We start from the raw sequence: 52,819 nt of genomic DNA, 5'->3' as shown, positions 1-52,819 counted from the left end.
CAAGGTCAAGCTGAGCACCAATCACGGCGACATCGTGATCCGCCTGGACGCCGAGAAGGCCCCGGCCACGGTGCAGAACTTCCTGCAGTACGTCACCGACGGCTTCTACGACGGGACGGTCTTCCACCGCGTCATCGACGGCTTCATGGTGCAGGGCGGCGGCATGGAGCCCGGCCTCAAGCGCAAGGAGACCCGCGCGCCGATCCAGAACGAGGCCGACAACGGCCTGAAGAACACCAAGTACACCGTGGCGATGGCCCGCACCTCGGACCCGCACTCGGCGACCGCGCAGTTCTTCGTCAACGTCGCCGACAACGCCTTCCTCGACCACAGCGGCAAGAACCCGCAGGGCTGGGGCTACGCCGTGTTCGGCGAGGTGGTCGAGGGCCAGGACGTCGTCGACGCCATCAAGTCGGTGCGCACCGGCTCGCACCAGGGCCACGCGGACGTCCCCAAGGAGGACGTGGTGCTGATCAGCGCCGAGGTGGTGGAGTAGCAGCGGCCCGGGCCCGTGCGCCGGGCCGGAGCACCGCCGTCAGCGGCAGCTCCCCGGCGTGCGGGCCCGCCAGCACCGTGAACGCCCCCGGCTCGGTCCGCCAGGCCCGCTCCGCCACCGACCAGTGCTCGAACGCCCGCGCGGGCAGCCGCAGTTCGACGCCCACCCGCTCGCCCGGACCGGCCTCCACCCGGCCGAACCCGGCCAGCCGGCGCACCGGCCGCTCCACCGCCGAGGACGGCCGGGACAGGTACAGCTGCACCGTCTCCCGGGAGCGCCGCACCCCGTCGTTGCGCAGCCCCACCCGCACCGCCCACGAGCCGTCCGGGCCCGGCGCCGGATCGGCGTCCAGCGCCAGGTAGCGCCACTCGCCCCAGCCCAGCCCGTGCCCGAACCAGTACGCGGGCACGCGCCCCGAGCGCAGCCAGCCCCGGTGCCCCAGGTGCAGGCCCTCGGCGTACTCCAGCCGCCCGCCCGCCGGGACGGTCGAGTACACCGGGCAGTCCGCCGCCGCGTCCGGCCAGGTGGTGGGCAGCCGCCCGCCCGGCTCGACCCGGCCCAGCAGCACGTCCGCCAGCGCGTGCCCGCCCTCCTGCCCCGGGAACCAGCAGGTCAGCACCGCGCCGACCCGCTCCCGCCAGGGCAGCAGCACCGGGCTCCCGGCGTTCACCACCACCACCGTGCGCGGATTGGCCGCCGCGACCGCCGCCACCAACGCGTCCTGCCCGCCCGGCAGTTCCAGCCCCGAGCGGTCGAAGCCCTCGCTCTCGTGCTCGTCCGTGGTGCCGACCACCACCGCCACGTCCGCCGCCCGGGCCGGCTCCACCGCCCACACTCCCGCCCGCACCGCCGCCTCGAACGGGGCCAGGTACACCTCGCGCAGCGTCCGCCCGTCCACCCGGACGCCCACCGTCGGCCGCCCGGTCTCCGAGTCGTTCGCCACGTAGTGCTCCGCCGTCGCTGCGACCCCGCCGGACTGCACGCCCGCGACTGGGCGCTGACCGTACCGCAAGGCGCTCGGCGGCAACACCCCGCGCCCCGCCGCCCCTTGACGGGCCGTGGCCGCCTGCCGTGACACTGGCCGCGAACCCCGGCCCCGCCGCCCGGCCCCACCCGGCGGCGGGGCCGGTCCGCACCCCCCACACCCGGAGGACCACCGATGAGGAACCGACCCGGCCCCGCGCGCCCCCCACTGCGCCTGCTGCTCGCCGCCCTGGCCGCGCTGGCCGTCACGGGCTGCGCCGCCCCGGCCGCCGCACCGCCGTCGGCCGCTCCCTCGGTTCCCGCCCCGCGCTCCGCGCCCGCCACCCCGCCCGACCGCCCCTCGGACGCCGCCTCGATGATCTGCAACCCCTACTTCCGGCAGGAGCTGGCCGGGGCGCTCGGCACCGACATCGCCCAACCCCTCGCCCCCACCTGGGTCGCGCACGTCTACAGCTGCGACTACCGGTACGCCACCGGCACCATGACGCTCTCGGTCAAGGAACTGCCCGACCTCGCCACCGCCACCGCCCAGTACGAGGGCCTGCGCGGCAGCGCCGGCGCCGTCACCGACCTGGGCGGCCTCGGCCAGGCCGCGTACCGGCGCGCCGACGGCACCACCGTGGTCCGCAAGGACGCCTTCGTGCTCACCGTCGACGTCGCCCGGCTCCCCGAGACCTTCGGCAACCCGCCGCGCAGCCGGGCCGACGCCGCCGTGATGACCGCGACCACCGTGATGGTCTGCTGGCAGGAGCACTCCTGACGCCGGACGGCGCGGGCGGCCCGGCGAGCGCCGTCGGACCGGCCCCCGGACCGGCCTGCGGGCCACCCCCGGACCGGCCTTGGAATCCACTGGGAGAGCGCTCTCCGAGCGTGCTATAAAGAGGTCCATGAGCAGCGAAGCCCTCAAGCCGGCCGCCAACCGCTCCACCACCCTGGAGGACGTGGCCCGGGTCGCGGGCGTCTCCCGGGCCACCGTCTCCCGCGTCATCAACGGCGTCCGCAACGTCGACCCGGCCATCCAGGACGCCGTCCGCCAGGCCATCACCCGCACCGGGTACGTGCCCAACAGCGCCGCCCGCTCGCTGGTCACCCGCCGCACCGGCGCGCTCGCCCTGGTCATCTCCGGCAGCGACGCCGCCGAGGGCCCCGACCACCACGTCGGCGCCGAGATCTTCGCCGACCCGTTCTTCGGACGGGTCGTCAGCGGCGTCTTCACCGGCCTGCGCCCGCTCGACCTGCACCCCGTGCTGATGCTCGCCGACAGCCCCGACGCCCGCGACAAGGCGCTCGGCTACCTGCGGCAGGGCAACGCCGACGGCGCGATGGTGGTCTCCACCCACAGCCGCGACCCGCTGCCCGCCCACCTGCTCGCCGCGGGCATCCCCACCGTCCTGTTCGGCCGCCCCCCGACGCCGCTCTCGCTCTCCTGCGTCGACCTCGACAACCGCGAGGGCGGCCGGCTCGCCGCCGCCCACCTGCTGGCCCGCGGCCGCCGCCGGGTCGCCGCGATCTCCGGCCCGCTCGGCGTCCGCGCCGCCCGCGACCGGCTGTCCGGCTTCCGGGAGGCGATGGCCGACCACGAGATCCACCAACTCCCGCACGTCGAGGGCGACTTCACCCGCGAGGACGGGGAGCGCGCGATGGCCTCGCTGCTCCGCCGCTACCCCGACCTGGACGGCGTCTTCGCCGCCAACGACCTGATGGCCCAGGGCGCCCTGGCAGTCCTCGCCGAGCACGGCCGCCGCATCCCCGAGGACGTCGCGGTGATCGGCTTCGACGACTCCTCCGCCGCCCTGGCCGGCCGCCCCCACCTCACCACCGTCCGCCAACCCGTCGAGGAGATGGCCGCCGAGCTGACCCGCATCCTGCTCGACCACCTCGCCCGCCCCGCCCGGGCCGCCACCACCGTCCTGTTCGAACCCGTCCTGATCGAGCGCCAGTCCGCCTGACCGGTCACCGCTCGCCGGCGGTCCGGAACCGGAGGGTGAGCGCCGCCGCCTCCGCGAGGTCGCCGCCGTCCGCCAGCATGACGCCGGCGCGCACGTTCCGGTCCGCCCAGCGGCACAGCGTCCCCGTCGTTCCGAGGTGCCCGCAGCGCAGCGTCCCGCCGAGCGGACCGGCGTCGAACGGCGTGCCGTCCCGCATCCCCGCAGCACCGCCGTAGTCCTCCAGCCACTCCTTGGAGGCCGGGTTCCGCTCCGGGTGCGAGTAATCGGCGTTCGCGGACAGCATCAGCGTCACCCGCTCGGGCTCTGCGGCGGAGGAGTAGAACCAGTGCTCCTCGTGCGGATCCCCGCCCGGCGCCAGCCGCGCCTGCAGCTCCGCGGCCGCCGCGCCCTTCATCAGGTGGTAGTCGCCGACCGCCTCCGGCGGCTGGAAGGTCCGGTAGGCCGGGCCCGTCGCCGTCGGGTGCCGCAGGCCCCCACCGAGCACCGCGTACCAGCCCCCGAACAGGGCGACCGCCGCGACCGTCGCCCCGATCGACAGCAGTCGCCGCCGAGCGCGCAGCGCGTTCACCCGGGGCAGGTCGGCGGGCATTGCCGCCGTCGGGTTGCGCCACCTGCGGGTGACCGCCCAGCCCACCGCCACTCCGGCGACCACCTCCAGGAGCATCCAGAAGGACCGGCCGGCCTGGTACGCCCCGGAAGCGGTGGTCAGTGTCATCGACATGCGCGGCACCCTAGCGACGGCGCTCCGGCCCGGGCCACCGGACGCTTGCGGACGAGCCGTGCGAACACGGACGAAATCCGGTGGCCCGCAACGCAATCGTTGTACCGACGCGGCGTCAGAGGTGGCGGGCGAACCAGGCGCGGAGGCGGTGCAGGGCGTCGAGGCGGTGGGCGCGCTCGAACAGGCCGTGGCCCTCGCGGGGGTAGACGACGAGTTCGTGGTCGACGCCGAAGTGGCGCAGCGCGCGGGCGAAGTGGACCGCCTGGCCGAGCGGGACGTTGGTGTCCTGCTCGCCGTGCAGGAGCAGCACCGGGGTGCGGATCGCGGCGGCGTAGGAGATCGGGCTGTTCCGGTCGTGGCGGTGCGGACCCGGGCCGTCCCAGCCGGTGCTGCCGCCGAGTTCGGCGTCCAGGCGGCCCCAGTCGCCCGTGCCGGCCTGCATCCCCCAGTCGCTGATGCCCGCGCCCATCACGGCGGCCCGGAACCGGTCGCTGCGGGCGACCGCCCAGGCCGCCAGGAAACCGCCGTGGCTCCAGCCGGAGACGCCCAGCCGCCCGGGGTCGGCGACGCCCCGGGACACCAGCAGGTCGATCCCGTCCAGAACGTCCTGCCACTCGTCGCCGCCGACCGCGCCCGCGGCCGTCGCGGCGAAGGCGTGGCCGTGCCCCGACCCGCCCCGGGGGTTGGGCAGGAAGACCGCGTACCCGGCGGTCGCCAGCCACTGGCCGCAGTCCACCGGGTTGAGCGCGAACTCGTCGGCGCAGCGGCCGTACGGCCCGCCGTGCAGGACGGTGACCAGCGGGAACGGCCCGTCCGCCGGGCCCCGCCCGGCCGGCCGGATCAGCAGGCCGTCCAGCCCGAGCCCGTCCCGGGCCCGGTACGCCAGGCGCTCCTGGACGCCCCAGCGGACGGCGCGCAGCTCCGGCGCGGTGTCGGCGAGCCGGGCCAACTCCCCGCCCGGCGGCCCCGCGTGGACGTCCTTGGGCTCGTACGCCGTGCTCGCCAGCAGGGCGACCGTCGCACCCGAACGGCTCGCGGTGAGCCCCGCGAGCAGGCCGGGGGAGCGCGACAGCCGGTGGAAGCGCAGCGACCGCGGGTCCAGCCGGTGCAGCGCGGTGTCCAGCCCCTCGGCGAACAGCGCCAGCGGCGGCCCGTCCGCGACCTGCGCCAGCTCGGCCGGGCAGACCGGCAGCCCGGCGGTGAGGTTGCGGTGCCCGGCGGCCGGGCCGCGCTCCGGCACCACGGTGTCCAGCACGGCGAGCCCGCCGACCAGCTGAGGGGGCGTCACCTCCAGGTGGGCCAGGTGCCAGGTTCCCCCGTCCTCCCACCAGACCGGGGAGTGCGCCTCCACCCCGACCGGCCCCAGCTCCCGGACCGCCGCCGAGACCGGGTCGACCAGGTGCAGCCGCGCCGTCAGCACGCCCGGGTCCAGCTCGGCGGTGGACCGGCTCAGCACCGCCAGCGGACCGCCGTCCGGACGCTGGGCCAGCTCCACCACGTGCCGGTCGCCGAGCCCGTCCACGGTGCGCAGCCCGCCCGTCCCCAGGTCGAGCAGCCGCAGCCGGGCCGGAGGCAGGTGCCGCCCCCAGACCGTCGCGTCGTCGCCCTCGGCCGCCCGGCGCACGTCCTCGGCAGTGGGTTCGTCCTCGGCGAGCAGCGCCACGGTGCGGCCGTCGAGCAGCGGCCAGTGGTCGCGGACGCCGCCCTGCCGGTCCGTCAACTGCTCCGCCGGGCCGCCGTCCGCGCCGCCGTCCGGGCCGCCGTCGGGGCCGCCGTCCAGGCCGATCCGGGCGAGCTGGACGGCGCTGCGGTCCGGGGCCTCGGTGCCGAAGAACAGCGTCGCCGAGTCCGGTCCCCACTTCGGCGCGAGGTCGAGGGAGGCCCCGTCGGCCAGCCGGCGCGGGGCCGAACCGCCGTCGGCCGCCACCACCCACACCGCCCCGTACGGACGCCCGGGCCGGCCGCCGTGCCCCACCACCCCGTACGCCACCAGCCGGCCGTCCGGGGAGAGCGCGGGTGCCACGGCGGCGGCCGCGTCCACCACCAGTTCGGCGGTCGGCTCGGGGGCGGGGTGCGACATGCGGGTGGCCTCTCGTGCGGCGGGACGGTGGGCACACATCCTGTCGGATCGTCAGGTCGGCCGCCGGGAAATCCTCCGATCCGGGACCGCCCCGGTGCCCCCGGACGTGTGGACGTGTGGACGTGTCGTGAAGAAAGAAAAGGTGACGGATTCTGTCACCTTTGGCGCCGATCGTGGAAGGCATGGAGAACACGAACCACACCCCGCCCCGCGACAGCCGCCCCGCCCGCCCGCTCGCGGGCCGGATCACCCTGGTCGCGGGCGCGACCCGGGGCGCGGGCCGGGCCCTGGCGGTCGAACTGGGCCGGGCCGGGGCGACGGTCTACGTGACCGGGCGGACCACCCGCGAGCGGCTGAGCGAGGTCGGCCGGGCGAGCGAGACGATCGAGCAGACCGGCGAACTGGTGACGGCGGCCGGTGGGACGGGCATCGCGGTGCCCACCGACCACCTGGACGAGGAGCAGGTCCGGGCGCTGTTCCGGCGGATCGAGCAGGAGCACGGGCACCTCGACGTCCTGGTCAACGACCTGTGGGGCGCCGAGCACCTGACGGCCGGGTCGATCTTCGGGAAGAAGAGCTGGGAGACGCCGCTCGCCGACGGCCTGCGGATGCTGGAACTCGGCGTCCGCTCGCACGTGATCACGGCGGCGCTCGGCCTGCCCCTGCTGGTGCGCTCCGCCGCGCCGCTGCTGGTGGAGGTCACCGACGGCACGGCCGCCTACAACCGCCGCTACCGGGAGAACCTGTACTACGACCTGGCCAAGAACGCCCCGATCCGGATGGCCTACGGGCTGGGCCAGGAACTGGCCGAGTACGGCGGCGCGGCGGTGTCCGTCACGCCGGGCTTCCTGCGCTCCGAACAGATGCTCACCCACTTCGGCGCCACCGAGGAGACCTGGCGGGACGTCATCGCCGTCGAACCGACCTTCGCCGTCGCCGAGTCCCCGCAGTACCTCGCCCGCGGGGTCGCCGCGCTGGCCGCCGACCCGGACCGGGCCGAGCGCTGGAACCGGAAGTCCACCTCCAGCGCCGAACTCGCCCGGGTCTACGGCCTCACCGACACCGACGGCAGCCGCCCGGACGCCTGGGCGTACTTCGACGCGCTCGAAGCGGCTGCCGGGTCGGGGGAGGAGGTCAGGGTCGAGGACTACCGCTGAGGTCCGGCTGAGGTCCGACGGGGTCCGGGCCCTCCGGTTCGTCGCCGCCCTCCGGTGCGTCGCCGTACAGCGCGGCGAGAGCCCGGGCCCGCCGGGCGAAACGGGCGCGCAGCGCGGGCGGGGCCAGCACCTCGGCCTCCGCGCCCAGCGCGGTCAACTCGGCGAACGCGATCTCCTCCGACTCCACGGCCAGTTCGAGGGTGACCCGGCCGGTCCCGTCCGGCGGCGGGGCGGCGGCCAGCGCCCGCTCCGCCGCCGCCCGGTCGGTGACCTCGGGCAGCCGGCGCGCACCCTCCGGGGACAGCCGCACCGTCACGGCGGCGCGTAGCAGGGAGAGCGCGAACCGGGCCCGCTGCTCCTGCCAGTACGCGGCCAGCTCGAAGGCCGGGTCCCGGGTGAACGGTCCGTCGGGGAGCGTGCGCAGCACGGTGATCCGGTCCGCGCGGTAGCTGCGGAACGCGCCGCCCGCGCCCTCGCCCGTGCCGCCCCCGGCATCGCCCGTGCCGCCCGGGGCACCGCCCACCCGGCCCACCAGGTACCAGACGCCCGCCTTCAGCACCAGCCCGTACGGCTCCACCCGGCGGGCCGGTCCCGGCTCGCGGCCCGGGCGGGCGTAGGCCAACTCGACCGCCAGGTCCGCCCGGACGGCCCGGGCCAGCTCCGGCAGCAGCTCGGGCGCGGACGGTTCGCGGAACCAGGCCGGCGCGTCCAGGTGGAAGCGCCGCACCGAGGACTCGGCGGCCGCCCGCAGCGAGGGCAGCAGCGTGGCGGACAGCTTCAACCGGGCGGTGTCGGCCGCGTCCGAGAGCCCGAGGTCGCGCAGCGCGCCCGGCAGCCCGGACAGGTACAGCGTCTCGGCCTCGCCGGGGTGCAGCGTGGTCAGCCTGGTCCGGTACCCGGCCGCGAGCCGGTAGCCTCCGCCCCGCCCCCGCTCCGCCACCACCGGCACCCCGGCCTCCTGGAGCGCCTGCACGTCCCGGATCACCGTCCGCCCGGACACCCCCAGCTCCCGCCCCACCTCGGCCGCCGTCAGCCCTGGAGCCGACTGCAGCAGGAGCGCCATACGAATCAACCGGGCAGCACGCATCGCCCCAGCATCCCCGATCCGCACCCCGCCCCGCGCCCAGGGCCCGTCTTCGGGCCCGCCCACCCCACGGCTCCCGGCACACCGAGAGCACGCACCGGCCACCGCGGGGCCGCAGGCGGCGTCGGCGTCAGGCGCCGGGGGCGGGCGCCGGGGGTGTAGCCGCAGCGCGTCCCGGCCGTCGGGGTCGTCGCCGACGCGGCCCGCAGGTTCTCCGGCTTCGCGGAGACCGTCGAGGCGTGGCGCCGCTGGGGCCTGTCGTCGCCCCGGACGTCCGGTCGGACGGGCACCGGAACACCGTCCCCGCCCCGCGGAGGTCCGGTTCGGGGCAGTCGAGGCCGCCGTCGCGGAGCGGGCCGGTCCGCCCGGGACCCGCCCCATACTGCTGATATGAGAGGTTTGTCCTGTTCATCCAGATCGGCGGGCGGAGAGGTGCGGCACGGCATGGGACGGTGGGGCGGTACGCAGGCGGCGGGCCCGGAGCGGGACACCAGGGCGCCGGACGACGAGGCCCGCTGGTTCCGGACCCTGCTCCGCGTGGGTTTCCTCCTGCTGCTCGGCTCCTCGCTGGCCCGCTTCCTGATGCGGCACACCGGCGGGACCGCGCCCTGGGTGGTCGCGCTCACCGCCGCCCTGGCGGTGCTGTACGCGGTCGAGCCGGCGCCCGCCACCGACCGCACCCGCCGGTACCTCTGGCTGGGTGCCTGCTCGGCGGTCTGGATCGCGGTCGTGTTCCTCGCCCCGAGCTTCGCCTGGTGCTCGATCCCCCTCTTCTACCTGGCGCTGCGCAATCTGCGCCCGCCGGCCGCGGCCTGCTGCATCGGCCTGCTCACGGCGGTGTCGGTCACCGCGCAGCTGCGGCTGGCCGGCCGCTTCGAGTTCGACGTCCTGCTCGCCCCGCCCGCCGTCGCCGCGATCTGCGTCGCCGTCTTCGTCCGCATGGACCAGCAGACCGCGCGGCAGCGCGAACTGGTCGCGGACCTGGTCCGCACCCGGCGCGAACTCGCCGCGACCGAGCGCCGCGAGGGCACCCTCGCCGAGCGGCAGCGACTCTCCATGGAGATCCACGACACCCTCGCGCAGGGCCTGTCCAGCCAGCGGATGCTGCTCCAGGCCGCCGACCGCACCTGGCGGTCGGACCCGGAGACGGCGCACCGGCACGTGCGCGCGGCCGGTGCGATCGCCGACCACAACCTCACCGAGGCCCGCCGCTTCGTCCACGATCTCGCCCCCGCGGACCTTGCCGGGGGCGGCGGCCTGGACGAGGCGCTGCGCACCCTGGCCCGCCGGGAGTCCGCCGCCGGGCTGACGGTCCGCTGCCACATCGAGGGCGTTCCGGCCCACCCCCTGCCCGAGCGGGTCCAGTCGGCGCTGCTGCGGATCGCGCAGGGCGCGCTGGCGAACGTGCGGGAGCACGCGGACGCCCGTACCGCCGTGCTCACCCTGACCTACCTCGACGAGCAAGTGGTCCTCGACGTCGCCGACGACGGCCGGGGCTTCGACCCGACCGCCGTCCGTCCGGACGGCGGGGTGCGAGGCCACGGGCTGCCGGCCATCCGCACCCGGGCCTCCCGGCTCGGCGGCACGCTGACCGTGGAGTCGGCGCCCGGCGAGGGCACGGTGCTGTCGGCCGCCCTCCCGCTGGCGGCCTGATCGGACCGCAGTCCGGTCGACAGCACGTCCCGGAGCGGCAGGTCGGCAACGGCCGACCGGACCCGAAGCCCCTGACCCCGGCCGCCCGTACCCGACCCGAAAGGGCATGCCTAGCGGCACCACTCCTCGACGGTCCCCGCGAAGCCGGGGAACTCGCGGGCCGCGTCGGCGACGAGCTCGGCGGCCGGGCGGCGGCGGTCCGGGGCGTGGCGTTCGGCGACGGCGGTGCGCAGGGCGTCCGGGCGGACGTCCTCGGGGTCGCGCAGGCCCAGGGTGAGCTCGGCCGGGCCGAGGCCCGCCGCGAGCAGCCAGAGGAAGTCGGGCAGGTCCCGGGCGACGACGGCGGTCTCGCCCTCCGAGCCGAGGAACACCACCGGCTGCTCCGCCACCTCCCGCCCCTCGCGCACCAGCCAGAGCGCGGCGTACCCGCCCGTCCCGTCCTGGGCGAAGACCCGGAACACGTCGCCGGTCAGCTCCTCGTTGCCCGTCCAGGACCGCAGCCAGTCGGTGGTCTCCTCCGCCGACAGGAAGGCGTCGAACGCCTCCAGGTCGACCCCGTCGCCGTCCAGGTACGGGAACTCGTCGGCCAGCGCGGCCGCCAGGGCCGCGGGGAACGCCCGCGTCTCGTCGCTCTGCATGCCCACAGGCTACGGCCCCGCCCCGACACCCCGCCCCGACACCCCGGTCCGGCACACCGACCGGGAGACCGACCGGGAGACCGACCCGGTCGAGGACCGCCCCCGCTTCCCCGGCCGAATTCCCGGTGACAACGCCCCGCCCCCGGCAGGAGACTGGCGGCGTACGGGCGGAGCACGGGGGAGGACAGGGGAGGACGGGGCACATGGCGCTGCCGAAGAAGGGCTCGCGGCGGATCGTGGTGGACGGGGCCGGGTACCGCTGGCGGGTCAGCAGCCGGCACTGGTGCTGCTCCTACGAGGCCACCACCCTCGGCTACGCGGTGGAGGACGCCGCCGCCCCCGGGGCGACCCTGGTGGTGGAGACCGGCCGCCCGCTGGTGCACGAGCCGTCCCCGGAGGCCGCCGAGCCGATCCTGCCGGGCGAGGTCGCCGCGGGCATCCGGGCCGCCCGGGCGCGGGGCTGGACGCCGACCGCCCAGGGCCCGTCGTTCCGGCTCCGGCTCCCCGCCGTCGGGGAGCGGGGGTGAGCGGGGCGGCCGAGGTCCGGCTGGCCCTGACGGTCCGTGACCTCACCGAGGCGGACGTCCCGTTCTGCGGCTGGGCCGGATCGCCCAAGCACGTGCGGGAGTTGACGGGGCAGGCCCGCCGGGCCGCGGCCGGGGAGATCGACTACCTCGCGGTGTGCACGCCGACCGGGCACCCCGTCGCGCTCGGGGGAGTGGACTACGCCCCCGCGCCCGGCGCCGGCACGCTCTGGCAGCTCGGCGTCCACCCCGCGCTGCGGTCCTGCGGCATCGGCACCCTGCTGATCCGCGCCGCCGAACGGCGGATCGCCGCCCGCGGCCTCACCCGCGCCGAACTCGGCGTCGAGGAGGACAACCCGCGCGCCCGCGCCCTCTACGAACGCCTCGGCTACCGGGCGTACGGCCACGCGCCCGACGGCTGGGACGTCGAGGCCGAGGACGGCACGCTGCGGCGGTACGAGACGGTGTGCGTGCTGATGCGCAAGGAACTGCAGCGGTAGACCCGCCCCGCGCGGACCTCGCGGGGCGGTACCGTTCGGCGCGGGCCTACCAGACCGGACCTACCAGACCGGGCCTACCAGACCGGGGCGACCAGCGCGCCGGTGGCGGCGTCGCGGACGGCGATCGCCTCGACCGGGCACAGCTCGGCGGCCTCGGTCAGCTCCTCGGACGGGCCGGTCTGCGAACGGGCGGGCGCGGCACGGCCGTTGGCGGCGAGCAGCAGATCGGCCGGGGCGGTGCGGGCGCACAGGCCGCTGCCGATGCAGCGGCCCTGGTCGACCGTCACCACCAGGCGGGGCGCGTCCGTCACCAGGCCACCTCCAGGCGCTGCGGGCTGCGGGTGACCAGGCCGGTGCGCCACTCGATCTCCTCGACCGGGGCGGCCAGCCGGAGCCCCGGCAGCACCCGGGCCAGGTGGTGCAGGCCGAGTTCGAGCTCCATCCGGGCCAGCCAGGCGCCCAGGCAGTGGTGCGGGCCCGCGCCGAAGGTCAGCGACGGGGTGCCGAGCGGCGCGAACAGGTCGAGCGGGCCCGGCGGGTAGACCTCCGGATCGGCGTTGGCGGTGATCATGTCGGCGGCGACGACCGCGCCCGCCGGGATGGTCACCCCGCCGATCTCCAGGTCCGCGGTGGCCCGGCGCAGCGCGCCGGGACCGCTGGTCCGGTCGCCGAGCGGGACGGTCCGCAGCAGTTGCTCGGTCGCGGCGGTGGCCGCCGACAGGTCCGTGCCGATCCGCCGCCAGGCCGCGTCGTGCTGCGGGTCGAGCAGGTACACCAGGGCGTTGCCGAAGCTGGTCATGGTGGTCTCGTGGCCGGCGATCACCAGCCCGATCGTGAGCGAGGTGAGCTGCTCCTCCGTCACGCCGCCGGTCTGGTCGGCGGCCTGCACCAGCGAACTCACCAGGTCCTCGCCCGGGTTCTTCCGCCGGGCCTGCACCAGCTGGTACCCGAAGGCGCCGAACTCGCGCAGCGCCGCCCCGACCTCCTCGGCGGTGTAGGCCGTGGTCGACAGCGCGTGGTCGCTCCACCAGCTGATCCGCTCGACGTCCAGGCCCTCCAGCTCCATCAGCCGGCTGATCACCCGCACCGGCAGCGGCTTGGTGAGCGCCCCGATCACCTCGGCGGGCGAGCCGGACCCGGCCAGGTCGTCCACCAGCTCCCGGACCACGCCGTCCACCCACGGCCGCCAGCGCTCGATCGCACGTGGCGTGAAAGCGCGCTGGACGGTGCGCCGGATCGCCTGGTGGTCCGGCCCGTCGCTGTTCAGCATCGAGGACGGGTCGTCCAGGATGTTCGGCGTCAGGGTGATCGGCGGCGCGTCCGGCGCGTACAGCGCGGCCCGCCCGAGGTCCGGGTGGGCCAGCGCCTGGCGGACGTCCGCGTGCCTGGTCAGCACCCACACCGGCGTTCCGGTCGGCAGTGCGGCCAGCCGGGGCGGGCCGGGCTCGGCGCGCAGCATGCAGTGCAGCGGCGCCAGCGGGGGCGTGTCGGGGGCATCGGTGTGCGTGTCGGTGGTCATCCGTCCTCCTGGCGGGGCGCCCGTGGATCGGGACCGCCGACGGCCGGGAGTCCCTCCTCCGACGGTATGCGGCCCGGCACCCTCCCGAGTAGGACGGAAACCGGCCACCGTGACATGTCAACAGCCGTTCCCCCGGCGGACGTTCGTTCGAACGCGGGGCGGCCTACTCGGCGACCAGCGCCAGGGCCTCGATCTCGATCAGCACCTCCGGCAGGAACAGCGCCGCCACCTGCACGGCCGAACTCGCCGGCGGGCGGGCGGTGTCCACGTACGCGTCACGGGCCTTGCGGACCGCCGGGAGGAAGGCGATGTCGGTGACGAAGACGGTCAGCTTCACGACGTCCGAGAAGTCCGCGCCGGCCGCCGCCAGGCAGCGGTGCAGGTTCTCGAAGACCTGGCGGGCCTGCGCCTCCGGATCCCCGGCGCCGACCAGCCTCCGCTCCGCGTCGAAGGCAACCTGCCCCGAGACCTGGACCAGCCGCCCCGTGCCGGTGACCACCTGGGTGTAGCCGGTGCCCGGCGCGACGCCCGGCGGCTCGGCGATGTGGGTGAGGTGAGAAGTGCTCATGGTGCCCCATCCTCGCCCGCCGGAACCGGGCGCCGCACCCCGTTTTGACGCCGGATCGGCCCTCGACGGCGGCTCGGCCCCCGGCGGCTCAGCCCTCGACGGCCGGCAGCTCGCGGAGGAACGGCAGGTCGGCGGCGCCGAGCCGGTCGCGCGGGCCGCCGGCGCGCAGCACCACGTCCAGCACCGCGTCCGGGTCGCAGGCGTAACCGCCGCTCGCCCAGGCCGCGTTGGCCTCCACCACCGCCCAGCCGTGCCCGGTGCGGCCGATGTCGACCACCGCCGCGCTCGGCAGCGGCGCGACCTGCGCGGCCGCCGCCAGCACCTCGGCGGCGAACGCCAGCACCTCCGGGCCCTCCGCCCCCGGAGCGGCCACCGCCAGGTCGCCGTCCACCGCGTACCGGGAGAGCGCCCGGACCGCGCCGTCCAGCACGAACAGCCGGAACTCGGAGGCGAACCGCACCACCTCGCTCACCAGCACCGGCGTGTCCCCGTCCAGCAGTTCGGGGCCGGGCAGCCCGGCGCCGTCCCGGTACACCCGGGCCGCGAAGTGCTTGTCCACCGGGGCCTTCACGAAGGCCGGCGAACGCAGCGCCCGGGCCTCGGCGAGCGTGCCGAACCGCACCCGCCGGCGGGTCAGCTCGCGCGGCAGCGCCACCAGCCAGTCCGCGGCCGGCTCCAGCAGGCCCAGCCCGAACACCCCGCCGACCGCGTCCGCGAACAGCGGCCCGCCGTACAGGTGCACCGCCCCGCCCACCAGCTCCGCCGGCGCCCGCCAGGACGGCGCCGTGAACGCCCGCAGCCCGCGCCGCCCGGCGGCGGTGCGCAACTGCAGGCCGGTCTCGTTGACCCGGGGCGCGAGCAGCAGGGTGGCGGGGACGGTGTCGGTGCTCATACCGCCGATCATGCCTCTTCAACGCGGCGGCGGGCGAAGGAGTTTCCGCCCCGGACGGCCCGTCAGAGGTCGCGGCGCATCACCAGGCGGGGCCAGCGGTCGAGACCGTGGGCCGCCTCCCGGGCCCGGACCAGGCGCAGCCCCGGCGTCAGCTCGGCCTCCGGGACGGGGCGGAACCCGCAGCGCCGGTAGTACGGGGCGTTCCAGGGGACGTCGGCGAAGGTGGTGAGCGTCAGCGCGGGCACGCCCTCGGCGCGGGCCAGGTCCGCGAGGTGCTCGATCAGCGAGCGCCCCACGCCCCGGCGGGCCGCGTCCGGGTGCACCGACACCTGCTCGACGTGCAGCGCCCCGTCGACCCGCTCGGCGACCAGGTAGCCGACCGGGCGGTCCGCGCCGTCCACCGCCACCCAGGCCAGCCCGGCCCCCAGGTACGCCGTCAACTCCTCGATCGAGAACGGCTCGTCGTCCGCGATCCGGTCCATGCCGACCTCGCGGAAGACGTTCCCCGCCGCCCGCTCGATCTCCGCCAGCAGGGGCAGTTCCTCGGGTCGGACCTCACGCACGCGCACGGCCCCATTCAGCCCGGTCCCGCGCCCGGACGTCAACTCCGGGCGGTCCTCCGGGGGGCCCGCAGTCCGCCGACCGTCAGCGTTCGAGGTTGTCGTGGACCCGGACCACCACGGCGGCCGGCAGGCCCTCCTCGACGCCCGTGCCCTCGACCACGATCACGTGCTCCGCGTCGTACCAGATGCAGGTGACCGACTCCTTCGCGCGCTCCTTCGGAGTGGACTCCGGGTCGTAGGAGTCGCAGAGCAGCGTGCCGGGCAGCGAGGTCGGCACCCGGTGCGGGACGTGCCTGCCACCGGCCTTCGCCAGGCCGTCCCGCATCGTGCGCTCGAAGGCCGGCGAGGGCTTCCCGACGACCACGTTCCAGCGGGCCTCGCGGTCGGACCCGCCGAACTCGCGGTCGGCGGCGACGTTCGGCAGCGAGCCGTACAGCGCGGCCTGCGGGTCGACCATCCCGCCCGAGAGCAGCCGGTCGCTCGCCCGCTTCCAGTCCGGGTAGTCCCCGTGCTCCGAGGACGCCCGCAACCGGTCGCCCTCCACCGACTCCGGCAGGCGCGGGGCGTCCGACCCGGCGAAGACGTACACCCCCGCCCCGACCAGCACCCCCGCGACCAGCACCGCCCCGAGCGCGAGCCACGCCCCCTTCCCCGGCCCCCGCCGCCGCACGATCGTCCCGGCCCCGAAGGGATGCGCGGGCGCCGGGGCAGCGTCGAACTGCGGTGCGGCGAAGGGGGAGGAGGGAACCGGCGGCGCGGCGAAGGGGGAGGAGGCAGGCATCGGCGGTGCGGCCGGCAGTGGGGGAACGGCGAACGGCGGTGCGGCCGGCAGCGGGGGAACGGCGAACGGCGGTGCGGGCGGCAGCGGCGGCGGGAGGGTCGGTGCGGCGGGTGCGGCCAGGGTCGCGGCCAGCAGCGGGTCGAGGGTGAGCAGTTCGGTCACCGCCTCGGCGAGCGCGGTCCGCGCGGTGGCGTCCAGCGGTGCGGCCCCGGCCGTGAGCAGGGCGTGCTGCCAGCGCGGCAGCCGGTGCAACTCCCGCACCACCCGCGCCAGCAGCTCCGGCCCCGGCCGGTCCCCGGCCCGGCTCGGCTGCACCAGGGCCGCCACCAGCACGCCCACCGAGCCGTCCGTCACCCCGCCCGTCGACCCGTCCGCAGGCCCGTCCGCTGGCCCGTCCATCGACCCGCCCGTCACCCCGTCCGCCGGCCCGTCCGCTGGCCTGTCCATCGACCCGCCGGTCGCCCCGTCCGTCCGGGCAGTCCCGTCCTTCGACGCCATCGCCGATCCCCCGTCCCCGTGTCCGCCGCCCCCGGCCCCGGGCGGGCGGCCCGGGGGTGTTCCCACCCAAGGTGGCACACCGTGTCCGGGCGCGGGCGGGGCGCGGTGGAACGGAGACGGAACCGCAACCCGGGCCGACGGGCGAGAGGCGACGGGGCGTCAGACCGCCGTCTCGGCGGGGAGCCGGCCGCTGCGGACGGCGGCCAGCAGGGCGGTGTGGTCGGCCTCCGACTGGTCGGCGTAGGCGACCGCGAAGCGGGCGATCGCGTCGTCGAGGCGGTCGTCCTTGCCGCAGTAGCCCGCGATCAGGGCCGCGTCGGCGGTGTGCGCGTGCGCCCGGGCGAGCAGCGCGCCGGTCAGCCGGCCGTAGTCGTCGAGCTGGGCGGGGGTCAGGGCAGCCGGGTCGACACTGCCCTTGCGGTTGCGGAACTGCCGTACCTGGTACGGGAGTCCGGCGACACTGGTCCAGCCCATCAGCGGGTCGGAGACCACCTGCATGCGCTTCTGGCCCAGCACCACCCGGCGCCCCTCGTGCCCGCCCTCGGCCGGGACGGGGAAGCCCGCCCGGACCAGGTGCGGCAGCAGCGCCGACGGCCGGGCCTCCTTCACCTGCAGCACCAGCGGGCCGCCCCGGCGGTCGGTCAGCAGCACCACGTACGAGCGGGTGCCGACGCTGCCGGTGCCGACCACCCGGAAGGCCACGTCCTCGACCCGGAACCGGGCCAGCAGCGGGTGCAGCTCCGCCGGGACGGTGTGCCGGTAGGACGCCAACGCGCCCGCTACCAGCTCGGCCTGACGGTCCGTCACCGCGCTGAGCACCGGCGGCGCCGCCACGAAGCGCCAACCGCCGTCCTCGGTGCGGACGGTGGAGCGGGCGGCGAACTTCGCACCGGTGTTGCGCAGCGCCTTCTCCGAGACCGCCGCCAGCACCTCGTTCAGCTCGTGCGCGCCCGCGAACTCCACCAACTGCTGGTCCGCGATGGCCTCCCAGGCGTTCCAGGCGTCCAGCGCCGGGAGCTTCGCCAGCCGCCGCACCGTCCGCCGGTAGGTCGCCGCCGCGTCGAACGCCGCCTGCCGGCAGGCGTGTTCGTCCGCGCCGGCCTGCCGCCCGGCCAGCACCAGGCTGGCCGCCAGCCGCTTCAGGTCCCACTCCCAGGGGCCCGAGACGGTCTCGTCGAAGTCGTTCAGGTCCAGCGCCAGCCGGCCCCGGGCGTCGCCGTACAGGCCGAAGTTGGCGGCGTGCGCGTCCCCGCACAGCTGCGCGGCGATCCCGCTGACCGGCGTGGTCGCCAGGTCGTGCGCCATCAGCCCGGCCGAACCCCGCAGGAACGCGAACGGCGAGGCCGCCATCCGCCCGACCCGGATCGGCACCAGGTGCGGCAGCCGGCCCGCGTTCGCGGACTCCACCGCCGCCGCCACCTCCGGACGCGAGGCCGAGGGCAGCAGCCGGGCGTGCCACTCCAGCGGCACCCGCTCGCGCAGCAGCTTCCCGCGCTGCTTCGGCCCCTCCGGGAGCTTCGCCGGGTCCAGCTCCAGCAGCGCCGCGGACGGGTGCGCCGGCACCGCGGACGCATCCCCCGCGAAACCGTCCACCGCGAACTCCCGTGACCGCGAGGAGAGTTCCACGCCCTCCACCATGCCCTCCGCCGCGTCCTCCGACGTCCCCCGCGTCCCCACCGACGACACCCCGGCACTCCCTCCCTCGCACCGCGACACCCGGCGCGACACCCGGCGGGGACCGCCCCCACCAGCGGTGACGCTACCGCCCGGCCCGACCCGGAACACGGGCGGGTCCGCCCCGGCGCGCACCCCGCCCGCCCGTACCATGCGGGACATGGCACACGACCTCCACCACCTCGACCCGGCCTACCTCGACTTCTGGCGCGAACGGCACATCTGCACCCTCACCACGCTCCGCCCCGACGGCACCCCGCACGTCGTCCCGGTCGGCGCGACCTACGACCCGGAGACCCGCACCGCCCGGGTGATCAGCAGCGCGGAGAGCCGCAAGGTCCGCAACGTGCTCGCCGCCGGCGAGGCCGGCCTGCGGGTGGCGCTCTGCCAGGTCGACCGGGCCCGCTGGGCCACCCTGGAGGGCCGGGCCGTGATCCGCGACGACGCCGCCGCGGTCGCCGACGCCGTCCGCCGCTACACCGAGCGCTACCGCCAACCCCGGGAGAACCCCGCCCGCGTGGTCGTCGAGATCGCCGTCGACCGCGCCCTGGGCCGCGCCTGACCCGGTCACCGGGCGCACCCGGTGCGCCGACCGTCCCGACGCGCCGTCAAGGCCCGTGCCGGAAGGCCCGTCCCAGGTAATGGAAATGTCAAGCGCCGACCATGTTCCGGTGCCATACTCGGGGCCGAGTTGATCACCGGGGGGCTTCCATGGGAAACGGCACGATGCGGGCGGGCGCGGCAGCGATCGGGGCGGTGGCGCTGCTGCTGGCGGGCGCGGCCGGGTGCACGGGCAGTGGCGGCACGGGTGGCGCGGCGTCCGTCGCGCCGAAGGACGCGGTGCCCGCGCAGCCGCTGCCGGAGCCGCCGTCGCCACCCGCGCTGTCCCCGTTCGCCTCGCCGCCCGAGAAGCAGCCCACCGCCTTTCCGACGCCCTCCGCGCTGCCCCGGGCCGAGGCCGAACGGGCGTACCTGGCACTGATCCGGGAGGGCTACGCCGACACGCACCCGGAGTTCAAGCAGCTCCCGGACGAGCGGCTGCTCGCCCTCGGCGACGGCATCTGCTCCATCCTGCGGGCCGGTCAGCCCGTCCTCAACGCGCAGAACTGGCTCGCGGGCCAGGGCTACCAGGACAGCGGCCAGGTCTCGGCCCTGTTGCTGGCCGCGGCCGGCAACGAGTGGGCGCTCTGCGCGGACCAGTCGGTCCGGATCAGGCAGGAACTGCTGGGGCAGCGGCCGCACTCCTGACCCGGAGGCTGTCGCAGCGGCCCGGGGCCCCGGAGTTCCGGGCGTCGCGGGGCGACCACGGGACGGCCGGTCCGTGCGCCCGTCCCCGGCGATCGGCGGCGCTGCGCGACGGGGCCGCCCGGCTCAAGCGCCTGATCCGGCAGATCGAGGAGGCCGGAGGCGCGTGAAGCCCCGGCGGATCAGGCGCGGGCGGTGACCACGTGGAAGGTGACGGTCGCCAGGAACGGGCCGGTGGCGAGGTGGGCGAGCCAGCGGTCGGCCTCGGCGGGGGAGAAGTAGCCGGCCGCGACCGCCCGGCGGGTGACCCGCTGCAGCCCCAGCACCCGGTCGGCGGCGCCGACCTCGCGGAAGACCGGCGTGATCGGCAGCACGCCCGCCACCTCCAGCCCCGACTCGGCGGCCAGCCGCGGCAGTTGGCTGCCGATCCGGCCGTTGCGCACCGCGTGGTCGGTGACGTACCGGGCGTACGCGGCGGTCAGCGCCGCGTCCGGGTGGTCCACCGTCAGGGTGCCCCAGTCGGGCTCGCCCAGCACCAGCAGGCCGCCCGGCCGCAGTACCCGGCGGGCCTCGCGCAGCGCCAGCGCCGGGTCCGCGACGTGCTGCAGCACCCGGTCGGTGCGGGCCCGGTCGCAGCTCGCGTCGGCCAGCGGCAGCTCGTGCAGGTCGGCCAGCCGGACCGAGACCTGGAGCAGGTGCGCGGTGCGCTCCGCGGCGGTGTCGACGGCCTCCCGGTCGTGGTCCACGCCCAGCACCGTGCCGCCGGGGCCGACCGCGTCGGCGAGCGCCGCCAGGTCGGTGCCCGGCCCGCACCCGAGGTCGACCACCGTCTGCCCGGGCCCGACCGCCAGCGCCGCCAGCATCGCGGCCTTGTACTCCCGGCCGAGTTCGGAGACGGCCAGCCGGTCCAGGTAGGCGATCGGATCTGGCGGCACGGTCTCGAACACGCGGGAGGTCATGACGCGCAGTCAATCAAACCGGGCCCCGCCGAGGGAAGCTCCCGCACCCGGAACAAGGGGCGTACGCCGGGCCCGCAGGGGTGCAACGGCGCAGCCGGGCGCGGCCGGAGCGTCCCGACCCACCGCCGCACCCCGACCACCCGGCATCCTCCGCCGAACGGCACCGCGCGGTCAACAGGCCCGACGAACCGCCGAGTTCGGCCCCCGGCGGCACCCGACCGGGCCCGGTGACTCCGCCAGCGCGCCGCCGTCCTGACCCGGTGCCCCGAAAAACCGCTGGCAGCGGGCCCCGGCCGACTGCCTAGGATGCCCGGCATGTCACTGAGCCGCATCGTCCTCTCCTCCGGCCGTTCGATCGAACTCACCGAGGTCCGGATGTCCTCGACCTATGCGGGGATGCTGGAGGGCTACCCGTGCCGGCGCCTCAACGAGCTGAAGCTGAACAGCCTCCGGCACCGGACCGAGCACGCCTTCTCCGGCACGCCCGTCCACCTCGTCCCACCCGTGGTCGACCGCTCGGACCCGACCCCCGGACCCTTCGGCCCGGTCGAGACCCTGCCCGCCGTGACCTGCACCGGCCTCTTCCGCTCCGCCGCCGTCGACCCCGCCCTCGAGCCGGTGCTGCACCGCTCCGCCCTCGTGGTGATCTGGTTCCAGGCCACCACGGAGCCCCCCACGACCGAGAACGCCGCCCCGGACCTCCGCGCCCTCCCCTGGGAGGATCTGGCCCGGGACCACGAACTCTAGGCTCCAGGAACCGCCCGGCCGGTCGCGGCGCGGGGGAAAAGCAGTGGTCGCGCGGGGTGGGCCACTGCTAGAACTCGGGGCGATGGGGATCGAGGAGCGAGAGCGCAAGGTGTACCGGCCGCTGCGGCGAGCCGGCCTCGAAGTCGTGCCGAACGCCGTGCCCGAGGGGATGATCCCCTTCGTCCACGGATACCGCACCGAAGACGTGACCGGCGGGTTCTGGCACCCGTACGACACCCCGCGGCTGGTCGAGCGGCTCAACGCGGACTGGTACCACCTCGCCCGTTTGTCCGGCCTCCTCGACGACCGGCGCGAGTTCCTCCTCCAACTCCCGCAGGGCACCCGGTCGCACCGGGCCGTCCGGCAGCTCATGGGGGACGGCCGCCCGCCGGCGCTCTGGACCAGAGTCCGCCTCCTGCACCGTTGGGACCTCATGGGCCGCGGCGCCGGGTCGGCGTTCCTCGGGGTGCACGCGGGCCACCCGGGCTTCGGAATGATGGCCCTGGACGGCAGCGTGTACGTCTCCGCCTCGACGGGAGAGACCGGCGTCGACGTGCTCGCGGTGTCCCGCCCCGACCGCTCGGAGAACGTCCTGCGGCATCTCCGGTGGATGGCCCGTTGGGACGGAAACTCCGCCGACTGCCGCGAGTTGAGGGGGCGGATCGCCGCCTGGCTCGACGCGCGGCCGGGGGTCAGCGGGGGACGCGGTAGCGGAGGTGGAGGACCTGCGAGGTGAAGGTGCGGGACTCCAGCAGGGTGAGGTCGACGCGGCGGGCGGCCCGGGGGAAGAACGGGGTGCCGCCGCCGAGGAGGACGGGGTGGACCAGGGGGCGGTACTCGTCGATCAGGTCGAGGGCGGCGGCTTCGGCGGCCAGGGCCGGGCCGCCGAGGGCGATGTCGCCCTCGCCGGGCTCCGCGCGGAGGCGGGCGATCTCCTCGGCGAGGGTGCCGGTGGCCAGTCGGGTCGCCGTGCCGCGGACCTCGGTCAGGGTGCGGGAGAAGACCACCTTGGGCAGCGGGTTCCAGACGGCCACCCAGTCCCGTTCGGCCCGGTCCGCGGCGACGCCCGGCTCCTCCCAGTACAGCATCGTCTCGTACAGCCGACGCCCCATCAGGTGCGCGCCCAGGCCCCGGGCCTCCTCGATGTGGAAGCGGAAGACCTCCTCGTCCGGGGCCGCCCAGTCGAAGCCGCCGTCCGGCCCCATCGCGTAGCCGTCCAGCGAGACGCCCATCGAGTAGGTCACCCTGCGCATCGGAACTCCCTTCTCCACCACGGACTCCCGACCCTACGGCCCCGGCTCCCCGCCCGGCTCCCCGCCCGCCGCCCCGAACGGCCGAACCGGGTCCGGACGGCCGAACAGAACCTCGTAGCCGGGCGGCAGTTGGAACAGGACGCGTTCCATGAGGTCGGTGCCGGCGGCGTCGGCCGCGGCACTCACCACGGCGCCGACGTCCCACAGGACGGTCCGCTCCGTCGCACCCCCGATCCCGACGGCGGCGGCCCGCGCGAACCGCTCGGGAGGCAGCGGTTCGACGGGCCGCGCCGGGGCGAGCAGGACCCGGTCGAAGGGCGCGGGCAGCCGCACGGCCAGATCGTCGCGCACGCCACCCACCAGGTGGGAGCCGAGCAGCCCGAGCACGACCCGGGCCGCCCGCTCCGCCTCGGCGGACGTCCCGTAGGCGCCGCGCTCCCGCACGGTGGCGAGGAACGTGTTCTCCGGCAGCACCATCGCCGGCCTCCTTCCCCACACTTCCGTACTTCCGCACTTCCGTACCGCTACTACCGCTGCGACGGCCCGGGCGGGCCGTTCCGCGGGCACTGGGGAGAGGACGCCGCGCGGAACGGCCCCGCCCGGAGGCGTGCTCAGGCCCCGAGCTGCTTGCGCTCGTCCCGGTGGCCGATCGCGATCCTGCGGGGCTTGGCCTTCTCGGCGATCGGAATCCGCAAGGTCAGCACGCCCGCCTCGTAGTCGGCGCCGATCCCCTCGGGATCGAGGCGGTCGGAGAGCACGATCTGCCGGGAGAACACGCCGAGCGGCCGCTCGGCCAGCTCCCACGTCACGTCGTCGCCCTGGTGGCGGGGACGGCGTTCGGCCCGCACGGTCAGCATGTTCCGCTCGACGTCGATGTCGAGCGCCTCCGGATCGACACCCGGCAGGTCGAAGCAGACCACGTACTCGTCACCGGTGCGGTACGCGTCCAACGGCATCGGCGCGGGCCGGGACCAGGTGCCGTTCGCGTCCAGGAACTGCTGGGCCAGCCGGTCCGGCTCACGGAAGGGGTCGGTGCGCATCAGCATCGCAGAACACCTCCAACGGACGAGGGTGCCAGTGCGCTTCACCTGACACCATCGTCACGCGTCATCGATCCGATGACAAGTTCTCCCGTCATTTTCGACATGACATTTTTCGCCCCGGCCGGGTGGCGGGCCCGCCCGCTCGGCCCGGATGTCGACGACGGCCGAAGGGCCGCCGGAGACCGGGGCCGCGGCGCGGGGACGGGACAGGACGCACCCGGGACGGGGCGGACGGAACGACGGACGGGCCGATGGGCCGTCAGGTCAGGGCGGTGGTGGTCCGGGCGAGGGAGTCGAAGGTGCGGGCCGCGTCGAAGGTGCCGGTCAGGTCCGGGTGCCGGCCCAGGACGTCGTGCGCCAGCGCCAGCCCGGCCGGCTCCACCCGGCGGGTCAGCCCCAGGTGCGGCATCCAGCGCCCCGGCAGGTAGCGCGGATCGGGCTCCGGCGCGTCCGCCAGCAGCCGCCACACCGCCCGGTGCAGGTCGATCAGCTCCGGCGCGGGCACCACGCCCCAGGCCAGCACCCGGCGCCGGCTGCGCGCACCGAACGACAGCAGACCGGTGAACCGGACCGCCAACGGGAGCGCCCCCGACAGGAGTTCGGCGACGGCCGCCTGCTGCTCCGGCGTGATCGCCGCGCACACCGCGAGCGTCAGGTGCGGACGGTGCGTCGGGTGCGGATTGTCCGCCAGCGAGTCCACCCCGCCGTCGGCGAGCTGCCGCCACACCGTCCGCACCGCCCGGTCCAGCGCCGGATCGCAGGTCAACTCGATGGTCCGCATGCCCCCCACGGTAGGACCCGCCCCCCGCGCGGCCCCGACCGCCCCGTGTGATGGGCTGTTCCGATGCGAACCGCCGAAACGCGCCCGCCGTCGCCCACCGGGACGCCCGGCCCCGCCGGTCCCACTGCCTCCGCCAGCCTCGTCGCCTCCGAACGGTGGGCCCGGGCCGGGTGGCTGCTGGCGGCGGCCGTCGTCGTCGCGCTCGGGCTGCTGCTCCCCGGCCCGGCCCCGGCGGCGCTCGCCGCGCTGCTCGGCGGGGCGCTCTACACCGCGCTGCTGCATACCCTCCTGATGGCCGCCGCCCCCCGACTCGGCCCCTGGGCGGCGGGCACCACCGCGCTCGCCGCCAGCTGGGCGGTCGAGTTCTTCCAGCTCAGCCACGTCCCCGCCGACCTCGCCGCCCACAGCCGCCTCGCCTGCCTGGCCCTCGGCACCACCTTCGACCTCCCCGACCTGCTCGGCTACCTGCTCGGCGCCACCGCGACCACCGCCACCCACCTCGCCCTGCGCCGCCTCCGCGCCCGCCACTGAGCCGATGCCGCCCGCCTCGCGCAGCGCGGGCCGAACGGCTGCCGTGCGGGCGGCGCCGACGGCGTCGAGCGGCCACTGCCGACTTCGTCCTGCGTCGGCGTCCTGCGTCGGGGTGGCAGGGCATTCCGGTCGGTGACAGGGCATCAGGTGGGGCGGGGCAGGCGGACAATCGTTACATTTGGGGCATTCGGGAGCAGTATCAGGCTTCGCGCGTACGCGCACAGAAGGCGCGAGCCGCCTTCGGAAAGGGTCCCCATGCATCCCCCTCTCAGCCCCGCCGTCCTCGCCGAGCTGCGCCGGCCCCGGCCGTACCCGGCGGTGTCGATCCTGATGCCCACGCACCGGCGGGAGCCGGACAACGCCCAGGACCCGGTGCGGCTGCGCAACCTGGTGGCCGAGGCGAAGGAGAAGGTCCAGGCCGACCCGGAGGTCTCCCGGGCGGACCGGATCGACGTGCTGGAGCAACTGGACAAGGCGCTCGCCGAGGTCGACCTGGTGCACGCCGAGGACGGCCTGGCGATCCTGGTCGCGCCCGGCGAGCACCAGGTCTGGTCACTCGGTCGCACCGCCCCCGCCCGGGTGGTCCTCTCCGACACCTTCCTGACCCGCAACCTGGTGTCCGCGCAGATCGCCGAGCGCCCCTACTGGGTGCTCGCGGTGGCCGCCGACCGGGTGGTCCTGTGGAGCGGCGACCAGGAGCGCGTCACCGAGCACACCGGCCACGGCTTCCCGCTGGTGCGGGTGTACGACAACCCGGACCCGGAGCGGCAGGAGCGGATCGGCGACACCCCCAGCACCTTCCGCGACGAGGAGACCAAGACCTTCCTGCGGCAGGCCGACACCGCGCTCGGCCAGGTGCTCGCCGCCGACCCGCGCCCGCTGTACGTGGTCGGCGACGCCCCCGCGCTCGCCCTGCTGGACGCCGTCGGCCCGATCACCCGGTCGACCACCGCGCAGCTCCCGCACGGCGGCCTCGCCCAGGCCGACGCCGAGACGGTCCGCCAGGTGGTCGAACCCGCGCTGCGGGCGCACGCCGACCGGGAGATCACCGCCGCCCTCGCCCAGCTCGACAAGGCCCGCGGCCGGCAGGCCTTCGCGGCCGGCCTGGACGAGGTCTGGCAGACCGCCGCCGAGGGCCGGATCGCCCGCCTGGTGGTGGAGGAGAACTTCCGCACCACCGTCCGCGACGACGGCGACCACCTCGTCCCCGCCGAGGCCGACCAGGACGGCGCCCGCGAGGACATCGTCGACGAGGTCATCGAACGCGCCCTCGACACCGGGGCCGACATCAGCTTCGTCCCCGACGGCACCCTCTCCGACGCCGGACGGATCGCCGCCGATCTCCGCTACTAGGCCGTGTCTCGTAATTGATCTTGTGGTGGGTCATTGCTCTTCGGTTCGCAGCCACAGGATCAGCGAGGCGAGGACGACGCCGGCCCGGTAGCGGTTGGCCGGCTTGTCGAATCTGGTGGCCACTGCCCGGAATTGCTTCAGCTTGGCGAAGCAGCGTTCGACGACGTTGCGCCCCTTGTAGGCGGTCTTGTCGAAGGCCGGCGGTCGCCCGCCGCGGCTTGCGCGGCGGGCTCGGTTGGCGATCTGGTCCCGGCGTTCGGGGACGGTCGCCCTGATCCGTCGGCGCCGCAGCAGAGTGCGGATCCTGCGGGAGGAGTACGCCTTGTCGGCCACGACCCGGTCGGGCCTGGTACGCGGTCGCCCGGCCCCGGCGCGCGGGACGCGGATGGCGTCGAGGACGGCGGGCAGCATTGTGCAGTCGGCCGTGTTGCCGGTGCTCAGCACGATCGACAGCGGCAGGCCCCGGCCGTCGACTCCCAGGTGGATCTTGGTGGTCAGCCCGCCCCGGGACCTGCCGAGCGCCTCGCGGCGCGCAACTGCTGCCGGATCATCCGATTCGTCCTCGGGCCGGTCCCCTTTTTGCGTGCTCCTGCCGCGTGCTGATGGGCTCTCGCGGCGGTGGAGTCGATCGAGACCGTCCACTCCACAGTTCCCACTGCGTCGTTGCGGACCTGGACCTCCCGCAGGAGCGCGGCCCAGGTGCCGTCCTTCTCCCATCGGGCGAAACGCCGGTAGACGGTCTGCCACGGCCCGTAGCGCTCGGGCAGATCACGCCACGGGGCACCCGTGCGCAACCGCCACAGCACCCCGTTCACCACCTGCCGGTGATCCCGCCAAGGACGCCCGGCGCCATCCCGCTGCGGCAGCAACGGCTCAATTCGCGCCCACGCGGCATCCGTTATCTCTCCACGACCCACCACATGATCAATTATGAGACACGGCCTAGGGCCTGTTGCGAAAGTGGATCAAGGTCGTAGATGATCATGGCCCGTGGGACGTGGTGATCTGACGAATGGCCAGTGGGAGCGACTGGAGCCGTTGCTGCCGGTGGGCAAGAAGCCGGGCCGCCCGCGGACCTGGACCCGCCGACAGTTGATCGACGGCATACGGTGGCGGACTCGGACCGGAGCGCCCTGGCGTGACCTGCCTGAACGTTACGGGCCGTGGGACCGGGCCTACGACCTGTTCCGGCGCTGGCAGCGCGACGGCACCTGGAAGCGGATCTTCGAGCAACTGCAGGCCGAGGCCGACGCGAAAGGCCTGATCACGTGGGACGTGAGCGTCGACTCCACCATCGCTCGCGCCCACCAGCATGCCGCTGGAGCGCGTAAAAAGGGGATCTCCAGAAGGAGCCTCCCGGCGGCGTCGACACCGAGCCCGACGACCACGGTCTCGGCCGCTCGCGCGGCGGGCTGACCACGAAGCTGCACCTGGCGGTCGAGCAGGGACAGAAACCGCTGTCCCTGCTCGTCACCGCCGGCCAGCGGCACGACAGCCCCCAGTTCCAGCCGGTCCTGAACGCCATCCGGGTGCCCAGGGCGGGTCCCGGCCGCCCTCGCGCGAAGCCGGACAGGGTCCGGGCAGACAAGGCGTACGGCTCCCGCGCGAACCGCTCCTACCTACGCCGACGCGGGGTGAAGTGCACCATCCCGGAGAAGGCGGATCAGATTCGCAACCGCCGAAAGCTCGGCTTCCACGGTGGCCGTCCACCCCGCTTCGACAAGGACGACTACAAGCAGCGGCACGCCGTCGAGTGCGGGATCAATCGCCTCAAGCGCCACCGTGCGGTCGCCACCAGGTACGACAAACTCGCCGTCCGCTATCACGCAACAGTGCTGGTCGCCGCGATAAACGAGTGGCTGTGAGACACCCTGGCTGCGACCATGCAGCAGTGAACGCAGATCTCCCGGACGGATGGACGATCGAGCGGGTCCGTTCGGCGTCAGGCGACGCCGAGGCGGATCTGCTCTCGCCTGAACGACTCGTCGTTGTCGAGCTGTTCGGCTCCGTCGACTACGACGTCCTCCGGCCCGACCTCATCCTGTCCTTTCATGACCTGTGCCTCGCCCGAGCTGATGACGAGTGGTTCATGGGACAGCTCGACGCCGACGGCTCACTCATCTGCTGGGCTTCCTACGGCTCTGACCTGGCCGAAGCCATCCGCAGGCTGTGAGCTTCCCGCAGGTCCCTGATCACTTTCACAACAGGCCCTAGTGCTGTGACCGGAAACGTTCACCGGTTGTGAGCTGGGCGGCCGGGTCGGTCGAAATCCGAATGCTGACCAACCAGGAGGGTGGGCAGCCACAACGGATCGCGTGCCGGGTAGGACCGCTGGTGGGGCAGCTCAGTCGAAGCTGCCCTCCCAGGCCGGTAGCCATTCGGTGGAGACTTCCTCTGCCAGAGCACCCCGCAGCCACTCGACGCAGGTCAACTCGTAGTCGATCCACTCGCCGTGGATGCGTACCCACACGGAGACCGTCCATCTTCCGTCCGGCCGGGGCACGAGAAACAGCTGGTCGGAGTACGGAGTGTGTCCCCAGTGCAGCATCCCTCCTTTGCTGGGCAGGATCGGGTGGGGAATGGACGGGCTGGCCTCCAGGGTCTTTCGCATACTCTCCGGATGGCCGTCGCGGAAGGTCCTGGGGCCGAAGATGACGAGGTAGCCCGCGATCGAGTCGTCCCCGTAGGCGACGGTGAGATCCTTGAAGTCCTGGGGCAGCTGCAGCCCCCACTTCTGCTCCAGGTCCTCGTAGGTGTCCTCCTCGCCCAATGGAGCCGGCTCACCCAGAAACACCGCGATCGGTGACAAGTCGGTCATCAACAACTCCTTCCCTCGACTGCTGCACGCGCCGAAGCGTAGAGGTGCGCTGTGACGATCACCGCCCCGGTGGCTTGCTGGTGCCGTAGTCGGAGGGGTCTTCTGCTTTTGCGGGATGCGGTCTCCAGTGCCCGCTGTCCAGCGTCCAGCCGGCGATCGGGGACGTTCATCAGGTCGGTGGGTGGTCAGGCTGCTCGCGCGAGGGGGCGTCCGCCGTAGCGGATGCCCTTTTCGCTGCGGACGCGGGCGCGTTCTCGGCGTTGGGCTTGGAGGAGGTCTGGGTCGCGGGTGTGGGTGTTGCGCCAGCGCAGGTAGGCGTGCAGTGCGCGGGTCTGGACGGTGTGGTTGGGGTGGTGGGAGTTGGCGATGGTGAACTGCCGCAGTGGGCCGAAGTGCGCTTCGATGGGGTTGGCCCAGGACGTGTAGGTCGGGGTGAAGCACAGTTCGACCCGATTGCGGTGGGCCCACTGGCGGATGCGCCAGTTCTTGTGGGCGGACAGGTTGTCCAGGATCACGTAGACGGGGGCGCCGTCCGGGCGGGCCTTGCGGATGGAACGCAGTGCGGCCCAGGTGTGGTCGATGCCCTTGCGGCGGTGGTTGACGCCCCAGAGGGTGTCGTCGCCGACGGAGTAGCAGCCGTGAAAGTAGGTGATCCCGTGGGTGCGGCGGTAGGTCGCCGGCAGGCGGTTCGGTCGGCCCTTCGGCATCCAGCCGGATCCGGCGGTCGGGCGGATGCCGAGCGGTCCGAACTCGTCGAAGGCGAACACCCGGTCCGGGAAGCGTTCGAGGACGTGCTCGATGCGGTCGAGCTTGGCGTCGAAGTCGGGGTCGTTGGAGTCCTTCCAGGTCTTGGTGCGTTGGAAGGTGATCCCGCGGCGGGCCAGCAGGGTGCGCAGGGCCTCGCGGCCGAGCCGTATGACGCGGCCGTGGACGCGGCGGAGGTAGGCGGCCAGTTTGCGGATCGACCAGCGGGTGAAGGGCTGGCCGAGCGCGGTCGGACGGGTGGTGGCCGTCTGCGCGACGAAGTCCTCGTCGTCAGTACCGAGATGGCGGGGACGACCTCCCGCCCATCGAGGGTCCAGGCTGGCCATGCCCGTCTCGTTGAAGCGGTGGATGACGTCGCGAACGGTGTCCTCGTCTGCCTGGACCAGCCGCGCGATCACCGGGACCGTATTCCCGCCGGCCGACGCCAGCACGATCATCGCCCGCCGGAAGCGCACCGCGCTGGTCGTCCCACGACGCACGATGCGTTGCAGCCTGTGGCCCTCATCCTCGGACAGCCCGCGGACCCTGACCAGTTCTGCCACCGAACCTCCGAACACCGGTTGGATGTTCGAACCATCCAACCGGGGCCAGGCACTCCGACGCCAACCCACCGAACCGGTGAACGTTTCAGGTCACAGCACTAGTGCCGCGTCAGGCGACCTTTGCCGTCAAGGAGCGGCGTCCGGTGCGTGCTCTCGGCGTGCCGGCCGGAAGCCCTCGTACTGGGTGTACTTGGGTTTTCGGCCGGTGCGGCGAGCGGGTCCCTCCTGCCCGAGGGCGGGCAAGGAGGGCGGGTGCCGGGCGTCGCGACGGGCGAAGGTTGCCTGACGCGGCACTAGCAACCCGCAGGGCGCCCGCCGCGACCGCAGCGCGCCGGGCGCCCTCCCGCCGAGCGCCTGTCAGCCGGTGGAGGCGCCGAGCAGGGTGCCCACCGCGTACGTCACCGCCATGGCGATGCCGCCGCCCAGGACGTTGCGCAGCACCGCGCGGCGCGGGTCCGCACCGCCCAGCCGGGCGCTCGCCCAGCCCGTCGCCACCAGGGCCGCCAGCACCGCCACCACCGTGATCCAGATCCGGTGGGCCTCCGGCGGCAGCACGATCGCCAGCAGCGGCAGCAGCGCACCCGCCGTGAACGCCGCGAAGGACGCCCACGCGGCGTGCCAGGGATCGGTCAACGCGTCCGGGTCGATGCCCAGTTCGGTCTCCGCGTGGGCGGCCAGCGCGTCGTGCGCGGTCAGCTGCACTGCCACCCGGTGCGCCAGCTCCGGGTCCAGGCCCTTCGCCCGGTAGAAGCCCGCCAGCTCCAGCAGCTCCGCCTCCGGCGTCGCCCGCAGCTCCCGCCGCTCCTGCGCCAGCGCCGCCCGCTCTGCGTCCCGCTGGGTGCTCACCGAGACGTACTCGCCCGCCGCCATCGACAACGACCCTGCCAGCAGCCCCGCCAGACCGGCCGTCAGCAACTCCGTCGCACTCGCGTTCGCACCCGCCACGCCCACCACCAGGCCCGCCGTCGACACCACGCCGTCGTTCGCGCCCAGCACCGCCGCCCGCAACCAGTTCAACCGCCCGCCCAGCGCAGCCCCGTGCGCCTCCCCGTGCTCCGGCGGAACCGGCCCTCGCGGACCCTGTGGACCCTGTGGACCCCGTGGATCTCGCGGACCTTGCTGATCGGAAACGGCCATACCGCCCAGTCTGCCCGCCCCGCCCCGCAATACCGGGCACCCCCGCCCCGGCGTTTCCGAGGCCGGGGGCGGGGCGGGCCGGGGCGGGCCGGGTCAGGCCGACAGCCGGGTGTCGAGCGCCAGCGCCACCTGCCGGGTCGTCAGGCCGACGGTGTGCAGGGCGATCCGGCCCGGGCCCTGGTGGTCCAGGTGCAGCACGGCCGCGAGCAGCCGGGCCGGGAACTGCTCGGACGCCCCGGCCGCGGCCTCCTCGCAGACCTCGGAGGCGGTCCGCCCGAGCGGCGGGAACTCGCCGCGCGGCACCGGGAACGGGCGCCACCGGTGGACGGCCAGCTCCGCCAGCAGGGCGGATTCCAGGTCGGCGGCCCGGACCCCGAGCTCCGCCAGCAGGTCCGCGGCGGCGGGGAAGCCGTCCAGCAGGGCGAGCAGCAGGTGGGCGGTCGTCACCTCGTTGTGCCCCAGGGCCGCAGTCCGCCCGCACGCCGTGTCGATCAGCAGGGCCGCGTCCGCCCGCCCCGAGGCCCGCAGGGCCGGTCCGGAGTTCATCGCGTCAGTCATGCGCCGAAGCCTGCCGGGTACGAAGCACTCGGGTCAAATCCGTTGCGTAAAACCGGAATTGACCTGTTCAGAGGGTGGTCGGGGCCGGGTCGCCGTGCGGGTCGCCGGTCCACCAGTTGCCCGGGGCGTCGGGGTCGCGGCTGGTCCAGTACTCGATCAGGGCGGTGACGAACTCCGCCTCGGAGAGGGTGCCGTCGCCGTCGCGGTCCAGGTGGGCGAAGGCGGCGTCGGCGTCGGTGCGGCGCAGTTGGGGGAAGTGGCCGTGCTGGAAGGCGAAGAACTCCTCGGCGTCGATCCGGCCGTTGCCGTCGGTGTCCGCGATGGTGAGGAAGGCCCGGGCCAGCGCGCCCAGGGTGGCCTCGGCGGCCCCCGGCTCGTCGGCGAGCGCGACCCCGGCCGCCAGGAACTCGGCCCGCCCCATCGCCTGCGCCCCGGCGGGCAGGCGCGGCAGGTGCAGGTCCTGCCAGAGCGTCACGTACGCCGCCACGATCGCCGCCTCCGCCGCCGACCCGGCCGGGTGCCCCAGCGAACGCGCCACCGACTGCCCCATCAGCACGTGGTCCCGCTCGGTCAGCCGCCCGTCCCCGTCCGCGTCGAGGTGGTCGAAGCCGTGGCTGATCTTCGCTATGAGCAGGTCGTCGGACACCTGGTTCCTCTCGGTGGACGGGAGTTGACGGAGCGTCATCCTAGCGGCGGGTCCGAAATCGGGACGCCCCGGGCCCGAAAAGGGGACGCCCCGGGCCCCGGCAGGACGTAGGGTCCGGGCCATGGACCACGGGACGCGGACGGCGGAGTACGGGACGGTGCGGCAGCGGCTGGCGGAGCTGACCGACCGGCAGGTGGCGGAACTGGCGGCCGGGGTGGGAACGGCCGGGCTCGGCGGCCGGACGGGGACGGTCGAGGTCGGCGGCACACCGGTGTTCGTCAAGCGGGTCCCGCTGACGGCCCCGGAACGGGAGCGCACCACGGCCAACGTGTTCGGCCTGCCCGGCTGCTACCAGTACGGGATCGGCTCGGCGGGCTTCGGCGCCTGGCGGGAGCTGGCCGTGCACGAGGCGACCACCGCCTGGGTGCTGGCCCGCGCCCACGAGGGGTTCCCGCTGATGTACCACTGGCGGGTGGTGCCCGACAGCCCGCCGCCCGGGGCGATGGACTGGGCCGGCGGCCTGGAGCAGGCCGTCGCGCACTGGGGCGGCGACGCCGCGGTGCGCCGCCGCCTGGAGGCCATCACGGTCGCCGAACACAGCCTGGTGCTCTTCCTGGAGCACTGGCCGCAGACCCTCGGCGACTGGCTGGACGGCCACCCCGAGCGGGCCGGGGGAGCACCGCACGCCTGGGCGGAGCGCGAGCTCGCCCGGGGCGTGGCCTTCCTGCGCGCGCACGACACGGTGCACTTCGACGCGCACCCCGGCAACCTGCTGACCGACGGCGAGACGCTCTGCTTCGCCGACTTCGGCCTCGCCCTCCGCGCGGACTTCGCACTCACCCCGGAAGAACGGGAGTTCCTCGAACGGCACCGCGACTACGACCGCTACCACGCGTTCGGCCACCTGCTCCGGCGCCAGCTGGCCGACACCCGGCCCGACCGGCAGCAGCAGACGGAGTTCCTGCGCGCCTGGGCCGCCGGCGCGGCCGGGGCGGACCGGGCGGCGGTGACCGCGACCACCGCGGGCCTGCTCGACCGGCACGCCCGGACCGCCCTGGCCTTCGAGGAGTTCCGGCAGCGCCTGCTCGCGGACAGGCGGACCCCGTTCCCGGCCGAGGAACTGGCCGCGACCGTGCGAACCTGATGCCCCGTCAGGAAGCCAGCGCTTTCGCCGACTTGTCCCAGTTGTCGTGCAGCCGGTCCAGGTAGGAACGGGCCTCGGGCCCCGGGTTGGCGCCCCGGGCGAAGGCCAGCATGTTGCCCGCACCGGTGTTGTAGCCCAGCGCCATCAGCTCGTTGCGGTTGTACGGCCCCGCCCACTTGCCGGGCAGCTGCACCCCCAGGTCGTGCAGGTGCCAGGACGCCGCCCGCACCGCCAGCGCCGGATCGTCCGGCAGGTCCTCCCACGGCCGGTCCGCGAACGGGCGCCCCTTGCGGCACTCCTCGTACGCGGCCCGGTGCATGTTGGCGACCCCGAAGGAGGCGTCCGGCTTCATCCTCTGCCAGGCCCGCTCCACGTCCGGGCCGTGCGGCTTGTACGACTCGTTGTAGAGGATCGCCATCACCAGCTGCGGGTCCACCCCGGCCTCGGCCGCGTACTTCTTCACCTCGGCGGCGAACCGCGGCGGATCGTAGTCGGCGGCGCTGCGAAGCGACGCGGACGGCGACGGCGGGGCGGACGGGGCGGCAGCCGTCGCCCCGGGGGAGGAGGCCGCGGGAGCCGCGCCCGCCGGGGGAGCCGGGTCCGCGCCGCCGCGCTCGTAGCCCCAGACGGCGAGCACCGCCACCACCAGCACCGCCCACGGCCACTTCGCGGCACGTTCCGCCACCGGGCCCCTCCTTCCGTTCGCGGCCGCACGGCGACCGCCTCCTGGGGCCGAGCTTACGGACCCGGAGCGGATCCGGTGATCGTTCCCGACCCCCGCCCGGCCCCCGTCAGGCCCCCGCCCGACCGTCCCTCCCGGGCTCGGGCCGACGTCACCACGGGGCTCGGCTCAGGCCGGCGTCACCACGGGGCTCGGCTCAGGCCGGCGTCACCACGGCGTCGCGGCCTTCACCAGCAGCAGCAGCGCCACCGCCGCGTTCAGCGCCGACACCGCCGACACCGCCGTCCCCGCCGCCGCGACCATCGCCGCCAACCCGGCCGGGGAGGCCGGCGGCGGCCAGGCCTCGCCCAGGGCCGGGCTCAGCAGCGCCGTCACCCGCCGCGGCACCGGACCCGGCGCCGCGAAGGCCGCGAACGCCGCCGCCGGACCGCCGCCCCTGGTCACCAGCGCCGCCCGGGCCACCGCCCGCGCCGTCAGCCGCCGGTCGCCCACCGAACCCGCCGCCTCCTCGTCCGCCCAGCGCTCCGTCGCGTACCCCACCGCGCGCTGCAACGGCCGCAGGAACGGGTTCACGCAACTCGCCAGCTGCGCCGCCAGCAGGAAGCGGTGGTGGCGGTTCGCCAGGTGCGAGCGCTCGTGCGCCAGCAGCGCCCGCTGCTCGTCCTCGTCCAGGCTGTCCATCATCGAGGTCGACACCACGATCCGCCCCGGCGCACCCGGAACGCCCGGCACCGCGTACGCGTACGGCTCCGCGTCCGGCAGCACCACCAGGTCCGAGTCGGGTGGCATCGGCGCCAGCACCCGCTGCGCCCGGGCCCGGATCCGCAGGTGGCGGCGGAGCGAGCGCGAACACGCCGTCAGCACCGTCACCAGGCCCACCACCGCCGCCGTGCCGACCTCCTCGTGGAACGGCACCGCCGTGCGGATCTCCGGATCCGACCAGCTGTCCGGCAGCGGGTTGCCCGGGATCTGCGCCGTGCCCACCACGAACAGCAGCCCCAGCGCCAGCGTGCTGCACACCGCCATCGTCACGCCGATCCAGGACAGCAGCCGGACCGCGTTGCGCGGGTGCAGGTGGTGCTCGGCCAGCCGCGCGATCGGCAGCGAGGTCAACGGCAGCACCAGCGGGAGGAAGACGAAGAAGCCCATGTCGCTCAGCGCCCGCCGGGTCCGCCGCCCCCGGGCCGCTCCGGCGCCCCCGGGTTCAGCAGCGACCGCAGCAACTGCTCGTCCTGCGGCGTCAGCGCCGTCACGAAGGAGGCCAGCACCGCGTCCCGGTCCGGCTCGGTGTCCAGCATCCGGCGCATCCGACGCGCCGTCAGACCCGCCGCGTCCGCCGCCGCCGACCACACGTACGCCCGCCCGGACCGGCTGCGCACCACCGCCTGCTTCGCCAGCAGCCGCGACAGGATCGTCATCACCGTGGTGTACGCCAGCTCGCCGCCCACCTGCTCCTGCACCCAGGACGCCGTCACCGGCCCCGGCGCCCGGTGCAGCACCGACAGCACCTCGGTCGCCAACTCGCCCTGGCCCCGGCGGCGCCGCGCACCGTCCTCGCCCTGATCGCCGTCGCCGTGCTCCGCGCCGCGGCCCGCCAACTCCATCGGAGACTCTCCCTCCGGCGCGGCCCGCGCCCGACTCGGACTGTTGCCCACCCATCCTAGGCCGTACCCGCAAGGAGTCCGGAAGCCGCCCGCAAGCGGCCCGGAGCGCCCCGCCCCGGGGCCTCCCGGCCGAGCGGTGATCATGGAGTCGCTAGGGTGGGCGGACCCACCCGCGCCACCCCCCGGAGAGCACGTGTCCCACCGCCGCGCCCGCGCCACCACCCGTCGCCGCGCCGTCCTGCTCTCCGCCGCCGCCGTGCTGGTGATCGGCGGTGGCGCGGCCGCCCTCGCCGCCGCCGGTTCCGGCGACCACCCCCGCGCCGCCGACCGGCCCGCCGACACCGGAGCCCCGGTGGCCGCCCCCGCCGGGAGCACCGAGCCCGGCCCCACCGGCAGCGCCGCGCCCAGCGCGAGCGGCAGCGCCTCCGCCGCCCCCTCCACCGGCGCGAGCGCCAGTGCCAGTGCCCGCCCGAGCACCGCCGCGCCCGCCATCCCCGGCGCCAAGCCCGCCCCCGGCCCCGCCGCCAGACCCGGCACCGCGCCCGCCACCTTCACCGGCCTCGCCTTCGACACCTGCACCGCCCCGCCGCTCGCCACCATGAACGCCTGGCACGGCACCTCCCCCTACGGCGCCGCCGCCGTCTACATCGGCGGCAAGAACCGCGGCTGCGCCAGGGGCCTGTCGTCAAACCCCCGCCTGCCCCACGGCGCCCGGCACGCCCTCTCGCCGCACCGGCCGAAAACCCAAGTACACCCAGTACGAGGGCTTCCGGTCGGCACGCCGAGAGCACGCACCGACCACCGCGGGGCCGCGCCGGGGGTTTGACGACAGGCCCCAGCCCCAACTCACCGCCGACTGGGTCCGGGCGGTCGACGCCGGCGGCTGGAAGCTCGTCCCGCTCTACGTCGGCGCCCAGCCCCCGTGCCAGACCGGCAGCAGCCCCGAGAAGCTCACCGCCGACACCGCCGCCCCGCTCGGCACCGCCGACGGCACCGACGCCGTCGCCCGGGCCGCCGCCCTCGGCATGCGCCCCGGCAGCACCCTCTACCTGGACGTCGAGGCGTACAACAGCGCCGACACCGCCTGCGCCGCCGCCGTCCTCGACTACACCCGGAACTGGGACCGCGCCGTGCGCAACTCCGGCTACTGGGCCGGGTTCTACGGCTTCGCCACGTCCAGCGCCGCCGGCATCGCGCAGGCCGCCGGACGCGGCGAGGCCGACCTGCCCGACGCCCTGTGGTACGCCCGCTACGACGACGCCGCCGACACCACCGGCAGCTTCCCGTTCGCCGCCGAACTGTGGACCGGCCACCGCCGGGCCCACCAGTACCGGATCAACCAGAAGGAGAGCTACGGCGGCGCCGCCCTCACCGTCGACCGCAACGCCTGGGACGCGCCGGTCGCGGTCGTCGGCTGACGCCCCGTCGGAGGCTCCGTTCACCCGGGGGACGCCGGCCGCTCCGCCACCGGACGGCGGAGGTTCGGGACGGGCTGGCAAGGTGCGGCGGTCGACCGGGGACACACACCGGTCAGCCAGCTCCGAAAGGCTCCCACGTGAACCGTTCCGCCGCTCTCGCCACCGCCCTCGCGGCCGCGCTCGCCGGCACCGTCGGCCTGGCCGGCACCGCCGACGCAGCCGGCCACGCGCAGCGCGACGTCTACGGCACCAAGACCCCCTACGCCCCGCAGCAGGACGCCCGGCACTACCAGCAGGTCCCCAAGGGCTACACCGCCGTCTTCACCGAGAACGTCGCCCGGCACGGCTCCCGCGCGATGAGCGGCAGCGAGGACGGCGACGCCGTGCTCGCCCTCCTCGACCGGGCGCAGCAGCAGGGCGCCCTCACCGACCTCGGCGCCGAACTCGCCCCGCAGGTCCGCACCCTGCTCGCCGCCGCCTCCGGCCTCGGCTACGGCAACCTCTCCGCGCGCGGCGCCGACGAGCAGCGGCAGACCGCGCTGCGGATGGAGCGGCGCCTGCCCGGCCTGTTCGACACCATCGCGGCCCAGGGCGAGCCGATCGTCGTCGAGACCTCCGGCGTGGCCCGCGCCACCGCCAGCGCCAACGCCTTCACCGCCGGCCTGGCCGCCGGCGAGCCCGCCGTGGCCGGCCTGATCGGGGCCCCGAAGACCGACAAGAACCTGCTCTACTTCCACAAGCAGCCGCAGAACGCCGACTACCAGGCGTACGTCGCCCACGACCCCGAGCTGGCCGCCGTGCTGGCCCGGATCGACGCCGACCCGCGCACCGCCGAGGCCGCCCGCCACACCGCGCAGCGCCTGTTCGCCCGCGGCTTCCTGGACACCCTCGACGCCCCGCAGCAGATCGCCTTCGCCCGCTCGCTGTACGCCCTGTTCAGCGCCGCCCCCGACCTCGCCGTCGAGGCCCCCGGCGTCTCGCTCGACCGCTTCCTCCCCCCGCGCGACGCCCAGTGGTTCGCCTACCTCGACGACGCCGAGGAGTTCTACCAGAAGGGCCCCGGCTTCAGCGGACGCACCATCACCTACAAGATGGCCGGCGTCCTGCTCGACGACCTGTTCGCCCAGGCCGAGGCCAAGGCCGCCGGCACCAGCAACAACGGCGCCGTGCTGCGCTTCACCCACGCCGAGGAGATCGAGCCGCTGGCCGCCCTGCTGGGCCTGCCCGGCAGCACCCGGCAGGCCGCCGCCGACCAGCCCTACAGCTACCTGAACAACCCGTGGCGCGGCGCCGAGGTCTCCCCGATGGCCGCGAACCTCCAGTGGGACCTGTACCGCGCCGCCGACGACAGCAAGGGCCGGCCGTCCTACCTGGTCCGGATGTTCTACAACGAGAAGGAGACCGCCTTCAAGGACGGCTGCCAGCCGATCGCCAAGAACTCCTCCTTCTACGACCTGAAGGAACTCGAGCGCTGCTTCGGCCGCGGCTGACGACACTCCTTCCCCCGGCCAGGTCCCGGGCGGCGCCGACGAAACCCGCCCGGTCCACGAGACCGTCGCCGTCCTGACCGGGCGTCAGCCCGCCGCCGCCGTCCCGCCGATGAGCGGCCGGTGCTCCTCAAGTGCCCGGGAGCTCCGGCGGGCGGGTCCAGGTGCGGATGACCATGCAGGTCCTGGTCCCCTCCACCTTGCCCGTGCGGCGGATGGTGTCGATGACCTGCTGCAGGTGCTCCACGTCGCGCACGCGCAGCCGGAAGAAGGCGTCGGTGGTGCCCGCGACGCTGTAGCTCTCCTCGATCTCCGGGACGCTCTCCGCGATGCCCTGGATCTCCCCGCTGTCCGTGGCGCCGAGCAGGCGGATCTCGGTGAGCGCCTGGAGCATGCCCGCCCGGCCGTCGTCGACGATCGCGGCATACCCCCGGATCACGCCGTCCTTCTCCATCCGCTCGATCCGGCGCGCGCACGGGGCGGCCGACAGGCCCACCCGCCGCGCGATCTCGGACACCGGGGCCCGGCCGTCCCGCCGGAGGAGTTGCAGGATCTGCCGGTCCGTGTCATCCATGCGAGCACGATACGTGCGTGCCGCGCACTGATCGTGCGTCAGGGTCGGGTGTCGGGCGCGGATTTCCCGACACTGCGCGCTCGAATCCTGCGTTCTGCGGCCGATCCCTTCGCCGGAGCGGTCCGGGTCTGCCATCTTCGTACCCGGCACGGGCGATCCCCGGAGCGAAGGCCGCGCCGGCCACCCCTCGGCGCGGCCTTCCGCGACCCGATCTGCGACTCGATCCGGGACCCGATCTGCGGTGCGCCCGGGCGCGCCCGGGCGCACCCGGGCGGCGTGCGCGGATGCGGGGGGCGTGCGCGCATTCGGGTGTCACCGTTTCCGCCCGGCCTCGTTGTCCTGACGTGCACGTTGGAGAGGCGCTGCGGCGCGCAGTCGATGGCTGCGAGACATTCGAAGAATCGTTTCTGCCAAGACGGAGACGGGCGAACCCGCAGCCCGCCGGAGGTGGCCGGTGACCGGGGACGAGGACCTGGTGCCCCCGCAGCGCAGCGCCGCGACGAAGCTGATCCACTACCTGGTCCTGGACGTGGTGATCTCCCCCGACCTGGACGTGCCGGTGGCCGCCAGCCTGCGCTACAGCGCGGCCGAACCCTTCGTGGTCCACCTCGACAACCACATCGAACTCCCCGCCCCCGTCACCTGGGCGCTCTCCCGCGACCTCCTGCTGGCCGGCCTCGAACGCCCCGTCGGCCTCGGCGACCTCGCCGTCCACCCCGGCCGCGGCCGCGACGCCGGCAGCGTCCTGCTCGCCCTGCGCGGCGAGGACGACGACGCCCTGTTACGCGTCCCCGAACCCGTCCTCCGAAGATTCCTCCGCCACACCGAGTGCGTCGTCCCGGTCGGCTGCGAGACCGAACACCTCGACCTCGACGCCCTCGTGGCCCGCCTCCTCTCCGGCGAACCCTGAACCACCGGCGCGCTCGCGGGGGCGGGGACGGTCGGGGGCCCAGGAGCCTGCTCGGGCCGTCGGTCCGGATCGATCAGAAGAATCCGGTCAGTCTCCCCGGAGCGGCGGAGCAGATGGCACTGGCCATCGACCGTACGGCGATACGGCCGGAACGCCGGCGAAGGCTGAGGTGGGTCGCGGCGGGGGCGGTGGCGACCGTGCTGCTCGGCGCGGTCGGTGTGGTGCTGCCCGCCACGACCGCGCACGCGGCGCCGTCGGAGTACCTGGCCCACCTCGTCGACCCCGTCCGCAACTCGCTCGTCACCTACGACCTGGCGAGCGACACCGTGGTCGGCAGCGCCCCGGTCGGCAGCCGGGCGAATGCCATGGCGGTCTCGCCGAACAACGCGCAGGTGATGGGTGGGCAACCAGTTCGGCCAGTCGTTGACGGTGGTCGACACCGCGACCGGTATGGTCGCCGCGACCGTCCCGGCCGGGCGGTTCCCGAGCGCCATCGCCTTCGCCCCCGACGGCGCGCACGCCTACGTCGCCGACAACCACGCGGGCCTGACCGGCATCGACGTGTACGACACCGCGACCCGGACGATCACCGCCACCATCCACACCGACTACACGGTGTCGCAGCTGGTGGCGTCCCCCGACGGCAAGCACCTCTACACGGGCATGGGCGACGTCCTGGTGATCGACACCGCCACGGACACGATCACCGCGAGCCTGCCCACCGACGACCGCCGCAACATCGCCGGCTTGGCGCTCAGCCCCGACGGCACCCGGATCTACGCGGCGAAGGTCGACACCGGCACCCTCTGCGTGCTGGACCTCGCCACCAACACGCTCGCGGCCGTCGTCCCGATCGTCCGGTACGTCGGACAGGTCGCGCTCAGCCCGGACGGCGCCCACGCCTACGTCACCTCGTCCGGTGCGGGCGTGTCGGTGGTCGACACCGCGACCGCCACCGTGGTCGCCGCGATCCCCGTCGCAGGGGGCCGGTGGCGGTGGCCGCCGACCCCGACGGCGACCACCTCCACGTCGGTGCGTCCGGGGGCCGGGTGGCCGTGGTCGACACCCGGACCAACACCGTGATCCGTTCCACCGCCACCGGCGGCTACCTGGCCAACCTGGTGATCGCGCCCGCCCCGCCCCGCCCACCGTCGGCTCGCTCACCCCCGACCACGGCCCGACCGCCGGCGGCACCACCGTCACCCTGACGGGCCGTCACCTGACCGGCGCCACCGCCGTCATCTTCGACGGCACCCCGGCGAGCGGCGTCACCGTGGTCGACGACTCCACCGCCACCGCCACCGCCCCGGCGCACGCCGCCGGGGCCGTCGACGTGACCCTGACCGCGAAGGGCCGCACCGCGCCGGCCGGGCCGTACACCTACCAGGTCCCGCCACCCGCCGTCACCGGCCTCGCCTCGGCCACCGGCCCCGCCGTCACCCTCACCGGCGCCACCGCTGTCACCTTCGGCACCGTGCCCGCACCTTCGTTCACCGTCGACAGTGCCACGCAGATCACCGCCGTCGCCCCCGCCGTCGCTGCGGCCGGGCCGGTCGACGTCACCGTCACCACCCCCGGGGGGACCAGCGCCGCCGTCCCCTACACCTACACGAAGGACAGCACCCGGCTGACGGCGGACCCGCTGCTGCTCGCCATCGCACCGGGCCAGTTGAGCGTGAACCTCAACCTGTCGGCGACCCTGACCGACACCGTCACCGGCAGGCCGGTCCCCGGCGCCACCGTCACCTTCAAGGTCAGGGGCACCCTCGTCTGCACCGCCACCACCAACGCGTCCGGTGTCGCCACCTGCACCGGCCCCTGCCCGGTCGTCACCGTCCTGCTCAACCTCGGCTACACCGCCACCTACGCCGGTGACCCCGCCCACGAGGCCGCCACCGCCACCGCCGGCCTGATCCGCATCGGCTGACGCTCCGCCCACCGGAGCAGGCCGCCGTGCCCGCCCCCGAACCGCCGGCGCGCCGCCGGTCGGACGACCCCGGTGGCGGGCGCGGACGCGCGACCGTGCAGGCTGGGCGGATGGCCAGCCGCATCGAGAAGTACCTCGCCCACCTCGACCGCCTCTCCGGGGGAAGGGAGCCCCGGTTCTTCCCCGTCCACTCGACCCGGCCGGGGCTGCCGGGCGTGACCGAGATCGTGTACGACGACCTGCCGGCCGGGCTGCTCACCGCGTTCACCTACGGCCTCTCCGCGGCCGAACACCCGGACCGGCCGGACGGCGCGCCGGAACTCTGTCTCAGCGTCAACTCGACCGACGTGATCTGGGCCCACGCGGTGGGCCACCTCGCCGAACAGCTGCGCGGCACCTGTCCGTTCGTCCACGGCAGCACCATCAACTTCGGCGAGCGCATCGCGCCCGGATCGGAGATGACGGCGTTCTGCGTCCTCGAACCGCCGCACCTCGACCGGGCCGACCGCCTGGGCATCGACGTCGGCCCGCCGGGACACGAGGGCCACGACCTGATCGACATCCGGGGCCTCCAGCCCATCCACGAGATCGAACGGCAGTTCATCGCCGAGCACGGCTTCGAGGCCTTCCGCCGGACCGGCTGGGACCCCACCGACGTCCTGCGCCGCCCCGCGGTCTGACCGGGCGCCGCCACGCGGCACACTGGGCGGACGGGCTTCGGGGCGGGGCCTGTTCGCGCGCACCGAGACTCCGGAAGAAGTCGCCGCTCTCCCGGCCAGCCGTGTTGATCGACTGCCCGTAGCTCCGGGGCATGGCCGCGCCCTGCAACGGCTCCGCCCACGAGCGTCTCGTTGCCGGTACTCAGGCACCAGCGAACCGCCTCGGCGCCGGAGCGCTCCATCGATGGAGCGCCTTTGGGTCACTTCACTCCGAAGAATTCTCCGATTTTACTGCCGAGCCTCACTCGTGGTCACGATGTCGATAGCGACTCGGAGCGGTGTCTCCGCATTCCCCAGTAGTGCACGGGTGATTGCGATCGCCTGTACGGTGCTTACGCCACGCTCGGCCAGGAGAGTCTGGACGGCCTCCATTCCATCGTTCTCAAGGACTGGCCGGGAATCCTCGACGAGAGCAGTCCAGCGTGCGGCTTCCTCGGGGCGTAGTCCGATCACGTGGTCAAACACGACTGCTTCCTCCTTGGGCTGAACCGGTGGGTCGTACTCACGTCTCGCTGGAGTCCCGGGTCACATGGTCGGATGTCACTGTGATGCCGACCATCAGCGGCTAGCATCCCCACTCGCCGCATGCACAGCCGAGTACGGTCGTCTTCGGCCGGCCGGCTGCATCCCGGCCTCCGTCTCGAACCGGTCGATCAATTCGGTCAGTGGTATTCGGTCGATGCGCGGGACGACTTCGTGCGCGCCGAGTCCGGTATGACGTAGAAATTCGAAGTTCATTTCCTGGGCGGCCATATTCCGCATGCCCTCTCCGGATTCGTTCTTGAGTGCTGGTCTGGGTGGTCGGAGTACCCGTTGGTCGTGACGCCTCCGTGCTCGAACGACAGCGCGGCCAGTTGGTGAACCCCTGCAGTCCCATCGATTCGCCCGGAGATGTTGGTGCAGTGGTGGCCACTGACCGGAACCCGCGGTTTGTACTGCCGTGGCGGATGCCGATCGAGTGAGGTAACGGTCTCAGCGCGCCCACCTGCGGGGAGGTGAACACGGTGCGCATGGCTGGAGCATAGGTGGTGGAGATCCTCGGCGGCCATGGATATTCAGAGCTGTCGCGGGCCCGTCGCCGCAGTGGTGGTGCCCGTGGCGATGTTGGCGAAGGCCGGCGTGCCCGGGTTGAAGGCTGCCGCTCGGTCGGCTCGCCGCCGCGCGGTCGACGGTGCGGAATGACGGGACCGGTCCCGAGGCAGCCGCCGTCGGCGATCGTGGCGATCCTGCCGACGGGTGGCCTTGGCGCCGGACTCCTCTCGGGCCCGGCAACCGTTCGGGTTGCCGGGAAGGGTGTCCCGACGGCCACGGCCAGGTGGGTGTGGGTGTCGATGACGACCTGGCAGTTGGTGGGGCGCCGGTAGTTCTTGGACTGCCCGGTGACGGTGTGATCCCGGGCGGGGGCCAAGGTGCTGTCCACGCTGCGCGCCGTTCCCTTGCGGAACCGCTGTCTCTGCTTGCGGGCAAGCCTCGGCCCGGTGCGATCGATGATCCGATCGGCTGCGGACTTCGAGGGCCGGGCGCGAGTCGCCGGGTGTGCCGACATCCGCGTATTGAACGCGTTCAATACGGTGCCATGATGGGGGCGTACGACCGGTCGCCAGCCCATCGCAGGTGGGCGACCGGACACTTTGTCGTGCGCGGGGCGGGAAGAGGGCAGCACATGGACAGGGCGACAGCGAGTGGCCGACGGCTGCGCGGCACGCGAATTGCGGCCTGGGTGCTGGTGGTGGGGTCCACGGTCGCGGCAGCGCCGGGCTGCGGGGCTCTGGGCGGTGGCCGGCCGGACGAGGTGCTGATCGGCGGAAGCGACCTGGCCGGCACCTGGACGGACAAGGACCGCAACATCACGCTGCGGTTCGAACCGGACCACCGCGCGGTTGTCACCGGCCGTTGGCTGAGCACCTCCTGCGGCCCGCAGGGGATCTGGCAGTTCTATGTTCGCGACTCCGAGACCTCCGCCCACACCGACGCGCGAGCCACCGAGGGCTACGAGGCCGCAGTGGTCCTCTACCGCCCCGGCCCGCCGGGGCCGTCCACCTCCTGCGACAGCCTCTACCCGAGCGTCTTCCGCGTCGACGGCACGTATGCCCTGTGCCTGATTGATGATCCGGACAGCTTCTGCGCCGACAGCGAGTTGCTGTACAAGATCCCGGAGTCCGGTGACCCGAAAATCGGTTGAGTCGTCGATGCGACCGTGCGGGCAGGGGTGATCCGACGGATGCCCGGTGGGAGCGGCTGGAACCGTTGTTGCCGGTGGGCGACCACCCGGATCCGACCGCCGTGCTCACTCCGGCCACAGCGTGACAGCCTCGCGGCCGTGGCCACTGAAACAGAGGCAGGAGAACTGCTGCATCGGCGCGGTCGGCGGACGGCGTTCACGATCTCTGATCTCTGATCTCTGATCTCTGATCGGGTGAATGCGTGGTCCGCCCCGCATCCTCACCGGAGAGCTTGGGCGCTCGCTTTGCTCGGCCGGCGCCAACGGCATCGCCCCAGAAGCGGCGTGACGCTCAGCGTGGCCTGGTTGAGGGACGGCCCATGGGCGTTCGTTGCTGCCGGGTGACCTTGAGTCGCTCCGCTGCGCTGCCCCGGACTTCACACGGCGATCGTTCCCTGCCGCTGCACGTCGGCCGTCGACCGCCTCGCTTTCACCGGCACCGATTCCTCCCGGTTCGCCTCGGCCTGGGCGTGGGCCGAAGGGTCCGCCAAGGCCGGTTGGCCACCGCAGGTTCCAGACCGACGACCTGTGATCCTCTGCCCAGATCACGGATCGTCGCGCCGAGGCTCGGTGTCTCCGAGGGCGAACGGCGGCGGCTGACGGGACCGGCCCGCCCCCGGGAGGGGCGGGCCGGTCGGGGCTGACGGGGTGTCAGCAGGGCAGGACCACGTCGAGGGTGACGGGGTTCGGGGCCCACGGGTAGGACTGGACGGCGAAGGAGGCGCGGATCGGGCCGTCGCAGGCGACGGTGCCGGTGACGTCGCCGACCGTCCTGGTGGAGCCGGTGAAGACCACGTACTGGTTGAGGGTGCCGGCCGGGTTGGTGCCGGTGAGGGTGGTGGCCAGTTCCTGCTGCGGCGGCCACGGGGTGCCCGGGGACGGCGGGCCGGCCAGGCCGACGGTGCCGTAGAGCCGGACCTGCTCGCCGGTGCGCTCCGCGCAGACCCGGGTGGACAGCCCCGCCTGGAGGCCCCAGGGGCTGCACGCGGTGACGGTCGTGGCAGTCGTGGCGGTCGACGTCGCTGCCGAGGTCGGTGCCGAGGCCGAGGCCGGGGTCACGACGACGGCGGACAGTGCTGCCGCACCGGCCAGGACGGCCAGGGGCTTGATCATGAGGGTTCTCCCGATGCTTGCGGTGGTGCTGCTCGGTCTCACTGCTTCATCTCACTGCTTCGTCTTGCTGCACCGGCCGGGCTCGTTCCGGTCGATGCAATGTCATATTGCATGCCGTGAGGGTGCGGAAGGTGAGCATTCGGCCACGGAACGGAGTACTCCACCCGACGGAACGGCCCCGTCGCGCCGGAAATACGGAATTTGCGCAGGTATGGGGGCCTCCCGCAGGCTCTAGGCATGAGCTCACCCGCGATGCCCGTCTACCGGGGCCCCGCCCTGCTGCTGGTCGAGGGCCTCCAGATCCCGGTCCAGGCCGAACTCACCGGCGACGTACCGGAACTGGGCCTCCCGGGCTGGACGGGCGTGCTGGAGAGCGGGGACACCCGGTTCAGCGCGGGCACCGTCCGCTCCGGCCGCCTGCGGCTGCCCGGGGGATGGGAGGGCGGCTTCGCGGTGATCCGCCGGCTCCTCGGGGTCTCCACCGTCTGGGTGCGCGGCAACGACCTGGAGGCGTCCCCGGCGGACTGGCCCGACTCCTGCCCCCGCTCCGGTTCCTGACGCCCCGTCCCCGTCCCCGCCGGGGCCGGACCGCTTCGTCCCGCTGCGCCGTCCCGCTGCCTCGTCCCGCTGCGCCGTTCTGCTCGTTCCGGCCGCCGAGGGGGCGTCCGTGCGCACCGGATCGGGTTCGGCGGGTGGTGTGGTGGCGAACCGCTGTCGCGGACCGGGTTCGGCGCGCTACGGTCTGTGGTCTGGAGGTGGCCGATGGCTGAGCAGCAGACGTGCCCGGGCTGCGGCGGGGCGCGCGGGACGGAGAAGACCGAGCACACCGTCGAGACCGATCCGCAGGGGAGGCAGCAGCCGGTGCGCCGCAGCTACTGGTCGCCCTGCTCGGTGTGCGGCGGGACCGGGGCGGTGCAGCGATGAGGCTGGTCTTCGTCTGCGTGTCCTGCGGCTGCCACTACCTGGTGCCCGCCACCCTGGACTACCCCGACGGCGGCCGGGCCAGCGCCGTCTGGTGCTCCGCCTGCCAGCGCGAGGCCGCCGCGTGCGGCGCCGTCGAACCCGCCGAACTGGCCGCCGTCGCCGTGCTGCTGGCCGTCCGCGCGCTGAAGGCGACGCTGGCCGGCCGCACCGCCGTCCCCGGCCCGCCCGCCGGCGCCGCCCAGGCCGGGCCGGACCGGCGTCCCACCCGGCCCGCCGTCAGTTCCCGCGGCCGCACCCGCCCCGGCGGCGTCCGCACCCGGCTCGGCTGAGACCCGGCCGCGGTCGTTCCTCAGCCCCCGCGACCGGACCGGCCGGAGCCACCGTCCGGGCCGCCGCCCGGCTGGACGGTGCCCGGCTGGACGGTGCCCGGTCGGACGGTGCGCGGGCCGAGCGGTTCCGCCCCCAGCGCCGTCACGCGGGCACGCAGCTCGCGGTCGGCGGTGACGACCAGGCAGCGGCGCCCGGGCCCGGACTCCTCGGCCACCACCCGCACGATCCGGTCGTCACCGCTGCCGGACGCCGCCACCACCCGCACCCCGGGCACCGGTTCGACGCTGCGGGCCGCGCCCTCGACCACCAGAACCACCGTCAGCGGGCCCGGCACGCCCGGCAGCCCGTCCCGGGCGACCGGCACCAGGGCGTCGCGCAGCCGCTGCGCCGCGCCGTGCCGGTCCCGCCACCAGCCGTCCGGGACCGAGCCGACCACGTTCGCGCCGTCCACCACCAGCAGCGGCACCGGGCCGCCGCCGGCGCCGTCGTTCGTCGGGGAATCCAAGGGCTCCATGGGGCCAAGCCTGCCACCTGCCCGGCCCGGTGACGGGCCGACGGCCGGAAAACCCCCTGGTGGGGGTGGGTGGGGGAATGGTACGGACCAGTAACCGGAACCAGGTATTGTCACTTCGGCACCTCGCACGGACCCAGGCATTTCGATCGGACATCTGATGAACCACGGCACCATGGCCCATCTGGACGGCTTCCAGTACGGGTGGGTGAACCCGGTCGTCGCCTACGTCATCGCCTCCGCGGGTGCCGCGATCGGACTGCGGTGCACGGCCCGCGCCCTGACGCTGGAGCCGCGCCAACGCTTCGGCTGGCTGGCGCTCGCCGCCGGGGCCTTCGGCTGCGGCATCTGGTCGATGCACTTCATCGCCATGCTCGGCTTCATGGTGGACTCCTCGACCCTGGTCTACGACATCCCGCTCACCCTGCTCAGCCTGTTCGTCGCCATCGTGGTCGTCGGCCTCGGCATCGGCTACGTCGGCTACCGCGAGAACCGCACCAGCACCCTGCTGACCAGCGGCGTCCTCACCGGCTGCGGCGTCGCGGCGATGCACTACATCGGCATGGCCGCCATGCAGGTCGAGGGCGCGGTCTCCTACGCCGTCCTGCCGGTCGTCGCCTCGGTGGCCATCGCGATCGCCGCCGCCACCGCCGCGCTCTGGATGACCCTGCACGTCAAGGGCCTGCCCGCCGCGCTCGGCGCGGCCCTGGTCGCGGGCGTCGCGGTGGTCGCCATGCACTACACCGCGATGACCGCCGTCACCGTCACCCTCGACGGCCGCCCCGCGGGCACCGGCGTGGCCGCCTCGCAGTTCATCCTCCCGCTCGCCGTCGGCATCGTCGTCGTCCTCACCGTCGCGGGCATCGCCATCGCCATCTCCCCCCAGGACCCCGAGCCGGGCAGCCGCCCCGCCCCCGAGCCGATCCGCATCGACCTCTTCGCCCAGGAACGCCAAGCCCAGCAAGAACGTCAGGCCCAGCAGGAGCACTGGCCCCAGCAGGAGCACTGGCCCCAGCGGGAGTACCGGACCCAGCAGGAACACCGGACCGCGGACGCCAACCACCGGTGACACCCCGGCCGAGGTCGGCCGCCGCTCCGGGCGTTCCGGGGACGGCGGCCCCGGCGCGGGGAAAACGGGCGGCGGTGGGGGAGCGGGGCGTGTGAGGATGCCGGGATGACGACCGGGACGGACGGGTGGCGGCTCCGGGCCGCGGACGGGCGGGACGGGGCGGAGCTGCTCCGGCTCTGGGGGCTGCTGTTCGCGGAGAGGGACGGGGAGCCGGAGGTGTGGCGGCGGCACGCGGCGGAGTGGTTCGCCCGGGCCGTGGCGGACCGTTCCGTCGCCTGCTTCCCGGTGATCGAGGCGGCCGACGGCACGATCGTCGCCACGGCGGTCGGCACCCTCGAACTCGGCGTCCCCAACCCGTACTGCACCACCGGCCGGACGGTCCGGCTGGCGAACGTCATCACCCTCCCCGGGCACCGGGGGCGCGGGCACGGCACCGCGCTGGTGCGCGCGGTGCTGGCGTGGGCCGAGTCCGTCGCCGCCGACCGGGTCGACCTCAGCGCCACACCGGACGGCCTGCGCCTCTACGCGCGGCTCGGGTTCACGCCGACCTCCGCCCCGCGCATGAAGTTCGTCCTGCCGACAGCACCCTGACGGCCCGTCAATTCCCCGGAACGGCTGGGCCGTTGCGGAGGCGGAGCCGGGCGTCGATCCGGTCGACGACCCGGCGGAGTTCACGGGCGCCCCGGGGTGACAGCGCGGACTGCACCGCGTCGAGCAGCGCCCGGGCCTCCAGCGGGTTCCCGCAGCAGTACCAGTGCACGTCGCCCCACGCGTCGCTGTGCCACAACTCCCGGGACGGGAGAGCGACATGGGACTTCCAGCGGTGGACCGCCCGGGCGACGTCCCCCGGGGACAGGTGGTTCCGGGCGCGCTCCAGACGGAGGATCTCGCAGTGGGCCCCGGCGGAGAGGCCGGCGACGGCCGGAACCGCCCCGCGACGGCGGCGGAGGGTGGCCCGGACCCGGCTCGGCGGGTTACGCGGCACGGGCCTTTCGGATGGTGATCACGCGGTCATCGTACCGGCCGCACCGGGGACGCGATCGGCGATTTCCGGGCGGGGGGGCGGCCCGAGTGGCGCAGTCGGCCGATCGGCGGGGTCGCGGCGGTCGACTCCCGGTCAGCCGTGGGTGGTTCGGCGGGGGAGGAGGAGCGCCACCAGGGCGAGGCCGAGGGCGCCGCCGGCGAGTTGGGCGCCGACGAAACCGGGCAGGGAGGCGGGGGCGATCCCGGCGAAGGTGTCGGTGAAGGCGCGGCCGACGGAGACCGCCGGGTTGGCGAAGGAGGTGGAGGAGGTGAACCAGTACGCGGCGCCGATGTAGCAGGCGACCGCGACCGGAGCGTGCCGCAGCAGCCCGTTCCTGGCCAGGCCGAGGACCAGCAGGACCAGGCCGGCGGTGGCGACGACCTCACCGAGCAGGAGGTGCCCGGCGGAACGGTCGTGGGTCGACCACCGCACCGGCGCCTCGCCGAACATCGCGTCGGCGAGGACCGCCCCCGCGATCGCCCCGACGAACTGCGCCGGGACGTACGCGGCCACCTCGCGCACCTTCGGCCCCCCGGGGTCCGCACGGTCGGTCCACCAGGTGGCGAGGGTGACGACGGGGTTGAAGTGGGCACCGGAGACCGGGCCCAGCAGCAGGATCAGCACGCCGAGGCCGAGGACGGTGGCGAGCGAGTCGGCGAGCAGCTGCAGGCCGACGTCCCCCGTGAGCGCGGTGGCCTGGATGCCGGAGCCGACCACGACGGTGACCAGCGCCGCGGTGCCGAACAGTTCGGCGGCCGCGCGACGGGCCAGCGGTACGGCGAGCCGTTCCCCGGCGGCGGCTTCGGTGGCGGCGGGTCTCGTCCGGTCGGTCGTGGTCAACGCGGGTACTCCGGGTACTCCGAGGGGCGGGGTGCGGACGGGGTTCAGCAGGAGCGTTTGCGGCCGGCCATGGCCCGGGCGGTGGCGGCCAGGTCGGCGAGTTCGGCGGCCAGGGCCTCGATCGCGGCGGGCCGCAGCGAGTAGTAGGTGAAGCGCCCGCACGGCTCGGTGTCGACCAGCCCGGCGTCGCGCAGGGCCTTCAGGTGGTTCGACAGGTTGGTCTGCCGGGCCCCCGTCTCGGCGATCAGGTGCGTGGTGCAGAGCGCCTCGCGGGACAGGAGCCGGACGATCCGCATCCGCAGCGGATCGGCCAGGACCTTCCACACATCACCATCGGCTGACATCACCAGGGGATGATACGTTACCGGGCGCCCGACCGAACAAAGGACCGCCGATGACCACCCCGCCGCTCGCCTCCGTGCTGTTCGTCTGCGTCCACAACGCCGGTCGCTCCCAGATGGCCGCCGCCTTCCTCATCCACCTCGCCGGGGACCGCGTCGAGGTCCGCTCGGCCGGCTCCGCACCCGGCCGGGAGGTCAACCCGGCCGCCGTCGCGGCGATGGCCGAGGTCGGCATCGACCTCTCCGCGCAACGGCCGAAGCTCCTCACCGCCGACGCCGTCCGCTCCTCCGACTACGTGATCACCATGGGCTGCGGCGACGCCTGCCCGTACTTCCCCGGCAAGCACTACCGCGACTGGCCCCTCGACGACCCGGCCGGCCGGGGTGTCGAGGCGGTCCGCCCGATCCGCGACGCGATCAGGACCCGGGTCGAGGCCCTGATCGCCGAGATCGACGCCGGGCGTGAGAGCTGACGGTGCGACAGTCGTACGGCCCGGCCCCCGCACAGGGGAGCCGGGGGAACTGACAGTACGACAGTCGTACGGCGCCCGGCGTCAGACCCGGGCGACGACGGCGTAGCGCTCGTCGTCGACCGGGTGGCCCCAGAGCTCCGGTTCGCCGTCCAGGGGGTCGATCCGGAGGTCGGCGACCAGGGGGCGGAGCGTCGCCACGAGGGTGGTGGCGGTGACGCCGCCGTGCCAGGGGAGGCGGTCGGCGCCCGCGGCGTACGGGGCGTCGTCCGGGGCGGCGGATTCGCGCCAGCGGCCCTCGATCAGGACCAGTGTGCCGCCGGGGCGCAGGCGGGCGGTCCAGGCGCGGAGGGCGGCCCCGGGGTCGGGCAGGGTCCACAGGAGGTGGCGGCAGAGCAGGACGTCGAAGCGCTCCTCGCCGGTGGGCGGCAGCGCGGCGTCGCCGAGCAGGAAGCGGGCGGGCAGGCCCGCCGCGGCGAGTTTCGCGGTGGCCAGTTCGAGCATCCGCGGGGCCAGGTCGACCCCCGTCACCCGGTGGCCGCGCCGGGCCAGCAGCAGGGCGAGCGAACCCGTCCCGCAGCCGACGTCCAGCACGTCCGAGGGGCCGTCCGGCACCCAGCCGGCCAACCGCCGCTCCCAGGCCGCCCGGGTGGTCCCGTCGCCCAGGCCGTGGTCGGGCTCCCGGTCGAAGGCGGGCGCGGCGGTGTTCCAGTACGCGGCGATGCCGGTGAGGTTGTCGTCCATCCCAATATTGTCGCGGACCCCACTGACAACGGGCGGCCGGGTACGGGCCGGGTACCGTACGGGGCATGACCAGTGCTCAGCCCGCCTGCCGGTGCGTCATCTGCCACG

At 74.6% G+C, this 52,819-nt stretch carries 62 protein-coding genes and 2 pseudogenes (2 of these 64 only partly in view); 31 read left to right on the top strand and 33 right to left on the bottom strand.

Features of this window, described 5'->3' with window-relative positions; all coding sequences use genetic code 11:
* Positions 1–496 carry the 3' portion of a peptidylprolyl isomerase gene (locus tag ACIOHG_RS26265; protein WP_400954068.1) on the top strand. Its footprint begins 5 nt before the window's first position, so the window shows 496 of its 501 coding nt (coding positions 6–501); its start codon lies beyond the left edge, outside the window; the stop codon is at positions 494–496.
* On the opposite strand, the gene ACIOHG_RS26260 is transcribed toward ACIOHG_RS26265, so the two are convergent.
* Positions 474–1,439 carry a glycoside hydrolase family 3 C-terminal domain-containing protein gene (locus ACIOHG_RS26260; RefSeq protein WP_400954067.1) on the bottom strand — a complete coding sequence of 322 codons (966 nt, stop codon included), beginning with the start codon at positions 1,437–1,439 and terminating at the stop codon, positions 474–476. The two genes, ACIOHG_RS26265 and ACIOHG_RS26260, sit on opposite strands and share 23 nt — an antisense overlap.
* A 216-nt stretch (positions 1,440–1,655) precedes the next feature.
* Between ACIOHG_RS26260 and ACIOHG_RS26255 the strand changes: the two genes are divergently transcribed.
* Both ACIOHG_RS26255 and ACIOHG_RS26250 read left to right on the top strand, forming a co-directional pair.
* The gene (locus ACIOHG_RS26255; protein ID WP_400954066.1) at positions 1,656–2,240 is read left to right on the top strand and encodes a hypothetical protein; all 585 of its coding nucleotides are present in this window, start codon (positions 1,656–1,658) and stop codon (positions 2,238–2,240) included.
* A 127-nt stretch (positions 2,241–2,367) separates the two neighbouring features.
* Positions 2,368–3,429 carry a LacI family DNA-binding transcriptional regulator gene (locus tag ACIOHG_RS26250; RefSeq protein WP_400954065.1) on the top strand — a complete coding sequence of 354 codons (1,062 nt, stop codon included), beginning with the start codon at positions 2,368–2,370 and terminating at the stop codon, positions 3,427–3,429.
* A gap of 4 nt (positions 3,430–3,433) precedes the next feature.
* Here the strand turns inward: ACIOHG_RS26250 and ACIOHG_RS26245 are convergent, their stop codons facing one another.
* Complete coding sequence (locus ACIOHG_RS26245; RefSeq protein WP_400954064.1) at positions 3,434–4,150, bottom strand: hypothetical protein; 717 nt, start codon at positions 4,148–4,150, stop codon at positions 3,434–3,436.
* A gap of 115 nt (positions 4,151–4,265) precedes the next feature.
* Entirely contained in the window at positions 4,266–6,230 is a 1,965-nt protein-coding gene (locus tag ACIOHG_RS26240) for a prolyl oligopeptidase family serine peptidase (RefSeq protein WP_400954063.1), read from the bottom strand.
* 182 nt (positions 6,231–6,412) lie between these two features.
* Here ACIOHG_RS26240 and ACIOHG_RS26235 point away from each other — a divergent pair, with 182 nt between their 5' ends.
* Positions 6,413–7,387 carry an SDR family oxidoreductase gene (locus ACIOHG_RS26235; protein WP_400954062.1) on the top strand — a complete coding sequence of 325 codons (975 nt, stop codon included), beginning with the start codon at positions 6,413–6,415 and terminating at the stop codon, positions 7,385–7,387.
* On the opposite strand, the gene ACIOHG_RS26230 is transcribed toward ACIOHG_RS26235, so the two are convergent.
* Positions 7,365–8,474: a helix-turn-helix transcriptional regulator gene (locus tag ACIOHG_RS26230; protein ID WP_400954061.1), complete on the bottom strand. Its 1,110-nt coding sequence runs from the start codon at positions 8,472–8,474 to the stop codon at positions 7,365–7,367. The two genes, ACIOHG_RS26235 and ACIOHG_RS26230, sit on opposite strands and share 23 nt — an antisense overlap.
* A gap of 441 nt (positions 8,475–8,915) precedes the next feature.
* On the opposite strand from ACIOHG_RS26230, the gene ACIOHG_RS26225 reads away from it, so the two are divergent.
* The gene (locus ACIOHG_RS26225) at positions 8,916–10,124 is read left to right on the top strand and encodes a sensor histidine kinase (RefSeq protein WP_400954060.1); all 1,209 of its coding nucleotides are present in this window, start codon (positions 8,916–8,918) and stop codon (positions 10,122–10,124) included.
* A gap of 110 nt (positions 10,125–10,234) precedes the next feature.
* Here ACIOHG_RS26225 and ACIOHG_RS26220 read toward each other — a convergent pair whose 3' ends face one another.
* The gene (locus tag ACIOHG_RS26220) at positions 10,235–10,762 is read right to left on the bottom strand and encodes an SMI1/KNR4 family protein (RefSeq protein ID WP_400954059.1); all 528 of its coding nucleotides are present in this window, start codon (positions 10,760–10,762) and stop codon (positions 10,235–10,237) included.
* Between the two features lie 203 nt (positions 10,763–10,965).
* Here ACIOHG_RS26220 and ACIOHG_RS26215 point away from each other — a divergent pair, with 203 nt between their 5' ends.
* The gene (locus ACIOHG_RS26215; protein WP_400954058.1) at positions 10,966–11,289 is read left to right on the top strand and encodes a hypothetical protein; all 324 of its coding nucleotides are present in this window, start codon (positions 10,966–10,968) and stop codon (positions 11,287–11,289) included.
* Positions 11,286–11,786 carry a GNAT family N-acetyltransferase gene (locus ACIOHG_RS26210; protein ID WP_400954057.1) on the top strand — a complete coding sequence of 167 codons (501 nt, stop codon included), beginning with the start codon at positions 11,286–11,288 and terminating at the stop codon, positions 11,784–11,786. Before ACIOHG_RS26215 ends, ACIOHG_RS26210 begins: the two co-directional genes overlap by 4 nt.
* A gap of 74 nt (positions 11,787–11,860) precedes the next feature.
* Here the strand turns inward: ACIOHG_RS26210 and ACIOHG_RS26205 are convergent, their stop codons facing one another.
* From ACIOHG_RS26205 to ACIOHG_RS26175, 7 genes are all read right to left on the bottom strand, one after another.
* Positions 11,861–12,097, bottom strand: coding sequence for a ferredoxin (locus ACIOHG_RS26205; protein ID WP_400954056.1), 237 nt, complete (start codon positions 12,095–12,097; stop codon positions 11,861–11,863).
* A complete protein-coding gene (locus ACIOHG_RS26200; RefSeq protein ID WP_400954055.1) occupies positions 12,094–13,305 on the bottom strand; it encodes a cytochrome P450 in 1,212 nt (403 codons plus the stop codon). The genes ACIOHG_RS26205 and ACIOHG_RS26200 overlap by 4 nt, the downstream gene beginning before the upstream one ends.
* Before the next feature lie 163 nt (positions 13,306–13,468).
* Entirely contained in the window at positions 13,469–13,873 is a 405-nt protein-coding gene (locus tag ACIOHG_RS26195; RefSeq protein WP_400954054.1) for a RidA family protein, read from the bottom strand.
* An 88-nt stretch (positions 13,874–13,961) separates the two neighbouring features.
* Positions 13,962–14,765, bottom strand: a complete 804-nt coding sequence (locus ACIOHG_RS26190) for an ATP-grasp domain-containing protein (protein WP_400954053.1) — start codon at positions 14,763–14,765, stop codon at positions 13,962–13,964.
* Positions 14,766–14,827: 62 nt separating this feature from the next.
* Complete coding sequence (locus ACIOHG_RS26185; protein WP_400954052.1) at positions 14,828–15,334, bottom strand: GNAT family N-acetyltransferase; 507 nt, start codon at positions 15,332–15,334, stop codon at positions 14,828–14,830.
* A 76-nt stretch (positions 15,335–15,410) separates the two neighbouring features.
* Positions 15,411–16,607 (bottom strand): hypothetical protein, encoded by a 1,197-nt coding sequence (locus ACIOHG_RS26180; RefSeq protein ID WP_400954051.1) that lies wholly within the window; start codon positions 16,605–16,607, stop codon positions 15,411–15,413.
* A gap of 159 nt (positions 16,608–16,766) precedes the next feature.
* On the bottom strand, positions 16,767–18,245 hold the full coding sequence (locus tag ACIOHG_RS26175) for a DUF2252 domain-containing protein (RefSeq protein ID WP_400954101.1): 1,479 nt from the start codon (positions 18,243–18,245) through the stop codon (positions 16,767–16,769).
* Between the two features lie 196 nt (positions 18,246–18,441).
* Between ACIOHG_RS26175 and ACIOHG_RS26170 the strand changes: the two genes are divergently transcribed.
* Together ACIOHG_RS26170 and ACIOHG_RS26165 are read left to right on the top strand one after the other, a co-directional pair.
* A complete protein-coding gene (locus ACIOHG_RS26170) occupies positions 18,442–18,843 on the top strand; it encodes a pyridoxamine 5'-phosphate oxidase family protein (protein ID WP_400954050.1) in 402 nt (133 codons plus the stop codon).
* 149 nt (positions 18,844–18,992) lie between these two features.
* Positions 18,993–19,529, top strand: a complete 537-nt coding sequence (locus tag ACIOHG_RS26165; RefSeq protein WP_400954049.1) for a hypothetical protein — start codon at positions 18,993–18,995, stop codon at positions 19,527–19,529.
* A gap of 179 nt (positions 19,530–19,708) precedes the next feature.
* On the opposite strand, the gene ACIOHG_RS26160 is transcribed toward ACIOHG_RS26165, so the two are convergent.
* On the bottom strand, positions 19,709–20,485 hold the full coding sequence (locus ACIOHG_RS26160) for a methyltransferase domain-containing protein (RefSeq protein WP_400954048.1): 777 nt from the start codon (positions 20,483–20,485) through the stop codon (positions 19,709–19,711).
* A 315-nt stretch (positions 20,486–20,800) separates the two neighbouring features.
* Between ACIOHG_RS26160 and ACIOHG_RS26155 the strand changes: the two genes are divergently transcribed.
* Both ACIOHG_RS26155 and ACIOHG_RS26150 read left to right on the top strand, forming a co-directional pair.
* Positions 20,801–21,232, top strand: a complete 432-nt coding sequence (locus ACIOHG_RS26155) for a hypothetical protein (RefSeq protein ID WP_400954047.1) — start codon at positions 20,801–20,803, stop codon at positions 21,230–21,232.
* 82 nt (positions 21,233–21,314) lie between these two features.
* Positions 21,315–21,968 carry a hypothetical protein gene (locus tag ACIOHG_RS26150; RefSeq protein ID WP_400954046.1) on the top strand — a complete coding sequence of 218 codons (654 nt, stop codon included), beginning with the start codon at positions 21,315–21,317 and terminating at the stop codon, positions 21,966–21,968.
* On the opposite strand, the gene ACIOHG_RS26145 is transcribed toward ACIOHG_RS26150, so the two are convergent.
* The 4 genes from ACIOHG_RS26145 to ACIOHG_RS26130 all read right to left on the bottom strand — a co-directional run bounded on the left by ACIOHG_RS26145 (position 21,925) and on the right by ACIOHG_RS26130 (position 24,309).
* Complete coding sequence (locus tag ACIOHG_RS26145) at positions 21,925–22,485, bottom strand: dihydrofolate reductase family protein (RefSeq protein ID WP_400954045.1); 561 nt, start codon at positions 22,483–22,485, stop codon at positions 21,925–21,927. The genes ACIOHG_RS26150 and ACIOHG_RS26145 overlap by 44 nt on opposite strands.
* 33 nt (positions 22,486–22,518) lie before the next feature.
* Positions 22,519–22,962, bottom strand: coding sequence for a DUF2267 domain-containing protein (locus tag ACIOHG_RS26140; RefSeq protein ID WP_400954044.1), 444 nt, complete (start codon positions 22,960–22,962; stop codon positions 22,519–22,521).
* Between the two features lie 134 nt (positions 22,963–23,096).
* Complete coding sequence (locus tag ACIOHG_RS26135; protein WP_400954043.1) at positions 23,097–23,531, bottom strand: Hsp20/alpha crystallin family protein; 435 nt, start codon at positions 23,529–23,531, stop codon at positions 23,097–23,099.
* 256 nt (positions 23,532–23,787) lie between these two features.
* The gene (locus ACIOHG_RS26130) at positions 23,788–24,309 is read right to left on the bottom strand and encodes a 2'-5' RNA ligase family protein (RefSeq protein ID WP_400954042.1); all 522 of its coding nucleotides are present in this window, start codon (positions 24,307–24,309) and stop codon (positions 23,788–23,790) included.
* Between the two features lie 63 nt (positions 24,310–24,372).
* On the opposite strand from ACIOHG_RS26130, the gene ACIOHG_RS26125 reads away from it, so the two are divergent.
* On the top strand, positions 24,373–24,840 hold the full coding sequence (locus ACIOHG_RS26125; protein ID WP_400954041.1) for a DUF2809 domain-containing protein: 468 nt from the start codon (positions 24,373–24,375) through the stop codon (positions 24,838–24,840).
* Positions 24,841–25,095: 255 nt separating this feature from the next.
* Positions 25,096–26,193 (top strand): chemotaxis protein, encoded by a 1,098-nt coding sequence (locus ACIOHG_RS26120; protein WP_400954040.1) that lies wholly within the window; start codon positions 25,096–25,098, stop codon positions 26,191–26,193.
* Between the two features lie 30 nt (positions 26,194–26,223).
* Here the strand turns inward: ACIOHG_RS26120 and ACIOHG_RS26115 are convergent.
* A protein-coding gene (locus ACIOHG_RS26115) for an IS5 family transposase (RefSeq protein WP_400954100.1) occupies positions 26,224–27,110 on the bottom strand; the annotation gives its coding sequence in 2 pieces (ribosomal slippage) (positions 26,224–26,762 and positions 26,762–27,110; 888 coding nt in all).
* 73 nt (positions 27,111–27,183) lie between these two features.
* Between ACIOHG_RS26115 and ACIOHG_RS26110 the strand changes: the two genes are divergently transcribed.
* Both ACIOHG_RS26110 and ACIOHG_RS26105 read left to right on the top strand, forming a co-directional pair.
* Positions 27,184–28,058, top strand: a protein-coding gene (locus tag ACIOHG_RS26110; RefSeq protein WP_400954039.1) for an IS5 family transposase whose coding sequence is annotated in 2 segments (ribosomal slippage) — positions 27,184–27,573 and positions 27,576–28,058 — 873 coding nt in all. Because the reading frame shifts where the segments join, the coding sequence is not laid out codon by codon here.
* 26 nt (positions 28,059–28,084) lie between these two features.
* Positions 28,085–28,366, top strand: coding sequence for a hypothetical protein (locus ACIOHG_RS26105; RefSeq protein ID WP_400954038.1), 282 nt, complete (start codon positions 28,085–28,087; stop codon positions 28,364–28,366).
* 171 nt (positions 28,367–28,537) lie between these two features.
* On the opposite strand, the gene ACIOHG_RS26100 is transcribed toward ACIOHG_RS26105, so the two are convergent.
* From ACIOHG_RS26100 to ACIOHG_RS26080, 5 genes are all read right to left on the bottom strand, one after another.
* On the bottom strand, positions 28,538–29,011 hold the full coding sequence (locus ACIOHG_RS26100; protein WP_400954037.1) for a hypothetical protein: 474 nt from the start codon (positions 29,009–29,011) through the stop codon (positions 28,538–28,540).
* 185 nt (positions 29,012–29,196) lie between these two features.
* The gene (locus ACIOHG_RS26095; protein ID WP_400954036.1) at positions 29,197–30,318 is read right to left on the bottom strand and encodes an IS630 family transposase; all 1,122 of its coding nucleotides are present in this window, start codon (positions 30,316–30,318) and stop codon (positions 29,197–29,199) included.
* A gap of 357 nt (positions 30,319–30,675) precedes the next feature.
* Positions 30,676–31,335 (bottom strand): VIT family protein, encoded by a 660-nt coding sequence (locus ACIOHG_RS26090; protein WP_400954035.1) that lies wholly within the window; start codon positions 31,333–31,335, stop codon positions 30,676–30,678.
* A 213-nt stretch (positions 31,336–31,548) separates the two neighbouring features.
* Entirely contained in the window at positions 31,549–32,013 is a 465-nt protein-coding gene (locus ACIOHG_RS26085) for a Clp protease N-terminal domain-containing protein (RefSeq protein WP_400954034.1), read from the bottom strand.
* Between the two features lie 67 nt (positions 32,014–32,080).
* The gene (locus ACIOHG_RS26080; protein ID WP_400954033.1) at positions 32,081–32,659 is read right to left on the bottom strand and encodes an EF-hand domain-containing protein; all 579 of its coding nucleotides are present in this window, start codon (positions 32,657–32,659) and stop codon (positions 32,081–32,083) included.
* A gap of 121 nt (positions 32,660–32,780) precedes the next feature.
* Here ACIOHG_RS26080 and ACIOHG_RS26075 point away from each other — a divergent pair, with 121 nt between their 5' ends.
* Complete coding sequence (locus tag ACIOHG_RS26075; protein WP_400954032.1) at positions 32,781–33,803, top strand: protein kinase family protein; 1,023 nt, start codon at positions 32,781–32,783, stop codon at positions 33,801–33,803.
* Between the two features lie 7 nt (positions 33,804–33,810).
* On the opposite strand, the gene ACIOHG_RS26070 is transcribed toward ACIOHG_RS26075, so the two are convergent.
* From ACIOHG_RS26070 to ACIOHG_RS26060, 3 genes are all read right to left on the bottom strand, one after another.
* The gene (locus ACIOHG_RS26070) at positions 33,811–34,488 is read right to left on the bottom strand and encodes a transglycosylase SLT domain-containing protein (protein ID WP_400954031.1); all 678 of its coding nucleotides are present in this window, start codon (positions 34,486–34,488) and stop codon (positions 33,811–33,813) included.
* Positions 34,489–34,692: 204 nt separating this feature from the next.
* Positions 34,693–35,634, bottom strand: a complete 942-nt coding sequence (locus ACIOHG_RS26065; RefSeq protein WP_400954030.1) for a M56 family metallopeptidase — start codon at positions 35,632–35,634, stop codon at positions 34,693–34,695.
* Between the two features lie 5 nt (positions 35,635–35,639).
* Entirely contained in the window at positions 35,640–36,089 is a 450-nt protein-coding gene (locus tag ACIOHG_RS26060) for a BlaI/MecI/CopY family transcriptional regulator (RefSeq protein ID WP_400954029.1), read from the bottom strand.
* A 193-nt stretch (positions 36,090–36,282) separates the two neighbouring features.
* Here ACIOHG_RS26060 and ACIOHG_RS26055 point away from each other — a divergent pair, with 193 nt between their 5' ends.
* From ACIOHG_RS26055 to ACIOHG_RS26045, 3 genes and pseudogenes are all read left to right on the top strand, one after another.
* Positions 36,283–36,915, top strand: a complete 633-nt coding sequence (locus ACIOHG_RS26055; protein WP_400954028.1) for a hypothetical protein — start codon at positions 36,283–36,285, stop codon at positions 36,913–36,915.
* Between the two features lie 13 nt (positions 36,916–36,928).
* Positions 36,929–37,507: pseudogene (locus ACIOHG_RS26050) on the top strand (DUF1906 domain-containing protein); the annotation flags it as partial.
* 137 nt (positions 37,508–37,644) lie between these two features.
* Positions 37,645–38,997, top strand: coding sequence for a histidine-type phosphatase (locus ACIOHG_RS26045; protein ID WP_400954027.1), 1,353 nt, complete (start codon positions 37,645–37,647; stop codon positions 38,995–38,997).
* 127 nt (positions 38,998–39,124) lie between these two features.
* Here ACIOHG_RS26045 and ACIOHG_RS26040 read toward each other — a convergent pair whose 3' ends face one another.
* Positions 39,125–39,568, bottom strand: a complete 444-nt coding sequence (locus ACIOHG_RS26040; protein WP_400954026.1) for an Lrp/AsnC family transcriptional regulator — start codon at positions 39,566–39,568, stop codon at positions 39,125–39,127.
* Between the two features lie 454 nt (positions 39,569–40,022).
* Here ACIOHG_RS26040 and ACIOHG_RS26035 point away from each other — a divergent pair, with 454 nt between their 5' ends.
* The 5 genes and pseudogenes from ACIOHG_RS26035 to ACIOHG_RS26015 all read left to right on the top strand — a co-directional run bounded on the left by ACIOHG_RS26035 (position 40,023) and on the right by ACIOHG_RS26015 (position 45,306).
* Complete coding sequence (locus tag ACIOHG_RS26035) at positions 40,023–40,478, top strand: SsgA family sporulation/cell division regulator (RefSeq protein WP_400954025.1); 456 nt, start codon at positions 40,023–40,025, stop codon at positions 40,476–40,478.
* Between the two features lie 399 nt (positions 40,479–40,877).
* Entirely contained in the window at positions 40,878–41,561 is a 684-nt protein-coding gene (locus tag ACIOHG_RS26030; RefSeq protein ID WP_400954024.1) for a hypothetical protein, read from the top strand.
* A 73-nt stretch (positions 41,562–41,634) separates the two neighbouring features.
* Positions 41,635–42,405 (top strand): annotated as a pseudogene (locus tag ACIOHG_RS26025) (IPT/TIG domain-containing protein); the annotation flags it as partial.
* Positions 42,406–42,515: 110 nt separating this feature from the next.
* Entirely contained in the window at positions 42,516–43,085 is a 570-nt protein-coding gene (locus tag ACIOHG_RS26020; protein WP_400954023.1) for a suppressor of fused domain protein, read from the top strand.
* A gap of 1,702 nt (positions 43,086–44,787) precedes the next feature.
* Positions 44,788–45,306, top strand: a complete 519-nt coding sequence (locus ACIOHG_RS26015; RefSeq protein ID WP_400954022.1) for a hypothetical protein — start codon at positions 44,788–44,790, stop codon at positions 45,304–45,306.
* Positions 45,307–45,996: 690 nt separating this feature from the next.
* Here the strand turns inward: ACIOHG_RS26015 and ACIOHG_RS26010 are convergent.
* Entirely contained in the window at positions 45,997–46,458 is a 462-nt protein-coding gene (locus tag ACIOHG_RS26010; RefSeq protein ID WP_400954021.1) for a hypothetical protein, read from the bottom strand.
* Positions 46,459–46,695: 237 nt separating this feature from the next.
* Here ACIOHG_RS26010 and ACIOHG_RS26005 point away from each other — a divergent pair, with 237 nt between their 5' ends.
* The 3 genes from ACIOHG_RS26005 to ACIOHG_RS25995 all read left to right on the top strand — a co-directional run bounded on the left by ACIOHG_RS26005 (position 46,696) and on the right by ACIOHG_RS25995 (position 47,711).
* Entirely contained in the window at positions 46,696–47,016 is a 321-nt protein-coding gene (locus ACIOHG_RS26005) for a hypothetical protein (RefSeq protein WP_400954020.1), read from the top strand.
* Positions 47,017–47,220: 204 nt separating this feature from the next.
* The gene (locus ACIOHG_RS26000; protein WP_400954019.1) at positions 47,221–47,382 is read left to right on the top strand and encodes a hypothetical protein; all 162 of its coding nucleotides are present in this window, start codon (positions 47,221–47,223) and stop codon (positions 47,380–47,382) included.
* Positions 47,379–47,711 (top strand): hypothetical protein, encoded by a 333-nt coding sequence (locus tag ACIOHG_RS25995; RefSeq protein WP_400954018.1) that lies wholly within the window; start codon positions 47,379–47,381, stop codon positions 47,709–47,711. Before ACIOHG_RS26000 ends, ACIOHG_RS25995 begins: the two co-directional genes overlap by 4 nt.
* A gap of 20 nt (positions 47,712–47,731) precedes the next feature.
* On the opposite strand, the gene ACIOHG_RS25990 is transcribed toward ACIOHG_RS25995, so the two are convergent.
* The gene (locus ACIOHG_RS25990) at positions 47,732–48,226 is read right to left on the bottom strand and encodes an NTP pyrophosphohydrolase (protein WP_400954017.1); all 495 of its coding nucleotides are present in this window, start codon (positions 48,224–48,226) and stop codon (positions 47,732–47,734) included.
* 157 nt (positions 48,227–48,383) lie between these two features.
* Between ACIOHG_RS25990 and ACIOHG_RS25985 the strand changes: the two genes are divergently transcribed.
* Both ACIOHG_RS25985 and ACIOHG_RS25980 read left to right on the top strand, forming a co-directional pair.
* A complete protein-coding gene (locus tag ACIOHG_RS25985) occupies positions 48,384–49,292 on the top strand; it encodes an MHYT domain-containing protein (protein WP_400954016.1) in 909 nt (302 codons plus the stop codon).
* Positions 49,293–49,397: 105 nt separating this feature from the next.
* Complete coding sequence (locus ACIOHG_RS25980) at positions 49,398–49,883, top strand: GNAT family N-acetyltransferase (RefSeq protein WP_400954015.1); 486 nt, start codon at positions 49,398–49,400, stop codon at positions 49,881–49,883.
* A gap of 7 nt (positions 49,884–49,890) precedes the next feature.
* Here the strand turns inward: ACIOHG_RS25980 and ACIOHG_RS25975 are convergent, their stop codons facing one another.
* The 3 genes from ACIOHG_RS25975 to ACIOHG_RS25965 form a co-directional block, all read right to left on the bottom strand.
* Positions 49,891–50,277, bottom strand: a complete 387-nt coding sequence (locus ACIOHG_RS25975) for a hypothetical protein (RefSeq protein ID WP_400954014.1) — start codon at positions 50,275–50,277, stop codon at positions 49,891–49,893.
* Between the two features lie 132 nt (positions 50,278–50,409).
* On the bottom strand, positions 50,410–51,087 hold the full coding sequence (locus tag ACIOHG_RS25970) for an aquaporin (RefSeq protein WP_400954099.1): 678 nt from the start codon (positions 51,085–51,087) through the stop codon (positions 50,410–50,412).
* 113 nt (positions 51,088–51,200) lie between these two features.
* Complete coding sequence (locus tag ACIOHG_RS25965; RefSeq protein ID WP_400954098.1) at positions 51,201–51,506, bottom strand: ArsR/SmtB family transcription factor; 306 nt, start codon at positions 51,504–51,506, stop codon at positions 51,201–51,203.
* A gap of 44 nt (positions 51,507–51,550) precedes the next feature.
* On the opposite strand from ACIOHG_RS25965, the gene ACIOHG_RS25960 reads away from it, so the two are divergent.
* Positions 51,551–51,970, top strand: a complete 420-nt coding sequence (locus ACIOHG_RS25960; RefSeq protein ID WP_400954013.1) for an arsenate reductase ArsC — start codon at positions 51,551–51,553, stop codon at positions 51,968–51,970.
* Between the two features lie 81 nt (positions 51,971–52,051).
* Here the strand turns inward: ACIOHG_RS25960 and ACIOHG_RS25955 are convergent, their stop codons facing one another.
* Positions 52,052–52,711 (bottom strand): class I SAM-dependent methyltransferase, encoded by a 660-nt coding sequence (locus tag ACIOHG_RS25955; protein WP_400954012.1) that lies wholly within the window; start codon positions 52,709–52,711, stop codon positions 52,052–52,054.
* 65 nt (positions 52,712–52,776) lie between these two features.
* Here ACIOHG_RS25955 and ACIOHG_RS25950 point away from each other — a divergent pair, with 65 nt between their 5' ends.
* Positions 52,777–52,819: the start of a DUF4262 domain-containing protein gene (locus ACIOHG_RS25950; protein WP_400954011.1), read on the top strand. Its footprint extends 512 nt past the window's final position; only the first 43 of its 555 coding nucleotides appear in the window; its start codon is at positions 52,777–52,779; the stop codon falls past the right edge of the window.

It is taken from the genome of Kitasatospora sp. NPDC088134 (assembly GCF_044741705.1).
In the GTDB taxonomy this organism is placed as follows: Bacteria; Actinomycetota; Actinomycetes; order Streptomycetales; family Streptomycetaceae; genus Kitasatospora.
This window is presented reverse-complemented; position numbering and strand designations above follow the sequence as displayed.

Excerpts from the sequence above, each read along its gene's own strand:
- ACIOHG_RS25960 (WP_400954013.1), top strand. The coding sequence starts at position 51,551 with ATGACCACCCCGCCGCTCGCCTCCGTGCTGTTCGTCTGCGTCCACAAC.
- ACIOHG_RS25985 (WP_400954016.1), top strand. The coding sequence starts at position 48,384 with ATGAACCACGGCACCATGGCCCATCTGGACGGCTTCCAGTACGGGTGG.
- ACIOHG_RS26010 (WP_400954021.1), bottom strand. The coding sequence starts at position 46,458 with ATGATCAAGCCCCTGGCCGTCCTGGCCGGTGCGGCAGCACTGTCCGCC.
- ACIOHG_RS26180 (WP_400954051.1), bottom strand. The coding sequence starts at position 16,607 with ATGGCGTCGAAGGACGGGACTGCCCGGACGGACGGGGCGACCGGCGGG.
- ACIOHG_RS26130 (WP_400954042.1), bottom strand. The coding sequence starts at position 24,309 with ATGCGGACCATCGAGTTGACCTGCGATCCGGCGCTGGACCGGGCGGTG.
- ACIOHG_RS25980 (WP_400954015.1), top strand. The coding sequence starts at position 49,398 with ATGACGACCGGGACGGACGGGTGGCGGCTCCGGGCCGCGGACGGGCGG.
- ACIOHG_RS26075 (WP_400954032.1), top strand. The coding sequence starts at position 32,781 with ATGGACCACGGGACGCGGACGGCGGAGTACGGGACGGTGCGGCAGCGG.
- ACIOHG_RS26140 (WP_400954044.1), bottom strand. The coding sequence starts at position 22,962 with ATGGTGCTGCCGGAGAACACGTTCCTCGCCACCGTGCGGGAGCGCGGC.
- ACIOHG_RS26065 (WP_400954030.1), bottom strand. The coding sequence starts at position 35,634 with ATGGGCTTCTTCGTCTTCCTCCCGCTGGTGCTGCCGTTGACCTCGCTG.
- ACIOHG_RS26135 (WP_400954043.1), bottom strand. The coding sequence starts at position 23,531 with ATGCTGATGCGCACCGACCCCTTCCGTGAGCCGGACCGGCTGGCCCAG.
- ACIOHG_RS26255 (WP_400954066.1), top strand. The coding sequence starts at position 1,656 with ATGAGGAACCGACCCGGCCCCGCGCGCCCCCCACTGCGCCTGCTGCTC.
- ACIOHG_RS26220 (WP_400954059.1), bottom strand. The coding sequence starts at position 10,762 with ATGCAGAGCGACGAGACGCGGGCGTTCCCCGCGGCCCTGGCGGCCGCG.
- ACIOHG_RS26085 (WP_400954034.1), bottom strand. The coding sequence starts at position 32,013 with ATGACTGACGCGATGAACTCCGGACCGGCCCTGCGGGCCTCGGGGCGG.
- ACIOHG_RS25955 (WP_400954012.1), bottom strand. The coding sequence starts at position 52,711 with ATGGACGACAACCTCACCGGCATCGCCGCGTACTGGAACACCGCCGCG.
- ACIOHG_RS26175 (WP_400954101.1), bottom strand. The coding sequence starts at position 18,245 with ATGGTGGAGGGCGTGGAACTCTCCTCGCGGTCACGGGAGTTCGCGGTG.
- ACIOHG_RS26155 (WP_400954047.1), top strand. The coding sequence starts at position 20,801 with ATGTCACTGAGCCGCATCGTCCTCTCCTCCGGCCGTTCGATCGAACTC.
- ACIOHG_RS26195 (WP_400954054.1), bottom strand. The coding sequence starts at position 13,873 with ATGAGCACTTCTCACCTCACCCACATCGCCGAGCCGCCGGGCGTCGCG.
- ACIOHG_RS26015 (WP_400954022.1), top strand. The coding sequence starts at position 44,788 with ATGGACAGGGCGACAGCGAGTGGCCGACGGCTGCGCGGCACGCGAATT.
- ACIOHG_RS26040 (WP_400954026.1), bottom strand. The coding sequence starts at position 39,568 with ATGGATGACACGGACCGGCAGATCCTGCAACTCCTCCGGCGGGACGGC.
- ACIOHG_RS25995 (WP_400954018.1), top strand. The coding sequence starts at position 47,379 with ATGAGGCTGGTCTTCGTCTGCGTGTCCTGCGGCTGCCACTACCTGGTG.
- ACIOHG_RS26250 (WP_400954065.1), top strand. The coding sequence starts at position 2,368 with ATGAGCAGCGAAGCCCTCAAGCCGGCCGCCAACCGCTCCACCACCCTG.
- ACIOHG_RS26215 (WP_400954058.1), top strand. The coding sequence starts at position 10,966 with ATGGCGCTGCCGAAGAAGGGCTCGCGGCGGATCGTGGTGGACGGGGCC.
- ACIOHG_RS26120 (WP_400954040.1), top strand. The coding sequence starts at position 25,096 with ATGCATCCCCCTCTCAGCCCCGCCGTCCTCGCCGAGCTGCGCCGGCCC.
- ACIOHG_RS26000 (WP_400954019.1), top strand. The coding sequence starts at position 47,221 with ATGGCTGAGCAGCAGACGTGCCCGGGCTGCGGCGGGGCGCGCGGGACG.
- ACIOHG_RS26125 (WP_400954041.1), top strand. The coding sequence starts at position 24,373 with ATGCGAACCGCCGAAACGCGCCCGCCGTCGCCCACCGGGACGCCCGGC.
- ACIOHG_RS26190 (WP_400954053.1), bottom strand. The coding sequence starts at position 14,765 with ATGAGCACCGACACCGTCCCCGCCACCCTGCTGCTCGCGCCCCGGGTC.
- ACIOHG_RS26160 (WP_400954048.1), bottom strand. The coding sequence starts at position 20,485 with ATGACCTCCCGCGTGTTCGAGACCGTGCCGCCAGATCCGATCGCCTAC.
- ACIOHG_RS26245 (WP_400954064.1), bottom strand. The coding sequence starts at position 4,150 with ATGTCGATGACACTGACCACCGCTTCCGGGGCGTACCAGGCCGGCCGG.
- ACIOHG_RS26020 (WP_400954023.1), top strand. The coding sequence starts at position 42,516 with ATGGCCAGCCGCATCGAGAAGTACCTCGCCCACCTCGACCGCCTCTCC.
- ACIOHG_RS26235 (WP_400954062.1), top strand. The coding sequence starts at position 6,413 with ATGGAGAACACGAACCACACCCCGCCCCGCGACAGCCGCCCCGCCCGC.
- ACIOHG_RS26060 (WP_400954029.1), bottom strand. The coding sequence starts at position 36,089 with ATGGAGTTGGCGGGCCGCGGCGCGGAGCACGGCGACGGCGATCAGGGC.
- ACIOHG_RS26230 (WP_400954061.1), bottom strand. The coding sequence starts at position 8,474 with ATGCGTGCTGCCCGGTTGATTCGTATGGCGCTCCTGCTGCAGTCGGCT.
- ACIOHG_RS26200 (WP_400954055.1), bottom strand. The coding sequence starts at position 13,305 with ATGACCACCGACACGCACACCGATGCCCCCGACACGCCCCCGCTGGCG.
- ACIOHG_RS26145 (WP_400954045.1), bottom strand. The coding sequence starts at position 22,485 with ATGCGCAGGGTGACCTACTCGATGGGCGTCTCGCTGGACGGCTACGCG.
- ACIOHG_RS26005 (WP_400954020.1), top strand. The coding sequence starts at position 46,696 with ATGAGCTCACCCGCGATGCCCGTCTACCGGGGCCCCGCCCTGCTGCTG.
- ACIOHG_RS26225 (WP_400954060.1), top strand. The coding sequence starts at position 8,916 with ATGGGACGGTGGGGCGGTACGCAGGCGGCGGGCCCGGAGCGGGACACC.
- ACIOHG_RS26100 (WP_400954037.1), bottom strand. The coding sequence starts at position 29,011 with ATGACCGACTTGTCACCGATCGCGGTGTTTCTGGGTGAGCCGGCTCCA.
- ACIOHG_RS26165 (WP_400954049.1), top strand. The coding sequence starts at position 18,993 with ATGGGAAACGGCACGATGCGGGCGGGCGCGGCAGCGATCGGGGCGGTG.
- ACIOHG_RS26150 (WP_400954046.1), top strand. The coding sequence starts at position 21,315 with ATGGGGATCGAGGAGCGAGAGCGCAAGGTGTACCGGCCGCTGCGGCGA.
- ACIOHG_RS26240 (WP_400954063.1), bottom strand. The coding sequence starts at position 6,230 with ATGTCGCACCCCGCCCCCGAGCCGACCGCCGAACTGGTGGTGGACGCG.
- ACIOHG_RS26170 (WP_400954050.1), top strand. The coding sequence starts at position 18,442 with ATGGCACACGACCTCCACCACCTCGACCCGGCCTACCTCGACTTCTGG.
- ACIOHG_RS25990 (WP_400954017.1), bottom strand. The coding sequence starts at position 48,226 with ATGGAGCCCTTGGATTCCCCGACGAACGACGGCGCCGGCGGCGGCCCG.